The sequence below is a fragment of the Paenibacillus alvei DSM 29 genome (assembly GCF_000293805.1).
Classification (GTDB): domain Bacteria; phylum Bacillota; class Bacilli; order Paenibacillales; family Paenibacillaceae; genus Paenibacillus_B; species Paenibacillus_B alvei.
In genome coordinates, this window is sequence record NZ_AMBZ01000001.1 from 1,380,418 (window position 1) to 1,431,183 (window position 50,766).

Consider the following 50,766-nt stretch of genomic DNA (forward strand, 5'->3'; position numbering starts at 1 on the left):
ACATTTCGCCTGCTACGCCGATCGGCACTGGGCGGCGGTTTTCATCCAGGACGTACACCCTCAGCGTCGGGATCGGCTTGCCGATATTGCTCTTCGCCGCCTCCATTTCGACCCACGTAATTTCCTTATACGTCACGTGAACCGTCGTCTCGGTAATGCCGTACATATTGATCAGCTTCGTCTCCGGGTACTTCGTCTTGAAGCCCTTGAGCAGCAGCGGACTCAGCGCTTCGCCCCCGAAGATGACGTTGCGAATCCGCAGATCGTACGGATGGTCCGCCAAGACCTTACGCAGCAGCTGGTAGAAGTACGTTGGCGTCTGGTTCAAAATCGTGACCTGTTCGCGGCCCAGCAGCGCCAGGAAATCAGCCGGATTTTTCGCCGTGAGCGGCGGTACGATAACCAGCGTGCCTCCGTACAGCAGCGCTCCGTACATTTCCCAGACGGAGAAATCGAAGCAGAACGAGTGGAACAGCGTCCACGTGTCGGACGGCCCGAAGTTGAACAGGTTCTTGTCGTTGAACAAAAGGCGCACGACGTTCTTATGCTCGATCAGCGTTCCTTTCGGTCTGCCGGTCGTTCCCGACGTGTAGATGACATAAGCCAGGTTGCTCGGCCCGGAAATCGGCTCCAGGTTCGAAGCGTCCAGCGCACCTTCGGAGTCCGTACCTCTGTCGCCCCAAACGAAATCATCCAATTCGAGGCGCGTTCCTGCGAAGTCGGTCTTCTCGTGCAGATGCTTTTGAATCAGCAATAACGGCGCGCCCGAATCCTCAATCATGAAGCGGATGCGCTCCTCCGGGTAGTCGGGATCAACAGGCACGTAGGCTCCGCCCGCTTTAAGAATCGCCAGAATGCCGATGACCATATCGAGCGAGCGTTCAGCCAGAATCGCTACCAGTTGATCCGCTTCTACTCCCGTCTCCCGCAGCTTCCGCGCAAGGCGGTTGGATCGCTCGTTCAGCTCACGGTAGGTCAACTGCCGCTCGTTCATGACGGCGGCCACGTTGTCCGGGTAAAGCTCCGCCTGCTCTTCGAACAAGCCATGAATCGTTTTCCCCCGCTCGAACCCGGTTTCGGTGTCATTAAATCGCTTCAGCAGCTTCTCCCTCTCGTCTGGGGACAGCACATCGGCTTGTCCAAGCTCCAGATCCGGCTGAAATAAAAGCAAGGACAGTAGCCGAACAAGATGGTCGGCCGCCTGTTCCACAAATGCCCGCTCGTACCGCTGCCCGTCAAAGCTTATTTCCAGCTCGATGGAGTGGTTTTGGCGATCGAAGCGAAAAACCGTATCGGCCGCCACCCGGTTACCCAGCGGTACCGGATGAATCGGGGCGAAAGATGCGACGGTGTTGACGACCGAGAGGCCGTCCACCGTATAGTCCAGATGGAGCGGCTCCACCATTTTTGGAAAAGGCAGATGCTGATGCTCCAGCGCCTCGCCGATGGAAGCTTTGATGCCCCCGAGCAGCGTTTTCAGCGTAGTCTGATGGCTTACGGACGTCTTGATCACCAAGATGTCATGCGGCGGCGGAGTCCCGTCGGGGTCTGCGCTATAAGAAGGCATGCCGACCAGCACTTGGTTCTGCCCGGTATATTTGAAAAGCAGGCTTTTTACTCCTGCCAAAACAATCATGTACAAAGCCAAATCCGAACCGTTGGCGAGGCGAATGATTCTCTCCGAGAGTTCGCTCGGCAGAGTACGGTGAAGCAAGCCCGGTTCGGCCGCAGCTTCCCCGTCGGCGGATAATTTGGAGGATTGACTGTAGGGAAGGAAGCTCAGGCTGTCATCAGCGTCAAACTTGCCGCTCCAGTACCGTTCTTCCTTTTCAAATAAAGATTTCATCCGTACCTCCCCTAAAAATGAAGTAACCCCTTGCCCCGGCGCAGGTCCGAAAAAGCTTGCTTTCGGCCTGCGCGTTTACGGGCTTGGATGTTGTTCGCCGTCTTCCTTGGGATGCGCGCCGCTTTCTCTTGACGGCGGAGGCGCGCTTATAGAGGTTGTTCAAAAAGGTCCGCTTTTGATCACGAAGTAAATCATGAAGTGGACTCGGCATCGAATCTTGAATTCAGCCGGGCCTAAGCAGATGCTTACGAAGTATGTTTCCTGCGGAAACATCTCAGGTGCTCATGTATCCAAAACGTACGCTCCGCTCCTCAGGCCCTAGCTTCATCCAACTGAAGCGTTTTGAAAAAACGCACATCGGTAGCATAAGCTTCGGTGCTGAAAACCGACCTTTTTGAACACGCACTTATAGGATTAGAAGGCAAATTCGATCGTATCGACGGCACTTTTTGCGCCTGCCGACGGTTTTTGATATTCAATCCGGCTTAGCTCGAGTTGCGGATTTTCCACAATTTGTGACAGTACCCGCAGGTAATCCTCGGTCAAGGTACGGATCGTCGCTTCTTTGAACAGCTTAGTGGCGTAGAAGAAGCCCCCGCTCAGCGCCCCGTTGTTTTCATACATAAACAGCGTCAGATCGAACTTCGCTTCTTCCAAATTGTCAAGCTCGTAAGTCTTTAGGCTGATCCCTTCCAGCTCGACGTCTCGTTCTTCGATATTTTGCAAGTCGAAAACGGCATCGAACAGCGGGAAGCGGCCCGGCTCCCGCTTCACATTCAAACGTTCCACGAGCTCCTCGAATGGATAATCCTGGTTCTCGAAAGCACCCAAAGCCGTTTCCTTCACTTCTTCCAGGTAGGACAAAAACGTTTTGTCGCCCGACGGATGATTGCGGAGCGCCAGTGTATTGACAAACATTCCGATGACCGGTTCCAAATCGGCGTTCGTTCTTCCCGCCACCGGGGTGCCCACGACCAAGTCCTCCTGCCCGCTGTATTTGGACAGCAGCACGGTATAAGCCGCAAGCAGCACCATGAACAGCGTGCTTTCACGCTCGGCCGCCAATTCACGCAGCCGCGTAGAGAGAGAAGCTTCGACGTCAAACTCCAGATGTGCACCTTCGTAGCTGCGAGCCGCAGACCGTTTGTAGTCCATCGGCAGGTTCGCCGTCGGCAGCTCGCCTTTGAAGGTTTGCAGCCAGTACGCTTCCTGCCGCCCGATCCGTTCTCGGTGGGCCTTCGACAGCTGCCAAACGACATAATCCTTGTATTGAATGCGCAGTGACGGCAGCTCTTCCCCGGCGTAGAAACTCGAGAACTCATCGATCACAATCGCCATTGATACGCCGTCGGACACCATATGGTGCATGTCGAAAATGAGAATATACAGGTTCGGCTCCAGCTCGATGACCCCGGCGCGCAGCAGCGGCGGCTTGCCGAGATCAAATGGACGAACGAAGCTGCGGACGATCTGCTCGATTTGAGCCGCATCCTCTTTATCCGCTTGATGATGCTCGACAGCAAAATCGACCTGCGGGTAAATCCGCTGAACCGCTTTGCCCTTCACGATTTCAAAACCGGTGCGCAGCGATTCATGCCGTGTTATCAATTTCCGCAAGGCGACTTCCAACCGGTCTAAATCAAGCTCGCCTTCCACCTGCACCAGTTCCGGCATGTTGTAAAGCTGATCCGCTCCATCCAGCGTGTGCTGAATGAACAGCCGTTTCTGCGCGGAGGACAGAGGGTAGTACTCTCTCTCCTCCGCTTGAGGAATGGCCTCGTGCTCCTGCCGTTCCATCCGGGCGATCGCCTTGGCCATTGCCGCAATCGTCGAGTGACGGAATACGTCGCGCAGCGGCAGATTGACGTTTAATTCCTTAAATACCTTGCCCGCCAGCGTTGTCGCCCGCAGGGAGTGGCCGCCGATGTCGAAGAAGTTGTCATGAACGCCAATCTCCTTCGCAAGCCCCAGCACCTCCTGCCAAATCGCCGCCAGCTTCGTTTCCAGCTCATTGCGCGGTGCGACGTACTCCGTTCCGCTTCCCGCTTCTCCTTCCGGCGCTGGCAGCGCCTTCCGGTCAATCTTTCCGTTCGGCGTCAGAGGCAGGCGCTCCAGCTCCACGAAGTACGACGGGATCATGTAGCCCGGCAGCTCCTGCGCCAGCGCGCTGCGCAAATCGTTCACCGCCAGCTCCGCTCCGGTATCCGGCGTGTAATACGCGCATAGCGCCTTCTGCCCGTTTGCGTCACTTCGAACCAGCACCACCGCTTCGCGCACGCCTTCCACCCGCAGCAGCTGCGACTCGATTTCGCCCGTCTCAATCCGATAGCCCCGGATTTTCGCCTGGTTGTCGATCCGGCCGATGAAGTCCACGTTCCCGTCCTCCATCCACCGCGCCAAGTCTCCCGTGCGGTACAGCCGCTCGCCCGCGGCGAACGGGCTGTCTACAAACTTCTCTTCTGTCAGCTCCGGACGGTTCAAGTACCCGCGCGCCACGCCGACTCCGCCGATGACCAGCTCACCCAGCACCCCGACCGGCACCGGGGTCAGATTCGCGTCCACGATGTAGAATTTCGCATTCAGCCACGCTTTTCCGATCGGCACATGGCCTGTCTGCGGCAGCTTCGCCAGCGGCTCGTCGTAGAAGCTGGAGTCGATCGCCGCTTCCGTCACGCCGTAGGCGTTGATGATCCGGAACAACGAGCCGAAGCGTTCCTGCAAGGTCCGGTAATCCGCCACGCTGCAGCTGTCCGAGCTCGTGATCAACAGCTCCATCCCGCTCATATCCAGCCCCTGCTCGTGCACATACTCCATGAACGGCACGATCAGCGCCGGCGTCGATTCGAAAATGGTGACCCGCTCCCGCTCCATCCAGTGGTGCAGACGAGACGGATCGATCCGGTCGTCCTTCGGCACAATCACCATCGTGCCTCCGTTATACAGCGTCCGCGCGATATCTCCCACGAACACGTCAAACGAAAAGCTTGCGAGCTGCAGCAGGCGCACCGGGAACTGATCCAACCGGTATTCCCGCCGGTAGCCCGCCGCCGTGTTCACCAGGCTGCGGTGCTCGATCATGACGCCCTTCGGCTTGCCCGTCGTTCCCGACGTATAGATCACATACGCCAGATCCTCCGGACGGGCATCATGGAAGCTGCCCATGTCAACATTCGCATGGCTCTCATCGCCGTCATCCACAGCATCCGTCAGCTTGCCGGAGACCATGCCGGAACCAATCGGCGCATTCGCCCGCTCCTCGCTGTACGACGCTTCGTCGTCGAGGTACAGCACCGCCGCCAGCGCCAGCTCCTCTTCGCCGAGCCAGGCTTCGGCGCGTTCTCGCAGCGCCGTTTGCGTCAACAGTACCTTCGCTCCGCTGTCTTCGAGCATGAAGCGCACGCGGTCCGCCGGATAATCCGGGTCGAGCGGCACATACGCCCCGCCCGCTTTCCAGACGGCCAGCACGGCCACCAGCAAGTCCACCGAACGCTCGGCGAGAATGCCGACGATCGTCTCCCGGCCGATGCCGCTTGCGCGCAGCGTGGCCGCCAAGCGGTTCGCCCGTTCGTTCAGCTCCGCATACGTCAGCCGGTCGTTCTCGTACACGACGGCCTCCGCTTCCGGCGTGCGCTCCGCCTGTTCCTCGAACAGCCGGTGGAACGCCGCCGCAGGAGCCGCTTCCGGCTGCGCCGGGTGAAACGCGTCGAGAATTTGGTCTTTTTCCTCTGCCGTCAACAAGTTCAGCTCGGCAATCTTCGCATCCGGACGGCTTACGATCGCTACGAGCAGCTGCTCGTAATGTTTCGCCAGCCGTTCGATCGTCTCCCTTTTGTAAAGAGACGTCGCATATTCGAAGCTGTAATCCAAGCCGCCGTTCTCCTCGCCCACATCCAAGCTGATATCAAACTTTGCGGTATCCAGTGCGCTCGGATAAGGAATCAGGCGAAGCCCTTCCAGCTCAAATTCCTCGTCCTCCGTATTCTGCATCGTAAACAGCGTGTCGAAGAGCGGATTGCGGCTTAAATCACGGGTGACTTGCACCTTGTCCACCAATTCTTCGAACGGATAGTTTTGATGCTCGAAGGCGTGGAGGGTCGTTTCTTTGACTTCGTTCAGGTATGACAGGAATGTCTTCTCCGAAGCCGGATAACTGCGGATTGCCAGCGTGTTTAAGAACATCCCGATTAACGGCTGCACATCTCCATGATTCCTTCCGGCAATCGGCGTACCAACGATCACATCTTCCTGACCTGAATATTTATGCAGAAGGACGTTATATGCCGCAAGCAGCACCATAAACAGCGTCGTGCCCGTTTCCGAGGCCAGTTGCCTTAGGCCGTCAGTTTTCGAAGCGTCGAAGAAAAACTCCAGCGTTTGGCCTTCGTAGCTCTGTACGGCCGGACGCGGATAGTCGGTTGGCATTTCCAGCACCGGAAGCTCGCCTTGGAACATGTTCAGCCAGTACGCCTCCTGAAGCTGAAGCCGTTCTTTCTGCTCCTGCGAATGCTGCCAAACGGTGTAGTCTTTGTACTGAATGCGCAGAGGCTCCAATTGCTCGCCGCCGTATAAGCGGACGAATTCTTCAACAAAGATTTCCATGGAGACACCGTCGGAAATAATATGATGCATGTCGTACATTAGAATATGGCGTTCCGGAGCCAGCTCGACAAGGCCTACCCTCAGCAGCGGAGGCTTCGCCAAGTCAAACGGACGGACAAAACGGCGAACCGTCTCTTCGGCCTCTTGCTCATCTACTCGATAGAACTCCACGGCAAAATTCAAGTCCTGGTAAACCCGCTGCGATGCTTCGCCATCCACCATTTCGAATCCGGTTCGCAGCATTTCATGCCGCGCCATGAGCTTACGGAACGCTTCTTCGAACCTTGCCCGGTCCAAAGCCCCCTCCAGCAGCATCGCCTCCGGCATGTTGTAGCTAAGCTCCGCGTCTTCCAGTTGATTCAGGATAAAGAGACGTTTTTGAGCAAAAGATTGCGGGTACACCTCCCGGTCATCCGCCACCGGAATGGCAACGAATGTCTGCTCATCCAGCCGGGAAATGGCGGCCGCCATGCTCTCGATCGTGGAATGGCGGAACACGTCGCGCAGCGGCAGATCCACGCTCAGTTCCTTGTGCAACTTGCTGACCAGCGTCGTCGCCCGCAGGGAGTGGCCGCCGATGTCGAAGAAGTTGTCGTGAACGCCAATCTCCTTCGCAAGCCCCAGCACCTCCTGCCAAATCGCCGCCAGCTTCGTTTCCAGCTCATTGCGCGGTGCGACGTACTCCGTTCCGCTTCCCGCTTCTCCTTCCGGCGCTGGCAGCGCTTTCCGGTCAATCTTTCCGTTCGGCGTCAGAGGCAGGCGCTCCAGCTCCACGAAGTACGACGGGATCATGTACCCTGGCAGCTCCTGCGCCAGCACGCTGCGCAGAACATTCACTGCCAACTCCGCTCCGGTATCCGGCGTGTAATACGCGCATAACGCCTTCTGCCCGTTTGCGTCACTTCGAACCAGCACCACCGCTTCGCGCACGCCTTCCACCCGCAGCAGCTGCGACTCGATCTCGCCCGTCTCAATCCGGTAGCCCCGGATTTTCGCCTGATTGTCGATCCGGCCGATGAAGTCCACGTTCCCGTCCTCCATCCACCGCGCCAAGTCTCCCGTGCGGTACAGCCGCTCGCCCGCGGCGAACGGGCTGTCTATGAACTTCTCTTCCGTCAGTTCCGGACGGTTCAAGTATCCTCGCGCCACGCCGACTCCGCCGATGACCAGTTCACCCAGCACCCCGACCGGCACCGGGTTCAGATGCGCGTCCACGATGTAGAATTTCGCATTCAGCCACGCTTTGCCGATCGGCACATGGCCTGTCTGCGGCAGCTTCGTCTGCTCCTCGTCGTAGAAGCTGGAGTCGATCGCCGCTTCCGTCACGCCATAAGCATTGATGATCCGGAACAACGAGCCGAAGCGTTCCTGCAAAGTCCGGTAATCCGCCACGCTGCAGCTGTCCGAGCTCGTGATCAACAGCTCCATCCCGCTCATATCCAGCCGCTGCTCGTGCACGTACTCCATGAACGGCACGATCAGCGCCGGCGTCGATTCGAAGATCGTCACTTGCTGCTGGCTGATCCAGTAGTGCAGACGAGACGGATCGATCCGGTCATCCTTCGGCACAATCACCATCGTGCCTCCGTTATACAGCGTCCGCGCGATATCTCCCACGAACACGTCAAACGAAAAGCTTGCGAGCTGCAGCAGTCGCACCGGGAACTGATCCAACCGGTATTCCCGCCGGTAGCCCGCCGCCGTGTTCACCAGGCTGCGGTGCTCGATCATCACGCCCTTCGGCTTGCCCGTCGTCCCCGACGTGTAGATCACGTACGCCAGATCCTCCGGACGGGCTTCATGGAAGCTGCCCATGTCAATATTCGGATGGCTCTCATCGCTGGCATCCACAGCATCCGTCAGCTTGCCGGAGACCATGCCGGAGCCAATCGGCGCATTCGCCCGCTCCTCGCTGTACGACGCTTCGTCGTCGAGGTACAGCACCGCCGCCAGCGCCAGCTCCTCTTCGCCGAGCCAGGCTTCGGCACGCTCTCGCAGCACCGTTTGCGTCAGCAGTACCTTCGCTCCGCTGTCTTCAAGCATGAACCGCAAGCGGTCTGCCGGATAATCCGGGTCGAGCGGCACATACGCCCCGCCCGCTTTCCAGACGGCCAGCACAGCCACCAGCAAATCCACCGAACGCTCGGCGAGAATGCCGACGATCGTCTCCCGGCCGATGCCGCTTGCGCGCAGCGTGGCCGCCAAGCGGTTCGCCCGCTCGTTCAGCTCCGCATACGCCAGCCGGTCGTTCTCGTACACGACGGCCTCCGCTTCCGGCGTGCGCTCCGCCTGTTCCTCGAACAGCCGGTGGAACGCTGCCGCAGGAGCCGCTCCCGGTTGCGCCGGGTTAAACGCGCCGAGAATTTGCTCTTTTTCCTCTGCCGTCAACAAGTTCAGCTCGGCGATCTTCGCATCCGGACGGCTTACGATCGCTGCAAGCAAATGTCCGAAATGAGTCGACAGCCGCCGGATCGTACTTTCTTTATAAAGAGCCGTTGCGAATTCAAAGCTGCACTCCAGGCCGCCGTTTTCTTCCGTAACATCCACACTCAGGTCGAACTTGGCCGTGCCGTATTCGCTAGGGTACTGGGACAATTTCAGCCCTTCCAGCTCAAACTCTTTATCCTCCAAGTTTTGCAGGGAGAACATCGTGTCAAACAGCGGGTTGCGGCTCAAATCCCGGCTGACCTGCACTTTATCGACGAGCTCTTCGAACGGATAATTCTGATGCTCGTAAGCGCCTAAGGTCGTTTCTTTCACTTCTTCCAGATACGACAGGAAGGTCTTCTCCGAAGCCGGATAATTGCGGAGCGCCAGCGTATTGACGAACATTCCGATCAAAGGCTGCGTGTCTCCGTGCGTTCTGCCCGCAATCGACGTTCCGACGATCAAATCGTCCTGACCTGTGTATTTATGCAAAAGTACGGTATATGCCGCAAGCAGCACCATATACAGCGTCGTTCCTCTTTGAGCGGCCAGTTGCTTTAAGCCTTCGTTCGTTGCCTCGTCCACGAAGGATGTCAGCGTTTGTCCCTCAAAGCTCTGCACGGCAGGACGCGGATAGTCCGTCGGCATTTCCAGAACCGGCAGCTCGCCCCGGTAACGATCCAGCCAGTAAGCTTCCTCGCGTTTCAACTGCACTTTTTGCTCGTCCGACTGCTGCCATACCGCATAGTCCTTGTATTGAATGCGCAAAGGCTCTAATGACTCGCCGCCGTACAGACGAACGAGTTCCTCGACTAACACGTCCATCGAAACCCCGTCGGAGACGATATGATGCATGTCGAACATCAGCAAATAACGTTCGGCTGCCAGCTCTACGAGCTCCGCCCGCAGCAGTGGAGGCTTCGCCAAGTCGAAAGGCCGGATGAAGGCCTGCACGACTTCAGGCGCTTCTTCCTCGCTCGCATGACGGTACTCGACGGCAAAGTCGACGCTCTCGTAAATGCGCTGTACTGCTTCGCCTTGTACGATCTCAAAGCCGGTTCGCAGCGTTTCGTGCCGTGCGATCAGTCCACGGAAAGCCTTCTCCAGCAGGCTCCGGTCAATCGATCCTTCCAGCAGCAGCACGCCCGGCATGTTGTAGCTCTGATCGGCCCCTTCCAGCTGATTCAGGATAAACAGCCGCTTCTGAGCTGAGGAAAGCGGATAGTATACTCTTGCACCTGCCAGCGGAATCGACGAGAACGACTGCTCTCCGATCCGGGAGATGGCGAGAGCCATCTCTTCGATCGTCGAGTAGCGGAATACGTCGCGCAGCGGAAGTTCGACGTTCATTTCCTTCTGAATCTTGCTGACAAGGTTCGTCGCCCGCAAGGAGTGGCCTCCGAGCTCGAAGAAATTGTCCAGGACTCCAATGCCGGAGTAGCCCAGCACTTCCTCCCAGATCTTCACAAGCTGGGACTCCGTCCGGTTACGCGGCGCTACATATTCGACGCCCGTTTGTATGCCGCCTTGCGGCTCCGGCAGCGCTTTGCGGTCCACTTTGCCGTTGGTCGTCAGCGGCATGCGCTCCAGTTGCACGAAGTACGACGGGATCATGTACCCCGGCATTCCCTGGGCCAGCGAGGTTCTCATTTCACTGACCGTCAGCATTCGGTTCGCCACAAAGTAGGCGACAAGCGCCTTCTCGCCCCCGCCGTCCTGACGGGCGAGCACCACCGCTTCTTCCACGCCCTCGACGTTCAGAAGCTGCGTCTCGATTTCGTCCAGCTCGATCCGGTACCCGCGGATTTTGACCTGGTCGTCGATCCGGCCCAGGTATTCGATGTTGCCGTCCGGCAGCCAAGCCGCCAAGTCGCCCGAGCGGTACAGTTTCTCTCCCTCCGCAAACGGGGAATCGACGAACTTCTCCGCCGTCAGATCCGGACGGTTCAGGTATCCTCTCGCAAGGCCTTCCCCAGCCACGTACATTTCACCCGTTACACCAATCGGCACAGGGCGGCGGTTTTCATCCAGGACGTACACGCTTAGCGTCGGGATCGGCTTGCCGATATTGCTCTTCGCCGCCTCCATTTCGACCCACGTTATTTCCTTATACGTCACGTGTACCGTCGTCTCGGTAATGCCGTACATATTAATCAGCTTCGTTTCCGGGTACTTCGTCTTGAAGCCCTTGAGCAGCAGCGGACTCAGCGCTTCGCCCCCGAAGATGACGTTGCGAATCCGCAGATCGTACGGATGGTCCGCCAAGACCTCACGCAGCAGCTGGTAGAAGTACGTTGGCGTCTGGTTCAAAATCGTGACCTGTTCGCGGCCCAGCAGTGCTAGGAACTCGGCCGGATTTTTCGCCGTGAGCGGCGGTACGATGACCAGCTTGCCTCCGTACAACAGCGCTCCGTACATTTCCCAGACGGAGAAATCGAAGCAGAACGAGTGGAACAGCGTCCACGTGTCGGACGGCCCGAAGTCGAACAGGTTCTTGTCGTTGAACAGGAGGCGCACGACGTTCTTATGCTCGATCAGCGTTCCTTTCGGTCTGCCGGTCGTTCCCGACGTGTAGATGACATAAGCCAGGTTGCCCGGCCCGGAAATCGGCTCCAGGTTCGAAGCGTCCAGCGCACCTTCGGAGTCCGCCCCTCTGTCGCCCCAAACGAAATCGTCCAATTCGAGGCGCGTTCCTGCGAAGTCGGTCTTCTCGTGCAGATGCTTTTGAATCAGCAATAACGGCGCGCCCGAATCCTCGATCATGAAGCGGATACGCTCCTCCGGGTAGTCGGGATCGACAGGCACGTAGGCTCCGCCCGCTTTAAGAATCGCCAGAATGCCGACGACCATATCGAGCGAGCGTTCGGCCAGAATCGCTACCAGTTGGTCCGCTTCTACTCCCGTCTCCCGCAGCTTCCGCGCAAGGCGGTTGGATCGCTCGTTCAGCTCGCGGTAGGTCAGCTGCCGCTCGTTCATGACGGCGGCCACGTTGTCCGGGTAAAGCTCCGCCTGCTCTTCGAACAATTGATTGAGCGTCTTCCGGCGCGGAAATTCCGTAGTGGTGTCGTTAAAACGTCCGAGAAGGTCGGCCTTTTCGGCCTCCGTCACAAGTTCCAGCTCACCCACGGTAATTTCCGGGTTATCCGTCACCTGCTCCAGCAGATGGACGAGATGCCCCTTGAGCCGTTCGATGCTGTCTTTATCGAACACTTCGGCGTTAAAGTCGAACCGAATTTCGATCTCGGCTCCCGGCACCACGGTCACGTTGAAGTTATAGTTCGTCTGCTCCTCCATCTGAACGTCAGTGATCGTCAGGTCGCCATGCTGCTGGTCGCCCGCCTGCTCCATCTGCTCATCCACCGGATAGTTCTCAAAAGCGATGATATGGTTGATCAGGTTTTGCTTTTGCATGCTACGGGCTTGAATTTCATACAGCGGATAGTGATCATAACGCCCGGACTCCAGCGCCCGCTCTTGGAGCTTCGCCATCAGGTCGGCGAACACGGTGTCCCCTTCGCTCGTGACGCGGACCGGCACCGTATTGATGAACAGCCCGATCATGGACTCAATGCCCGGGATTTCCGCCGGTCTTCCGGCCACGACGCTGCCGAATACGGCATCGTTTGTTCCGTTATATTTTTGCAGCATCACGCCCCAAGCGGCTTGCAGCAGCGTATTGACCGTAACCAGACGCTCTTTCGCCACCCGGTCCATCCGCTCGCTCAAGTCCTTGCCCAGCTCGGCGGTGACGTGATCAGCCGTAAATCTGCCGTTCGGCTGCGCTTCCTTTTGCCCCGGGAGTACGGTTTGCCCTTCGTAACCTGCCAGGAACGCCGTCCAATAGCCGGATGCCGCCTGATCGTCCTGTTTCTCTAACCATTCGATATAAGCGCCATAATCCGATCCCTTATCTCCCACTGGCTGCTTGCCGGATGCCAAGGCCGAATACGTCTCAAACAGCTCCTGCGTCAGTTGCGGCAGGCACCAGCCGTCCATCAAAATATGCTGGAAACTCCACAGCACATGATAGCTCTGCTCTTCGGTGCGCAGGATCGTAACCCGAACGAGTGCGTCATGTTCCATGTCGAAGCCGCGAAGCTTGTCATCCTCGGCCTTTTTATCCAAATACGCTTGTTTCTCGTCCGGCTGCAAGTGAAGCAGCTCTTCATATTCAAAACCGACCGGCTTGTCGCGGTATATGATTTGCAGCGGCTCGCCCGCTGGTCCTTTCACAAAATTCGCCCGCAGTACCAGATGACGTTTCGCAAGCTCCATCCAGCTCCTCTCGAAAAGCTGGACGTCAAGCGCTCCCCGCATCGTAAACCGCGTCTGCTCGAAGTAAGCGGCCGTTTGCCGGTCAAGCGCGCTGTGGAACCACATGCCCTTCTGCATCGGCGTAAGCGAGTAAATATTTTCGATTTCCCCGACATGGCCCGAGCGCTGGCCGATTTGCTCCAATTCCGCGATGGTCAAGCCTTTAAATTGCACATCGCTCGGCGTCAATTCGGTGTGTTCTTTGCCTGCGCAGTGGGTAATGAGCTCTCGGAGACTTTGCTCAAGCCGCTGAGCGAAGGCTTCCATCGTTTCCTTGCGATACTGCTTCCGGCTGTAGCTAAGATCGAGCGATAGAGCGCCGTCCAGCACCATGCCGTTGATATCCAGCACAAAGCTGCGGGCCTGCCGGTCGCTGGTCGGGCTGCCGCTGGAATAAGAAGATATGCCGATCTCGTCCTGATTGACATCATCGTCGAACTGGCCGAGGTAGTTAAAATTAATTTCCGGCTCTGCGCCCCAAACAAAGCCATCCTCCGATTTGGAGAGATAGCGGCATACACCGTACCCAAGCCCCTTGTTCGGAATGCGGCGCAAGCTTTCCTTGACCTGTTTAATCTGATAGGCCAAATCCCGGTTGGTTTCCGGCTCTAAGACGACCGGAAACTTGGTCGTAAACCAGCCGACTGTGCGCGTGATGTCGATATCCGTTCCGATCGATTCGCGTCCGTGTCCTTCGAGATTGATCCGCACCCGTTCGTGTCCCGTCCACTTGCGAACGGCTATGCCGAGCGCCGTTACCAAAATATCGTTCATTTCGGTGTTGTAGGCCCGGTGAACCCGTTTCAGCAGCAGCTCCGTTTCTTCGGGAGTCAAACGGACGAACAGCGATTCGCTGTCCTGCTGCGTCGTAACGTCCGCCTCCAGATCCTTCGGCAAGGCCGGAACCGCAATTTGTTCCACGGCCTGCCAATAAGCCCGTTCCTTTGCCATCTCCGGGCTTTGCGCGTAAGCGGCCAGCTGCTCGGACCAAGTGCGGTACGCATCCGTTTTCGCCGGGAAACGAATTTCCTCGCTTTTGCCGGCCTGCTCGTAACCCAGAGCGAAATCCTCCATCAAAATGCGCCAAGACACGCCGTCCACCACGGCATGATGAACCGCGAGCAGTAAATGATCGCCGTCCGCGCACCGGAACAGTCCCGCCTTCACGAGGGGCCCTTTCTCCAGATCGATGCCCGCTTGAATATCCGTTGCCTTCGCTTCCACAGCCTGTGCAGTATTCTCCGTACCCTTGAAGTCGAACACGTCCAGCGTGAACAGCCCGCCTTCCTGAATCGCGCGGTTCCGCTGGCTAAACCCTTGTTCCGTTTTGCGGAACACCATCCGCAAGGCGTCATGATGCTCGGCCAGCTTTTGCAGCACCTGACGCACCGTCTCTTCTTCGAAGCGTTCCTTCCGGGACAGCATCACCGACTGGTTGAAATGATGCGGGTTCGCAAAGGAGCTCTCGAAAAACCAATGCTGAATCGGTGTCAGCGCCGTTTCACCCGTTACTTCGCCTTGATCGATGGTATGTCCGATCGGTTTCACATGCAGGCTGAGCTGTGAAATAGTCGGATATTTGAACAAATCCCGGATTTCTAGCTTGTACCCGGCTTGATGAAGCCGCGAAGATACTTGAATGGACTTGATCGAGTCTCCGCCCAGCTCGAAGAAATGATCCGTTACCCCAACGCGATCGGCGTTCAATACCGCCTGCCACACATCGGCAAGCGTCCGCTCGGCTTCATTGCGGGGAGCTACGTACGCGCCGCCGGTCAGCGCATTTCCTTCTGGGGCTGGCAAAGCCTTGCGATCGATTTTGTCGTTCGGCGTGAGCGGCATCCGTGGAAGCTGAACAAAATGCGCCGGGATCATGTAATTCGGCAATTTTTGCGCCAGCGCGCTTCTCAGCTCGCCGAGCGTAAGCGGGCGGCCCGCGACCAGGTAAGCGCACAATTCTTGCCCGCTTTTGCCTTCCCGCGCGATTACCATCGTCTCCTGCACGGAGTCGATCTTCAGAAGCTGCTCTTCAATCTCGCCAATCTCGATCCGAAATCCACGGATTTTCACCTGATGGTCGATCCGGCCCAAGTACTCAATATTTCCGTCCGGCAGCCAGCGGGCGAGATCTCCCGTCCGGTAAAGGCGTTCTCCCGGCGCAAACGGATGTTCCACGAACTTCTCTGCCGTCAGCTCCGGATGGTTCAGGTAACCTCTCGCAAGCCCCACGCCTGCCACGCACAGCTCGCCGTCCACTCCCAGAGGCACAAGCTGCAGGTGGGCATCCAAAATAAAAATCCGGTGATTGGCCAGCGGGCGCCCGATCGGAATGACTCTGCGCTCCTGCTGCTCCTCATCCGCATCCCAAAGCGTCGTAACAATCGAAGCTTCGGTAGGGCCGTAAGCATTGAAATAGTGGACCTTCGGTTTCCACTGCTGCACGAATTCGGCTGATACCGCCGAGCCTCCCGTTACGAGCTTCGTTAAGCTGGGAAGGCGGTCCGGGTTCAAATAAGCGCTGTACGTCGGAGGCAAAATCGCCGCCGTAATCGCATGCTCGTTCATATAACTCTCGAACAGGCGGTTGTCGAGAATCGTCTCGGCCGTCGGGATATACAAAGCCGCGCCAAAATAGAGCGCTTTGAACACTTCCCAGCAGGACGCGTCGAACGACAGGCTGGCGAATTGAACGATCCGGTCATGCTCCGTGATGCCCAGCCTGTCCTCGAACATCAGCTTCAAGCTAACCAAACCTCGATGCTCCAGCATGACCCCTTTGGGTTTGCCCGTCGTACCTGACGTATAGATGACATAAGCCAGATCATTCGGACCGCTGACCGGCTCCAGGTTCGTTCCATCGTCGCTGTAGGCCTGCTCGTCATCCAGCGCCAACACGATCCCTTCGAATGGCACCTGCTGCTGCAGCTCCCTTTGAGTCAGCAGCAGCTGCGCGTCCGAATTCTCCAGAATGTAGCGGATACGTTCTTCCGGGTATTCCGGGTCGATCGGCACGTAGGCACCGCCAGCTTTCAGAACCGCCAGAATGCCAACGACCATCTCCATCGATCTCCTGGCCATCAAGCCTACCAGCTGATTGGGCAGCACGCCGACCGATCGCAGTGTCCGCGCCAGCCGGTTCGCCCGTTCGTTCAGCTCCGCGTACGAAAGCCGACGACCCTCAAAGACAACCGCCGTTGCTTCGGGCACCCGCTTCACCTGCTCCTCCACGAGCTGATGAATCGTCCGATCACGGGGATAGTCCTTCTCGGTATCGTTAAAGCTTTGCAGCAATTGTAATTTCTCGTCCTCCGACAGCATGTCCACCCGCACGATGTCCAGCTCCAACTCGTGAAGCCCCACGGCCAGCAGGCGATTCAGATGGCCGACGACCCGAGTCATGAACTTGGAGTCATATAAGTGCTCGTTATATGACAGCGCTAGCTGTATCGTCCCGCCGGTTAAGCTGAATTCAAAGGAACAATCCGTGACCACGTTTTGCCCAATTTCGTCCAGATGCAGCTCCTTAAGGGATACTAGCGTATGGATGACGGGTATCCCGTCTGCATATTGCATGTCCAGCTTCTCCGTCATTTTCAAGAACGGAATATGTTGATGCTGAATCGTTTCCGGTAAGGAAGTCCTCAGCTCGCTCAGAAGCGTTTTAAAAGTCGCACCCGCCGAAAGCAAGTTTTTCAAAATGACCGTATGATTAACGGATCGACGCGTCTCCGTCGGTTTCCGTACAACCGGCATGCCGACCAGAATGTCAGAAGCACCTGTATATTTATGCAAGAGTGACTGAACACCGGCGAGCAAAATCATAAAAGCGGCCAGCGGAGCGCCCTTGCTCATTTGAAGGACGCGCTGCGCCGCTTTCTCCGAAAGCGAACCGCCGACGGTTGTCATAATGGGCGCCTGAGAGCTTGGAGCTTTGCTGTAAGGCAGCCGCGTCAAGGTATAATCGTCGCTACCGAATTTTTCGTTCCAAAACAACGTTTCTTTTTCAAAAGCCACCGGGATCGTCCCCCTCTCTACATCGGTAAAAGCAATCCGGCGGAGCATATGCCGCAGCAACGCTACAGCCTTGCTCCCCGCCTTTTCAAACATGTGACAACAATATCAATGGCTTTCGCCAGGTCACCGCTTCGCTTATCCAGTTGATCGCATGCGGCAATCCTCTGCCTAGCAGATGTCCTACTCGGCTCCCATGCGTGAAAGACAACAAAGAGCATCGTTCTACGCAAGGGATGCGGCTACTTCCGACTCCTCTGCTTCATATGCTTGCTGCAGACGAGCCGCCCGAAGACGGGCTTTGGTTTAATATTGGGTTCGGAATTGGATTTGTGGATGGACAAGGGATGTTCCTCCCGTCGATGTAAGGCTTGCTGTAGGGTTCCGGCCAGCCAGCAGGAAGTCGGCCGTACCTCCGGATTCGGCACCGGAACTGCCTTTGTCGAAGCCTATGTTTAAGGGGTATTGATACAATCTATGTACGATTTATGTATTCCCCCGCAGCCCTGGTGTGGATAAGTAAAGATCCGGCTGCGGGGTAGTGAGCTTTTCCTAACGATTAGATGTGACGATGCGCTGCATGAGGCTCAAAGAATTGCTCCGTATGGCATGAACGGGACAGCCCTTGGATTAGCGGTGAATTCCATGCTGACTGACGGTACCGCAGGCAGCATGGGGAGAAAATCTTCCAATGGGGTAAAAACGTTATCTTAACATCAGGGCCACACGGCCCCCGGAAGGCACTTCCGTGCCTCTTGCCGGGGCGGTCATCGGCTTGGCCGAGCTTAGGTCGTTACCAGCAAATCCTGAGTCTCCTGAGAGATCACCTGCTGTATACTGGACTTGATAATATCGCAGCCGGCGGCAAGATGCTCCATCGAGACGGTCAGCGGAGGCATGATCTTCAGCACGTGGTCTCCTCTGCCGGCTCTTTCAATGATGAGCCCGTTCTTGAAGCTGATCTCCGTCATCCGCTTCGCCCCGGCTTCATCCGTGAAGCCCGAGACGTCAATGCCCCAGATCAGGCCGAGTCCGCGGATCGCGATCGACGGATGCAGAGGCTTGATTTCTTTGTCAAGGAACGAGCGCACAAACTCTTCCTTCTTCTTCACCTCGGCGTCGAGGGCGGCTCTGTCCCGGAACTCGAGAGCGGCCTTGGCGGCTACAAAAGCGAGCTGGTTGCCGCGGAAGGTGCCGTTGTGCTCGCCCGGCGTCCAGAGATCCAGTTCAGGCTTCAGCAGCAGGAGGGACATTGGCAGGCCGTACCCGCTGATCGACTTCGACAGGGTAATGAGATCCGGCTCAATCCCTGCACGTTCGAAGGAGAAGAATTCGCCTGTCCGGCCGCAGCCGACTTGAATCTCGTCGGTAATGAGCAGGATATCGTGCCTGCGGCAAAGCTGCTGCAGCCCTCGCAGCCACTGCGCGTCGGCGACGTGAATTCCGCCTTCGGCTTGTACCGTTTCAAGCAGGATGGCGGCCGGCTTGTCGATTCCGGAGTGCGAATCAGTCAGGATATTCTCGATATAGCCGAGCGACATGCCGTGGAAGCCGCCCATGAATGCGAATATCCCGGTTCTCTTCTTCGCCTTGCGTGCGAGCTTCAGGGCCGCTTCCACCGCGTTCGTCCCCGTCGGACCGCAGAATTGAAGCTTGTAATTCAGCTTCTTCGGCTCAAGGATCCGCTCCGAGAAGCTCTGGATGAATTCGCGCTTGGCCATTGTATACATATCCAGACCGTGCATAATCCGGTCGGAGGTCAAGTAATCGAGAACCCGGCCCTTGATATAATCGTTGTTATGACCGTAATTCAGTGCCCCAGCACCTGCAAAAAAATCAATATATGCTCTTCCGTCCTCAGAATACAACAGGTCCCCCTTGGCCCGGTCGAATACCACCGGAAAGCTTCTGCAGTAAGATCTTACGTTGGATTCCAGCTTTTCAAAAATGCTCACGCGCTTCATCCTCCATCGGAATTGGGATAAGGTTGGCTACATCCTTACTGAACCTTCTGACGTCATGGAGCAACATATTCTCGGCTGTCATTTTCCACAATTGTAAGTCCCCGCATGCCGGCTTTCTGGGTAGCCAGTGGACTGGTCTCTCGCGCACAGCTTGAATAGGTATAAAAACCCTATAATTCTATGCTCTATCATAATAGGAAAGATGATCCATGTAGAATTATATCAAAGTTTCGTAGAATGTATAGTAAACCTTTAGTTAAATTTGAATATTTTGCCTAAAAAGATCGAATAAAGAAGAAACGCTGGGAATGGTTTTCCATCAATCGAGGGACGCGTGTTGACATTCAGGGGGCGGGGGATTTGGGATATATTACCTACTATCTGTATACATTCTCTGCCGGCGCTCCGAATCCTTGCGTTTTGCAATAACTTAACATGATACCAAACTACATACATACATTTGACCTTAATTTTATCTTCAATTGTACTATCTCTATAATTTCATTCTTATCACAATCATTAAGGGTTCTATAAGCCTCAAGTAACTTTTTTTCATTATAGTCTTCATATGTAGTTCCATTTATCGAATCTACACCTGTTAATAACCAGTTTAGATTAACATTATATTGATTCCTAATTGATATTAATGTTTCCGCTGAAGGCTTGCTATTTCCCATTTCAATTTCACTCAGATTCCCTTGAGAAATTCCTATGTTTTTTGCAAATTGAGATTGGTTGAGATTATTCTCTTTTCTAATACATTTTATTCTATATCCAATTTCGGTCATACATTTCACCACCACTTATCAAATTTCAAGCAAAATTATTTCCCTCTAATAAAAGTGGGGAGCCCGAAATAATTTCTTCAGGCTCCCCTCTAGATGCGCTAGTCATTTCAATTGTGGTTCCACAGTTTTTTACTGGTTCCACACTTTTTTATCACTTGACAAGTGCCCTTATCAAAACAGCTTGCTTATTCCACCGTCACACTCTTCGCCAAGTTTCTTGGCTTATCTACATCATTGCCTCGTGCCAAGCTTGCATAGTAAGCAACAAGCTGCAATGGCACTACAGACAAGGCAGGAGACAAGCGAGACAGCGTAGCCGGCAATACGAACATGCCGTCAACCGCCTTCTCTACAGCGGCAGCATTCGCTTCGTCGGTAATCCCGTAAACGACACCGCCGCGCGCCTTCACTTCCTTGATGTTGCTTACCGTCTTCTCAACAAGAGCAGACTGTGTTGCCAACGCAATGACAGGTATGCCTTCTTCAATCAAGGCAAGTGTGCCGTGCTTCAACTCACCCGCTGCATACGCCTCGGAATGAATGTACGAAATTTCCTTCAGCTTCAGCGATCCTTCCAATGCTACCGCAAAGTCCAGACCGCGGCCGATAAAGAACATATTGTCATGCTTCGCAATGTCTTCTGCCACCCGCTTCAGCTCGTCAGATTGCTCCAAAATACGCTCCACCTGCTCCGGCAGTGCCTGCATCGCAGCAATCTGTTCGTTAATCCATGCTTGATCATGCAAGCCAAGAGTCTCAGCCCAGTACAAGCTGAATATCATGAACGCGATTAACTGCGATGTATATGCCTTTGTGGAAGCAACAGCAATCTCAGGCCCTGCCCATGTCACGATAGTATCGTCTGCCTCACGGGCAACCGAGCTGCCTACGACGTTCGTAATCGCCAGAACAGTTGCACCACAGCGTTTCGCTTCACGCAGAGCCGCAAGTGTATCCGCCGTTTCGCCAGATTGGCTGACCACGATAACAAGCGTCTGTGGTGTAATAATTGGCGAACGGTAACGATACTCTGAGGCGACATCTGTCTCTACAGGAACACCTGCACATTGCTCGATCAGCGTCCGTCCGACAAGACCTGCATGGTAGGCAGTACCGCAAGCGACAATATGCACATTGCGAATCTCTTTTAATTTCTCCGCAGTCAAATGCTTCAGTTCAGGAAGCTTGATTCCACTGCGATCTTCCTTCATTCTACCGCGCATTGTGTCGCGATATGCCTTAGGCTGCTCATGGATTTCTTTGAGCATGAAATGGTCGTAACCGCCTTTTTCCGCAGTAAGCACGTCCCAATCGACAACAATCATTTCCCGAGAAATAAAATTCCCCTCTAGTGTCATCAATTCGACAGCATCCTTAGTCAGTACCGCCATTTCGTTGTCGTTCAAAATATACACTCGACGCGTATATTGCAAAATTGCCGGAATATCCGAACCAATAAAGTTCTCGCCTTCCCCAATACCGATAACGAGTGGGCTTGCGAAGCGAACAGCAACCAGCTTATCCGGCTCATATTCTGTCAGGACAGCCAGTGCATAAGCACCGCGCATACGCGCTGTAGCCTTTTGCACGGCCTTAACGATATCCCCGTCATACTCTCGAGCAATCAGATGAGAGATGACCTCTGTATCCGTCTCAGAAAGGAATGTGACACCGGAAGCGATTAGCTCTTCCTTCAGCTCCATATAGTTCTCGATAATGCCGTTATGCACAACAGAGAACTTCATCGATGCATCTGTATGTGGATGTGAATTCTCATTCGACGGCTTGCCATGCGTCGCCCAGCGAGTATGACCAATACCTACAGTACCTCGCAGCGGCTCCTCCTCCAAATGAGAAGCGAGCACAGCAAGTCTGCCCTCCGACTTGCGCACTTGCAAGCCTTCCGGTGTGAATACAGCAATACCAGCAGAGTCATAACCGCGATACTCCAGCTTGCTGAGTCCTTCCAACAACACCGTTTGAGAATTTCTAGCTCCAATATATCCGACAATACCACACATAATATAGACCTCCGATTATTCGCGGCCTCTCCAGTAGGCGACGTCGCACACAGAAGTCCATGCCCCATAAGCGTGAGTGCATAGCATTATTGGATTATTTTATAAATTCAATATACTCATGGATCACAAAGCAGGTCTATAGAATAGCCCCGCTAATCACTGATCGCCAAGCAGCCAACAAGCTCGCATAGCTGGCTTGGACTCTGTGCGCTCTGTCCATCCATGAGACAGCCCGATTCATAGTTATTATTAATTACTTTAATCCTTGATTGCGATAATAATTCGCTTCATGACAAATTGAATACAGGACTCTCATAGAAACCTTGCCTCTGCAAGTGTATCTATACCCTATATCACATACCTTCGTAAGCACTCGTTGTCAGGAAAGTCGCCTCTCCTGCATTCCGAACATGCTATTACGGTGCCGGTAACACACCGGGAGGTCCCCGCCGAACATTTCGAACACCTCCACCTCGTCCACTCGCTGCAATGGCCGATTCAGCAGCAAGCGCTGGCGCTTATTGAACGGTTGCCCGTTACATTGCCAACCTCACAATCCTCACTTTCTATATATGAATGAACTTCCTAACTCTTAGCTTCAAAACTAAGGAAGATACCGTCATCTCCCAGCATACACTGTTCCTGCATCATACACCGGCTTCTTGGTTGAGCAACAAGGCATCGGCTTAGCCTCGTCCACTCTGCATTAGCAGAACCGTGTTCTTTATTATATTCACTTTAGACAGTTTTCGCAACAATTGTACATAAAATAGGAAAAAAGCCATCTACCTGACATCGTCAAGTAAACGGCTTTCAGCAAGTCCTATTAAGCTAGTTCTATCTGTACAACCTCTACGATACGATTCACATAGCCCTCTATAATATCCGCCTCAGGACCTTCAGCCATAACACGAATCAAGGATTCTGTCCCGGATGGACGAACAAGCACACGACCATTATCGCCAAGCTCCTGCTCAACTTCCGCAATCACCTTTTCAATGGCTGCATTCCCCTGGTACTTCGACTTATCGCCAACACGCACATTCACAAGCACTTGTGGATACTTGCGCATTAAGGATTTAGCTTCACTCAACGATTGGCCATTCGCTTTCAAAGTAGCAACGAGTTGGATGCCAGACAGCATTCCATCTCCTGTCGTATTGTAATCCAAGAAAATAACGTGTCCGGATTGCTCGCCACCCAAGTTATATCCGCTGCGACGCATTTCCTCCATTACGTAGCGGTCACCGACTGCAGTCTTCGCTGTGTTCAAGCCATGCTTCTCAGCACCCTTGAAAAATCCAATGTTGCTCATTACAGTCGTTACGATAGTATCGCCATTCAAGCGTCCAGCCCGCTTCATTGCATCTCCGCAAATGAGCAGGATGAAATCACCGTCTACTTCCTCACCATGTTCATCGATCGCTATCAAGCGATCTGCATCGCCGTCGAAGGCCAAGCCCAAATGCGCCTTATGACGCAGCACTTCTTCCTTCAGCTTTTCTGGGTGCGTCGAACCGCAATGGTCATTAATGTTCAGGCCTGTAGGCTCCGCTCCAATTGCAATTACTTCTGCACCTAGTTCACGGAACAAGCGCGGCGCCAGCTCGTAAGCGGCACCATGCGCACAATCAAGCACAATGCGCATTCCATCGAAGCGTTGGTCAATTGTAGATTCAAGGTACTCGATATAGCGCCATTTCGCTTCTGTATCAACCGCTACCGTACCGAGACCTTCGCCGATCGGACGAGGAAGCTCGTCTTCGGCGGCATCCATCAATTGTTCAATCTCAAGTTCTGTCTCATCCAGCAGCTTATAGCCGTCGCTGCCAAAGAACTTAATCCCGTTATCCTGAACAGGGTTATGGGATGCAGAAATCATGACCCCTGCATCTGCCCCCATTACACGAGTCAAATACGCTACAGCAGGCGTAGACAATACGCCAAGCTGGATGACATCCGCACCAATGGACAGCAAGCCAGCTGTCAAGGAAGCCTCAAGCATACGGCCAGATATTCGCGTATCCATGCCGATAACCACCTTCGGCTTGCCCGATGCTTGCTTAGTCAGTACATATCCTCCGCAGCGTCCAATTTTATAAGCAAGCTCCGCAGTCAATTCCTGATTTGCTACACCGCGTACACCATCTGTACCAAAATATTTCCCCATCGTTCGCTTCTCCTTCATGCTGCTATTCACCAAATTGATCTTGGCGGTTATCGCCTGAAACGATAATTTCATGTTTGCAGCATCTTTATCACGTAAATTTAAACTTTCATTATGCTATTCATTCTTAGATGTTACGCTCGCTAGCCGGCGTGATCTGCGGAGCCAGTAACCGCATCAACTGGTGATCCTTCCGATTCATTTGAGGAAGGTGGATTTGTATCATGTGTTCCAGTCGAAGGATTACCTGAATGCCCTGTCTCATTCTGGGTTCCTGATGACGAGCCGTTGCCTACATCCTCTGGGATCGATGTAGGTGGCTTTGGATCAGGCAATGTCGTTACAGGAGCTTCCGTGTCCTTAATCACAACCTTGATTGTCAATGGAGCTGGATCCACTCGTCGAACGAACCGAGGCAAATTCACCTGCAAGTTCACTGTATGCTCACCAGGCGGTAAATCATTCACGTTGGCAATCAACTGAATATCGCTTACCTTGAGCGCGTCAATCAAATTTGGAGCACCGACAACAACAACGTCCATCTTGCGGGAAGCCGGTTCCGCAATCGTCGTCTCCAGACGATCATTGTCGCCCGTAAGGGTAATCGGCACATTCAAAATCGTCCGCTGCTTTACACCTGAGATTTGCAGCTCGACAGCAATCTCACTCGGTTCTATTTTCTCAATGTTCGGTGGCGGCGTCAATTGTACCTTTAATTTATACGTTCCTGGCGCTTCAAATTGGCGTAAATCGACATGTACATTGTCAATGTATTCGATTTTATCCAGCGCTTCCTGAGGGCCATATAGGGTCACCTGATTTACATCTGGTGACAAGACTGACACAGCTAGTCCTTCTGCCAATTGGCCTGTCAAATTCACCTGCAGCGGCACTGTCTTGAACGGCTTCGTGATTGGCACTTCGACCTCCACGAATGACGGTGTCAGAACAGCTCCTTCAACTTCCTCGCCTCTTGCATTATAAGCAGTCAGTTTCACCCGCTTCGAGATGACAGACTCATTCGCCTTATCCACATTTACCGTACCTACTATCGATTTTACTTCAGCCATACGGGATGCAGGAAGTGTCACATGGACCCGGTTCGAAGGGCGCACGATTGGAGTTCCAGCCTTATATCCATTGGCAGGGGTTCCTTCTGTACGTACTTGTACCTCAAATTCCTTCGTCTGCACATCTTCTAGCTCAATCGTAGCACTGCTCGGCTGCATCGACAGCAAATCGATCCCCTGCGGCAGATCATGACGGAGCTGTATCACATGCTTTCCTTTCCCATAACCGGTTAAGTCCAGTGTTACTTTATAATCCTCCGGCAATGCAGATGCAATCGCTGTTCGCTTCCCACGAACCTGGATCCGCACCTTATCCGGCCGTATGGACTTAATCACCTGCTGCTTCGTATCCAATCCTACAATTCGGACTTGGACATCATCTATCCAGCGTGATTCCATGAGCGGCTGTGGAGCAGTTGGTGTCGTATCATCCTTATGTACTACAGCGAATAACAGTACTCCCAATACTAAAGCAATAATCTTCGCTGTATTATTGTTCATTAACCACTTATCCATGATGCTCACCTTTTCGTTTCCAGAACAATCGCAGTTCTTTCTTCGCCTTCGGCTTTAATTCATCGAACAGCTTGGATATGAGTGACTCTTCCTTAATATCACGCACAACTTGTCCATTTATCGCGAGCGATACTTGGCCTGTTTCCTCTGAAACGACAACGGAGATTGCATCGCATACTTCACTGATCCCAATTGCGGCCCGATGTCTTGTTCCTAATTCCTTACTGATAAATGGATTCTCGGACAACGGCAAATAACAAGCTGCCGCTGCAATTTGGCTGCCTTGTATAATAACTGCCCCATCGTGCAGTGGTGTATTCGGTATGAATAGGTTAATGAGCAGCTCGGAACTGATACGCGAGTCCATGGCAATCCCTGACTCGGTATATTCATTCAGCCCAGTTACACGCTCAAATACGATGAGCGCACCAATCTTCCGGCGCGACATATAATTAACCGCCTTAATTAGCTCACTAATTACACGAGCTGTTTCATCTTCTTGTACTACTGCACGTCCGCCGAACATTTTCCCCCGGCCTAGCTGCTCTAAGGCGCGCCGCAGCTCTGGCTGGAAAATGATCACGATCGCTAACACCCCAAACGTAAACATCTGATTCATTAGCCACTTCAGCGTATACAAATCAAACCACGTACTAATCGCCCAAGTAACAACGAGGATAAATATCCCCTTCAGAAGTTGGACAGCACGCGTCCCACGGATGAGCACGAGCAGCTTATAAATTACATAACTAACGATTAAAATATCAATGATATTCTTGATCGTGTCCTTCCACGACATGTCCGCAAAATAATTCATGCAGGTACCCCCGGCGTTCGTTTCCCCTGATAAGATCCTGATGAGAAGATGAAGCATCTCTCTACGTATAACTATAACCTTTTCGTCATCATGAAGCAAAATTTATATTCCAGCCTTATCCATGCTTACAAAAAAGCCCTCCTGCAATAGCTGCAGGAGAGCCTCGGTACAACAGATACGGATGCTGACTTATGGCAGCGACGGCCCTGTGCCGAACAAGTTCGTAAGCTGGTACCACATCCAGCTTAGAGCTTCGTCGATTTGGTGAACCGATCCCGAAATATTTGCCGTAGATGCTTGATACAACTTACCGTCAATGACAGTAACATCGCCCTTCACCTTGCCGTACACTTCCGCGACTCCGTTATGGATCGTTAAGTTACCTGATATTACTTTATCCGAAGGTACGATGACCTTATTGTTCTCTACGACAACCCCATTCAGGTCAGCGCCCTTGACCATAAGCTGCTTATCCGCATTCCACATACTTAGCGCGCTTGTCATCATGACCAACACAAAGACGGCTGCTACTGTAATGGCCGGGTGACGTTTGACCCACAGCATAAACGCACTTTGCTGCTTCGGCTTCGGAATAACGCTCATGACCCGTGCCGTCAAATCATCCGATACAGGCTGCACACGGTGATTGAAGCTGTACAGCAGACGATCCATCTCTTCTAACTGACGAAATCGTTCGCGGCAATCCGGGCATGCAAGCATATGCTGTTTCAATTCGAGTGCATATTCCGGTGTCAAATCGTCATCTAGTAAATCATGCATTAATGAGACGGCTTGTTTGCAATCCATTTGAGCCAACCCTTTCATGGAGTCTCCAATCAGATACGGCAGCTCATCCTATAAAGAATGAACTTGTCTGTGACATATCGTCATGCGCCGATGAGTCCTTTCCAGCAATGTACACATTTTGGCCAAGGCTCATTCGGCTTGTTATACGATACGACCTGAATGCAAAATAGTTTCACTCTTTAGCCTGCTATTTTTTATCAGATTTTACGTTCCAGCTTCTTGCGGAGAAATTCCCTTCCCCGGTGCACCCTTGTCTTGATTGTGGTTACGGGCATATCCAGCACATCGCTAATTTCCTGCAGCGACATATCCTTTAAATAACGAAGCACCATCACGGTCTTATACTTGGCAGGGAGACTTTCTATTGCCTCATGAACCAATTTCTGCGTCTCACTTACCAGCAAGTACGTCTCCGGCGTGCGATCATCGCTAGGGATCATTGCATACCCATCGATACCCTCCTGATCATTCATCTCTGCATCAAGAGAATAATTTGGCTTCCGTTTGCGCAAGCGATCAATGCACAGATTCGTTCCGATCCGATAAATCCAAGTTGAAAATTTCTGATTTTCATCGTATCGATCCAAGTTGCGATATACGCGCAGAAATGTATCTTGAACAACATCTTCTGCTTCGTGCCGATTGCTCAGCATGCGATAGGCAAGATGGAATATTTTATCCTTATATAAATCGACAATCTCGGCAAACGCTCGCGTATCCCCTTTTCGAGCCAATCTCGCGAGCCGTTGTTCTAGCGTATCCAAGCGGTCTCCCTCCATCCTCACTGCTCGTTATGCCGATGTCTTTCTCCATCATTGGGCTCAATGACAATGCCGGACATCGTAAGCAGGAATGCGAACCTTGGGAGCAACGTAACTCACTGTGCTCACGAACATCACCAATATTTTAGCAATGCTCAATGGCTCATCCGGGAAGTTCTGTTCCCTGCTTGCCGCTGCCCTAGGGTATGGGTGTGTCGTGAAGGAGCAATGCTGCTCTTTCTCGCCAGCGCACCCTTTCCGATGCTTAAACACAGGAAAAGTCGAGCCTTGATCGCTCAAGACTCGACTGCATCGTCGCTACTTCGTGCTGTTTACGTATCGACGTAGCCTGCGGAATCGATCATTCCGACATTATCAACCTGTATTCCGAAGTCCAGCTGCAATACCGTTAATGGTGAGCAATACTTCACGCAGCAATACCGTGTCATCCTCACCGTTCTCGCGAAGCGCACGCAGCTCTTCCAACAGTTCAACCTGCATATAGCTTAGCGGATCCACATATGGATTGCGCAAGCGAATCGATTCCTGGATGACAGGAACATTGTCGAGAATATCCTCTTGTCCGGTAATTTGCAGTATTAATGAAGAGGTTAATTTGAATTCTTCCTCTATTTGAGTAAAAATACGCTCGCGAATCGTCTCGTCCTTAATCATGCCCGCATATTCCTTGGCAATGACAAGATCCGCTTTCGCAAGTGCCATCTGCAAGCTGTCGATCATAGATTGGAAGAAAGAATAATGTTGATACATATGGCGCATCGTTTCCATATTCTCTTCCTTGCCTTGATAGAAGCTTTGCAGTCCTGTTCCAGCTGCGTACCATGCAGGGAGCAGGTATCGGCTCTGTGTCCATGCGAATACCCACGGAATCGCACGCAAATCCTCAAAGCGGTCGCTATTTTTCCGCTTGGAAGGACGTGAACCGATGTTCAGCTCTCCAATTTCCGGAAGTGGTGTGGACTCCTTAAAGAATGTCATGAAATCCGGATCACGGAAGATCAAGTCCTGATACTTCTTCAAAGAAGCTTGGGAGATGCTCTCCATCAGATCCTTCCACTTGGATTCATACAGATCCGTATGCGGAGTACGAGCCAGCATTGCCGCTTGAATGAGCGCAGAAGTAGCCTGCTCCAAACTTCGATATGCAATGCCTTGTACAGAGTAACGGGAAGACAGCACTTCACCCTGCTCCGTAATCTTGATTCCGCCACCAATCGTATGAGGAGGCTGAGCCAAAATACTGCGGTTCAATGGCATACCGCCACGACCGAGTGCACCGCCGCGTCCATGGAAGAACTTCAATTTTACATCGTAATTCTTCGCAGTCGCAGTCAGTTCCTTCAGAGCCATGCGAAGTTCCCAGTTCGCCGTAAATGCCCCGCCATCCTTGTTGCTGTCTGAGTAACCAAGCATGATCTCCTGCAAATCATTCATCGCCTCAACAGCACTGCGGTAAATCGGCAAATCGAACAGCGTCTTCATGATCGCTGGTGCAGCATGAAGGTCATCAACCGTTTCAAAGAGCGGAACAGCCTGCAAGGTGCATTGAACCTTGCCCTTCTCTTTGCGGAACAAACCGACTTCCTTCGCAAGCAGCATTACCTCAAGAACGTCGCTTGCTGCCTCAGCCATACTGATCAGATAGCTGGTAATACATTTTTCACCGAATTCCTTCTGTGCATCATAGACGATACGATACACATTCAGTACTTCAGTTGTGGACTCACTGTATTGAATATATTCCGATATCAATGGACGCGGGTCATTCAACAATTGATTAAGAAGCTCAATCTTCTCTTCTTCACTCAAACTGCTGTAGTTGTCCACGATATTCATATTAGCCAAAATTTCCGTCATCGCATTTTCATGCTCTTTGCTATGCTGACGAATATCGAGTGTCGCCATGTGGAAGCCGAACAGTTCTACTTGACGAATCAGTTTCTTCACATACGTGTCTGATACATAATCCGCGAAATGGTGTCGCAAGCTCCGGTCGATTATTTTCAGATCTTCCAAGAACTCAAGCGGCGTATTATAACGCTGCATTGTCCCCTTCGTCGACTCATCCAGTATATTATTCAACTTCTCGAACATGTAGATCAGCTTAATACGGTACGGTTCCTTCTCGTTGTTCCAGAACCCCGCATGCGTCAATGTTACATTGCGGCTGTCCTCAGCAATAGAGGAGAGCAATTCTTCGGACACCGATACAATTGATGTGCTGAAGCTTAGCGTACGGAACAGCGATTTCAAGCGTTCTTCGTATTTGCGAATTGCAAGTGTACGCTGCATTTTCAGCGTTTCCCATGTTACATCATGGGTAACAGAAGGGTTGCCGTCACGGTCGCCACCAATCCAGGAGCCAAAGCGAAGGTAAGTTGGCACATGCCATCCCCCTGATGGATAATACTTATCCAGGCAGCGCTCCAATTCATGATATACATCAGGCAATACATCGAACAGCGTTTCATTGAAATAGAACAAACCATTTCGCACTTCATCGAGTACAGTAGGCTTGCGATCACGCAGCTCGTCCGTTTGCCAGAGTGTAATGACTTCGTTCAACAGCTTATCTCGCAATTGTTCGCGCTCACGATGAGTCAACGTTGGATTGTCCAACATCGTAACATCATCTGCAATACGCTTGTGAATATCGAGAATGGCCCGACGCATCGCCTCAGTCGGGTGCGCCGTTATGACAAGTTCCAAAGAAATGCTTTCAATTATTTCTTGCAATTGTTCTTCGGACACTTTGCGCTCCTTCAACTCCATGATCACACTTTCAATGGATCCTGGTTGAATGCTTTCGCCGGCAGAGCGTTCATAATCGCGTTTACGACGGATCCGATGATTCTGTTCTGCAATATTCACTAACTGGAAGTAGATAGCGAATGCACGAATCACTTGATGTCGGATTTCGGGGTTCAACGTATTGATGAGTTGCTTAAACTCCTCATACAACTCGGGTAAAAATACGGCACGCAATGATTTACTGAGTTCGCGGATCTTCTCCACGATATTAAGCAATTCATTACCACCTTGATGGACGAGCACTTCGCCGAGTATATTACCCAGAAAACGAACGTCCCGCCGCAACATATTGTTAGAATTCACCTTGTTTGCGGTTAACGTTAGATCAGTCATTCGTCTCCCCCTATCTCTGCAATTCAGTTCATTCTGATAAAGACTTTCTTAACATCATACTACAAATTGAGACGAAAATCTTTACTTTTCATTGAAAAAATCGCACGTTTGAATTGTATCCCCTTACATTGGTTCGGGTTTACAATTTGTTGTTTTCGGATATCGTCCCCCTCTCTCCTCGTCTTACAATTTGGTTTATGTATAGCAATAATCCTACTCATTATATTTCGTGTACCGCCCACAATTGATACATGATCGTCAGCTGAGCAAAGCATTACCGAATTTCATCAAAATAAAAAACGCCTCTCGGCGTTGATTTCATGATGAGTAATGATGGAAATACTCCGGTCGCTATCGCGCCTCCCCATTGTCGGCACCTCACGCTATCTCCCGGACGCGCGACCTGAACCGGTATTTCAAGAAGTAGCAGCGCGGCATTCAACATGTCTGATCTGAAAAAATGGAGCCTCTCAGATCCATTCGGTTATTGTTCATGTTGACGCTCGTACAACTTGAGTATTTCCTCGAAGTCTTACGGACGGTCGAACCCTGGGCTTCTCATCCCATCTATACATACAAAAAAAAACGCCCTTCGGCGTTACTTTTTAAATGGAGCGGGTGATGGGAATCGAACCCACGCTACCAGCTTGGAAGGCTGGAGTTCTACCATTGAACTACACCCGCATATTTAGATGGTCGGGACGACACGATTTGAACATGCGACCCCCTGGTCCCAAACCAGGTGCTCTACCAAGCTGAGCTACGTCCCGATACTGTATTTAAAATGGCGCGCCCTGAGAGATTCGAACTCCCGACCTTTTGATTCGTAGTCAAACGCTCTATCCAGCTGAGCTAAGGGCGCATATATAATGGAGCGGACAACGAGATTCGAACTCGCGACCCTCGCCTTGGCAAGGCGATACTCTACCACTGAGCTATGTCCGCAAATTGTGGTGTAAAACGAAATGTCAGAAGCGACAAGTAATAATATATCATAAGGTATTTAGTTATGCAACCCCTATTTCAAAAAAATTATAAAAACCTTAAAAAACACTGTTTCTAAGCCTTGGGGTGGGGTCTTTGGCGGAATTATTAATGAAAATTGGGAAGTATTCATTAATTCTAAAGACGGCCATTGCTTTTCTCCATCGAGTAGCGGCCTCACGCGTTTGCTCTGTATGTCGTGGGCGTCGTCCATAATCTTGTCGGTACTGTATGATTGTTTCCTTATGTTCAGGTAGCATCATTCGGCTGGCTTACCCAAATCCCCTTCCCCTGTAGTTTCTTACTCATTTGCAATGGCCTTCAATCTTCGCTGCTCTGTCTCTTGTCTGTCCGGGTCAGTAAATGTGCTTGCTCGAATGATTGATGCTTCTCCGAATTTGTCATTGATACTATCCATTACACTTTCGATTTTCCTCTTGTTCTCCCTATCCTCATCGAACAAAGATAATTGATAAACCGAAGCGTCCGTAAAATTCATCCAAACTTCTTCATAGTAAACAGGCTGCACATCCATACTAAGAAAAAGGCAAGGAGCTGTCGACAAAATGAGTATATTTACGGAAGTTGCCCAAGAAAATCAATCACAGGAAGGAACCGAAATTCAAAAGGTTGCGGATGTGATCATCGAGCAACTGCAATTGTGGGGCGTCAAGCGGATTTACGGGGTGATCGGGGACGCCATTTTTGGCTTAATGGAGGGTCTCTCTCGCCAGAATGATTTGGAATGGATTGGCGTAAAACATGAGTCTGTCGCTGCCATGATGGCGTCTGCCGAAGCCAAATTAACCGGTCGAATCGGAGTTTGCGCCGCGCAAATGGGACCAGGCTTGACCAATTTAATGACTGGCCTAGGAGACGCATACTTAGATCGCGTTCCCGTATTGGCCCTATCAGGTCAAGCGCCTACCCGCAAGATCGGAACGACGTATAAGCAGTATATCGATCAGCAGGGACTAGTTCAGGCGATTACCGGGTTCAGCCGGATTGTCATTCATCCCAATGCAGTCATTGATGCCTTAGCACAGGCCATGTTTACCGCAGTGGAACAGGCACTTCCCGTTCATCTTTCCATACCTTCCAATCTATGGGCACTTCCCTGCGGGGCAAAACCGCGCGAACCGATTCGAATCGCAAATCTACTAGCTGGACAGAGCCAAATCCGACAAGCGGCGAATCTTATGCTTAAGGCGAAACGCCCTGTAATCCTTGTTGGCAATCGAGCAAATCTTGCCTGTAATGCGATCCGAAAATTGGCTGATCGCTGGGGATGCGGAATTGTCATGAGTTATGGAGCAAAGGGAATTATAGCGGATTCTCACCCTTACCTGCTCGGCGGTTTGGGCGAAGGAGGAAATCCTTTTGCAAGCGACTTATGCAAACAATCGGATGTCGTCCTTGCCATCGGTACTTCCTGGTGGCCGGAATATCATGTCCCTGAACATGCGCAAGTGATCCATATCGAAGAACGGATATCAGCTATCGGAAAGGTCATTCCATCACAAGTCGGGATCATCGGCAATATCGGAGAGATACTTCAAGCACTTACAGAAGGCATGGCAGACTATCGTCCAAATCCCGATTGGCTGCAACTCGTGAACCAATGTAAACAAGCCTGGAATGAACAAAATAAACTCGAACGTGCCATCTCATCGTCACCCCTTCATCCCGCACTGATCGTCAGCATTGTTGAACAAAACATTGATAAGGACGCCATTATTGCGCTGGATGAAGGTGATGTCACCTTATGGTTTCTAAGAAACTTCAGGGGAACAGCCCATCAATTGGTGTTGTCGGAGCGTTGGAGAACGATGGGGTTTGGATTGCCGGCCGCAATGGCAGCAAAATGTTCATTCCCGAACAGGCAAGTCGTTTGTGTTACGGGGGACGGCGGATTAGGAATGGTACAGGCCGATTTGATTACAGCCGCACGTTACAGACTTCCCATAACGGTCATCATTTTCAATAATGGAACCCTGCAAATGGAACACGACAAAATGATGATGAAACATCTCCGTCCATTTGGGACGGACATCTCAAACCCGAATTTCGTCCAAATTGCGGAAGCATCTGGATGGGTGGCCAAACGAGCAGAAACAAATGATGAGCTTCGCATCGCCTTAGATGAAGCGAAATCAACCTCCAAACCTTACCTGATCGATGTCCAGACAGCAAAAATAACGCATCCAGATTTTCAAATTCAAAAATAAAGGAGCATGTTTTTATGACAACGGCAGCCGAAAAACATCCTGCATCCGTATCCATGCCTAAACCTCCTTATCCACTTCAGCACCAAGATAAGCAGCCTGGTATTGAGTCTGTGATGAACCCGCGTCCTATTTATGACGACCCGAACTACAAACCGGGTGGCAAACTGAAGAATAAAGTGGCCATCATTACCGGAGGAGACAGCGGCCAAGGACGAGCCATAGCCGTGGCCTTCGCCAAAGAAGGCGCAGATGTCGTCATTGTCTATCTGAACGAACATTCAGATGCTGAAGAAACCAAACAGGTTGTCGAGCAAAAAGGACGCAAATGTCTGTGTATTGCCGGGGATCTTGGCCAAGAAGCTTTTTGCAAACAAATCGTGGAACAAACCGTTACACAATTCGGCAGGCTGGATATTCTCGTGAATAACGCGGCTGAGCAGCATATTCAGGACAATTTCGAAAGCATAACATCCGAACAGATGGAAAGAACGTTTCGAACCAACTTTTTCTCGGTATTTTATTTAACGAAGGCCGCTCTTCCCAACATGAAAAAGGGCAGCAGCATTATCAATGCCGCCTCTCTTACTGCCTATGAGGGGAATGAACAGCTCATCGATTATTCAGCCACCAAGGGCGCCATCGTTGCTTTTACCCGGTCGCTCTCGAAATCGTTGCACAGCAGAGGCATTCGAGTGGAAGCATATGGACGCCTCTTATTCCCGCATCTTTTCCTGCCGCTCAAGTCGCGAAGTGGGGAGAGAAAAATCCGATGGGACGTGCAGGGCAACCTTGCGAGATCGCACCCGCGTATGTATTTCTGGCATCGGAAGACTCATCGTATATTTCCGGACAATTCATCCATGCCACAGGTGGCGTTATTGTGAACAGCTGAGAAGTTCCAGCTTCGTGCAACAAGGGACTATCATTTCTACAAGCGACGGTCAAACAACTAAATTTGGGACAGCAAAGTAAATGAAAAGAGCCATGGGATTCTTTAAACTGCACTATGCTCCTTACTCCCTATAGACAGCAAAAACCCTTGTCCGACAAGGGTTTAATGATATGGTGCGCGTAGAGGGAATTGAACCCCCACGCCAAAGGCACTAGATCCTAAGAGTCTAGGGGATGCGTTTTACTCGTTTCGCCTAATTCTTGATACATAAGGGTTTGCCGGTTATCCACAGGGTTTTATTCTCCTCTGATTTACCCTGTTTGTTAATAAGTCCGTTAACAAATCCGTTACCATGGTTAGCAACTCATTACATCAGTTTAAATCATGTTTCTTCCTATTATAATGTATTTTCAAAATTGTACCTAATTAATGCCAACAAGTAAAACCTCGAATAGTTCGATTCTTTGTCACAGATAGGACTCTTCTACAACACAATTCAATGGTTATATATGGTATATTGGGAATGTATACCATTACCTTACATTTCCAAGGAGGTTACTATGAAAAAGTCATTAGTTGTCATTTCAACAGTACTGATGTTATCAACATTTACTGGTTTCGCTTCTGCTGCGCCTGATTCAACTAGAATCGTACCAACTCAATCAGAAACTCTTTCAATTGAAACCGACTACTTAGAAGGAGATGTTCATCACGTTGGGTACGAATCCTTCCAGAGATCATTTACTGCAAACATCCATGCTGGAAGATTTATGGATATTTATGTAAAAAATGATGGCCCAGGAACAGTGTACATGACGTTAATGAAAGATGGAAGAACTTATGCGACAGACATTCCGATACCTTCAGGCCAACAAAAATAAAGACAGTTGGGGTTCATGGCGGCATTATTAATGAAAAGTGGGAAGTATCCATTAATTCTAAAGACGGCCATAACATGGACTTCCAGTTTAAGATAAGACAATATAAAAACAAATGATCAAAAAAAAGCCTCGGAGTATTCCGGGGCTTTTTTTAATGGATGGTTCATCTTTTTCAAACCAGAATTCAGGTATACTTTCTTATTCCAAAACATATAGAGAAAACCAGTTTTAAGTGAATTTTCCTTTACTAGCACTCATTCTGATTCCCCAATGTCCTATTAAAAATGTTCAAAGAAAATAAAGTATTTTCTTAGTGTTTAGATAAGACAAGGCTCTTTTTTAAACATTACATGCTACCCGTGTATGTTTCTTTAATTAGTAATTGGAAATGGAATATAATGAGAAGGACGCAGCCCAAGCGAAGGAGTCGGAGCGTCTTTTTGTTGGACTAACAGGTAGCATAGTTTAGCCAAAGCGGAAGCTCTCAGACAAATAGCTTTTTGCAGAAAGGCATCTCTAAGCCTTAGTCTTATACTGCACCGTGTCTCTAATATACTAGCGAGCGGGCGGAATGCTCTGCGGGAAATGAAAGAAATTTTTTGGATCATATTTCCTTTTCACACGCGTTAGTCGTTCAAAGTTAGCGCCGTAGTACGCCCGGGGCCATTTCTTGATGGAGAGGTCTGGTGTATTGACATAAACTCCATGAGTAAATGGAAGCAACGCTCGGCGAAAGTCCTCCACCCAGCGGATTCCCTGCTTGTTCTCTACCGATGTACCTAAAGTAGCCTGGATTGTTACGTCTGACCAAGCCCTACGCCAAAAGTAAGCTGTAGCCCGACTCGGCACGTTGGCCACCGCCCCGTACAAGCCATGAAAAAAGGCACCTGCCGAGGAGGTAGGTGGATTTTCAATAAAGCGCCTAATGGTGCATATGCCATTTTCCGGTAGGTGTTCGACATAAGGAGCTACACCCTTAAAGGGATAAGGTTGTGATACCTGGCATCCGCTATCCGATTTACGGAATCGATCCATGTTATCTCTTCAATGGATACGTTCCGTGGTGATCCAGTCTGCAGTAATGGCTGGAGTAATTGTTGCAGCTCGGTGATTGAACCGAGAAATACACATTGAAAGAATATAGGCTTCTCTGGGGGCCCTTGTAGTCCGTTATTAATGGCGAGAAGTGGACCCAATCTCGGGTCTGAGCCGGGAGCAGTAAGCTGTTGCCATGTGCGTATTACTTGTTCCATATCACGTAAGTCCCAGGTGATTTCGGCATAGGCGACATTTTCGATGTGGTGAGTACGGAAACGGTACTTGGTACAGATGCCGAAGTTGCCTCCCCCACCTCCACGCAACGCCCAAAAAAGGTCAGCATGGTTGTTGACGTTAGCATGGAGCACACGGCCGTCGGCAGTGACTATTTCAGCATCGAGTAAGTGATCCTGCGTGAGACCATATTGTCGAGATAGAATACTGTGACCGCCTCCTAAGGTAACCCCTCCGATGCCTGTTGTTCGGCAGAGTCCGACCGGAACAACAAGTCTCTCCTCCCAAAGCGCCTGATTCAACATACCGCCACGGATCCCGGTTCCTACAGTGGCAGTGTTGTTCTCTCGGTTCACATCCACCTCATGCAAGTTGGTCACATCAATCACAATTCCCCCAGTGACGACTGATAATCCCTCGTAACTGTGACGTCCGGAACGTATACGGAGCGGTACGTTATAATAGCGAGCCCAGCGAACAGCGTTCACGACATCTTTAGTTTCCTGAGCGAAAACAATGACTCGAGGGAATTTGTTGAAGTAGCGGTTAAACTCCTGCCGCGCGTTTTGATATTCCGGATTACTTGTCGAACAATGTTTCCGGTTAGTACAGGCGGTCTACCACGCCTCAGTACATGAAGGGTTTTTCCTCTACTGAAGGGACCAGTCCCTTTTTTTTCGTTTTTCTCCTAATATTAAGGCGCTTCACAACAAGCCCTTTTCTTAGGAAGGATTTAATTGGTACTTTTACTTTACGGTACTTCTTTTCGCCCATTCATTTCACATCCCATCGCTTTATTATTCCACATCTATGAAACGGACGATTTGATAAGACATAATTAATAAATGATCGGTATGATAAAAGTGTATAGATGATTGCCTCGGGCATGTTGTTTATTTTCCTGGAGCATTGAAGTCTTCTATAAAGTATTTGCGGTGTGGTGGCTGGTACAAAAATAGGGAATTGGGCTGTGAAGTCGTATACATATTTTTTGTGCAGCGACCTCTCAGGGAATAACCGCTAAAAAAAGGTTTGAAGCCAGCAAGTATTCCTGGATTTTTTTAACAGAAATGAAGCGTTCCATGTTCTTGGCACTGCATAAATCCATGAATAGTAACCTGCCACTATGGTTACTAGACGAGATTTATATTCATTTAAGTTTCATTCCTCCCATAGTAGAAGATGTACTCATTACACAATGAAAATTGAATACACTGTAGAAATGGTTTAATGATCTGTCCATTACCATCCCCTTTTTAACGCCATTAACCTAACATCATCCCAATAGATACTCTATTAACTTGTATACACTTATAATAGTAGAAGTCGTTTTATATATGACTTGGCTATATCCTAAACAAATAGAACTAGATTTTGATGAAATGTAGTAAATCCTTTTCCCTTCTAAATCAGATCTTCTGCAATATTAATGATTGGTTGTCTATCATTAACTCGCAAATAAATAAGAGCCATGGGATTCTTTGATATGTTCCCCTTATAGTAGAGATTTACCTCGATCTATGCATAAGAAAAAGCCTCGGAGTATTCCGGGGCTTTACTTTGGTTGGAAAAACAGATTAATAAGCCCCGCAAATAGCAGGGCTTTTTTTGATTTACTCTCCAAGAAACTCCTTTCACCATGCCTTGCCTTATGCATCTTTAAATCCCCCTTTTCCATTTGTATCTTACATGCCAGTTATTATGCATCTACTCCGCTCCCTTTTGAACTATACAGTTATGATTGAGTACACTGTCCTTCCATCACCGCGCAATTTCCTGTCTGCTTATTGTGTTGATCCCGAGCCATCAAGGAATGCCATCTCTGAGTGTGCCGCTACCGATCTTCTATTTTATGGCCGTCCTAAATTCAGAAGCAGTGCATGATGTATTCGTCACGACTAGCCACAGATTCAGTCTCGCCCATATACAAGGCCTACGATATACATTTAGCAAGTGAGCAGAGATGACGAGTCAAACCTTTCATATTATATTGACGAATGGTCGATTAATTAGCTCGAAGCGCAATGATATGCTTAATGTTTGTCTTGCTTCTCCTGCCTTTCTAGTGCCTTCAGCTTTTTTAGAAACTCATTTCCTATGTCCACAAGTTTGATCTTGGTTTCAACTCGTCTTACTGAAAGCTCCTTACTGTAGGGCCTTCCAGAGCTTCCTTTGCCTCGCCGTTCCTCAAGATTCGCCATAAGCGGCGTAAAAGATCTCCAACGCTTCAAACTCTCTTTTGGTTTACGTGAACTAAGAATATCTAAATCAAAACCATCCTCAAGGAATAACTCATTTGGCGTTTTTCCAGCTTATAGGCTTTAACTGCAGCAAGTTTAAAGGCTGGAGTGAATGATATATTCATCTCTGATACACGAATTACGTTTGGAGTTTCTTCAAGTTTTTTTAATCTGTAATTCGCTATACCGCATGCTCATACTCCGTTCTCTATAAATAAATTGAATTATAAACATAAAGAACCCGAGAGAGGCACTTTTTTTAAGTGTCCATCTCTCGGTTCATAGTTCAGAAAGTGAAAGTGGAGCAAATTTTTTATTCGGTGAAATCTTTCTTCTAGCAGTAGTGAGCGGACTGTTGTCATCATCGTGGTGGATGTTTGGAGGAGTTTTATTAGAAACAATATTTATGTTATTTAATAAAGCTCTCAGACGTCTCCTATTAATAGGCTTAACTATAGGTTGTGGAGCAACAGGCTTGTTTATTGGGTTAGCAAGCCCGTTAGCAAATACAAGGAGCCTTGTGCTCCTTACTATCTATAAACAGCAAAAAAAACCTTGTCCGACAAGGGTTTAATGATATGGTGCGCATAGAGGGACTTGAACCCCCACGCCAAAGGCGCTAGATCCTAAGTCTAGGGGAAGTGTTTCACTCGTTTCACCTAAGTCTTGATACATAAGGTTTTTTCGGTTATCCACAGGGTTTTGTTCTCCTCTGATTTACCCTGTTCGTTAACAAGTCCGTTAACAAATCTGTTAGCATGGTTAGCAACTCATTACATCAGCTAAATTGTGTTTCTTCCTAATTATATGTATTTAAGAATTGTACCTAATTAGTGTTTACAAGTAAAGCCTCGAATAGTTCGGATCTGAACGAAAATAAAGTGTTTATACGTCCGAATCTATGAGGTTAATCCGCTGAGCTAACTTCGGGTGTATATATCACGGACACCCTATAGCATGTGAGCGATTAGAAGACTACTTAAAATTAACTAAGCCATAATAAGATCGTCATCAAAATGTTCAGAACTGCCCTTAAAAAGACGAAAGACGTGACTGGATTGATCACTCGCAGCGACCAAGTTACCATTACACGTCCTACGCTTATCATACACATACTCCAACAGGTCAGAAACTAAATCATCACGTTTCGGAGAGGAAATTGTCTAAGAATACCTCGATCAAAACTTCTTCTCCTACCTCAATAGTTAATTACTGACATAAACATTTCCACCAGTAGCTACATTTGAAGAAGTATTATTCCGAGCTATAATAACATATGTTCCAGCTCTAACATTTGTATAAGGCCTACTGTAGGCCGGGGCGCCTGCTGCTCCACCTACACTATGGTCGACACGAAACGACTCTAAGTCTCTTTGAGTTGAAACATTGTGAATAGTATAAGTGACATCAGCATTTTTACCCCAATTGCCATTGGACTCCATTACGTATTGGTCCACTCCAAGTGTAATAGTAGAACCAGCATCCACACGGAATGCCAGACCAACTTGTTTACTTTGATTAGGACCTAAACCATCATGCCAACTTGTACCCGAACTTGCAGCAAAGGTAGGAGAAGCTACCATAAAAGTGAGCAAAAAGGTGAAAACGGTCAAACACAAAAATTTCCCTGATTTTACCAAGACCACAACCCCTTTACATATTTAATACCTTCTATTCCATTTATATCACAAATTTTTCCTAATTACAAGAAATATTTGGTATGAAAAGTTATTTAATATAAAAAGTTATTTGGTAAAAATATTTTATCGTGAGGAAATTTTGAATAATAAGTTAGAAAGTTTAATAGATATTTATCGTTCAGGTTGGTTTCCTTTGGTACCGTGAGACGTTAGAAGTTTTGTTAGAAGTTTTTCGTCAAACAAAAAGGTGATCCAAAACAAATACTGGATCTCCTTTATTGTTGTTCTGCTGTGGCACAAGCAAGAGGTCTCGGAACTTTTTAGTTCAAAATTTTCTTCGAAACAGGCGGGAATTCATTTACAACTATTTCGTATGCGGCGTATATATTCTTGATCAAATCTATTGTTTGAGATTCCGTTCCATCCTCATTTACCTCAATCACCCCATGTATTAACCCTAGAGTGTAAGCCATGACATTAAACAAATCGTTTTGGGATATTTCCCTCATTTTATTTGCAATCGATTCTACTGTTAATTCCATAGTATTACCTCATTATTTGGAATTAGTTGGATAATAACATTATTACATATGAAGGTAAATGTGTATATAAAAAGCCTCGGAATAATTTCCGGGGCTTTACTTCTTTGGTGCCGGCCGCATATTGTCATAGACAGGCTTTTCGGTACAAAAATATACGCCGTCTATCCACCGCCCGGGCATCGCAGCCATGCAGCGGCACAGGTGTGGTGGTTTTTGATGATCTTTTTTAGGCATTGACCGCGACGAATACAATTCCTCTCTCCAGTCCTTCATGCTGTCCTCCCCTTCACAAGTCGCCAGGATAAGATACGTTCGATCCGGAACGGCCGCCAAGCCTTCGCCTTTATGCAGGTGGCATTGATTACGCCATCACGAATGCTCCGCACAACTATATGTCGTTGTGTAATTTCCTCATGCCTATCTAAGTAAATGATTTCAATTTCCCGCCCAATGTAATGTTCCAGATGCATGCTCATCATCTCCATAAGAACGTTTGTTCTTATTATATGCGTTGTACGTTCTGTATGCAATAGAAGAACTTATTACAACATCACGGGCTCATACATAAAAATTTACCCCTGTAAAAAAACTACGGGGGTAAATTTTCTGAATAGTATTCTATCTGAAGTCTAATCCATTTAATTAATGAAATTTTGAGGAACACATTCACGAACACCGGCATTTTTTAATGAATTAAATAAAGCTGCATCGATGATTAGTATAACATTTTCATCAGTTCCATTTTCTAAATCATAGATTACCCAGTATGAATTATCTACTGTAAAAATACATTTTCGTTCTAATTTAAAACCAGGTGGTACAGTTGGAAGTGTAACAACTGGTACACAAACGTTAGTATCTCCTTCGCCTTTGATAAAATTGAAAGTTTGCTGGTCAATTTCATAGATATTAACCGGATCAATCTCCACACCTTTATCAGGCACTGTAATTTCATCTTCAACTAATAGAAAAAAGCGTTCATTTCGAAAATTGAAAAGACATCTTGCCCCAACTTCAAATGACGCCATTTATATTCATCTCCTTCGCAATATTTGTATAGATTTCATATTGCTCTACATAATATGTTATATTAAAAGATTTGATAACGGCATGTACCAATTAGAAGAAAAATCAAGGTTTTAAACTAACTTCCTGATGGATACAGGCCCCTAGCCCTTCGGGGCGATGGTATGGTCGCGAATGTCCGCTAATGAAGGATATTAAAACAGAGTGTAGAACAAAGAAGGAGCAAACGTACCGTAGTTATAAAGGAGGTTTCTATGGATCGGGAATATAATAAGCAAGTAAATGATTCAATTTACAATTGTCTAAATGAAGAATTGCCAAAGTAATTGTGCTCAAACTGCAAAAGATATGCACATGAAAGATACAAGCAAGTCGAGGATGTTCATATTACTGATCAGCCTTTCGAAGTTGATTACATAATTCGTTGTAAATAGTGTGGGTATAAAAAACATTTGACGTTTGCGTTTGATCCAACTACTATCAGTTTTTCGTTGAATAAAGTAGAAGACATAGGTTTTTAAAAATTATAAACAACAAAGTGCCGTGAGAATCTTTCCTCAACGGCACTTGTTTATTAATTAGTATGCTCTCGCTGCTGATTCAAATGGATATTCAAATCCGCCTTTCGGGCTATGCGGCCATTTTTTAGTTATGGCTGGATCATAGCTCCGGTTAGAGTAATTGCTCCAACTGCAGAGAAAATTCATCGTATGCATGATGAGGTAACCGTTGAGGAAGCAGCGAAGTTTTACCGTGAATGCGAATATTAATCTCCGCCTGACGATGGCCAGAGGGAGAATGGCCGAAACCTAGCCCTTCGGGGCGATGGTCGCGGATATTGTTATGGTAGACTTTGTATAAATCAAAGGAGTTTATTTCGAAGTAAAAAAGAGGAACGTTAAGTTTCCCTGTTTCCAATATATGAAACTATGATATTATGAGTAGGCAATAGGGCTTTATGGGCGGTCGGCTAAGTCTCCCGGAAGGGAGGTGATGCCAATGAGCACATTTGAAGCGTTAAGTCTGATGTTCCTTTTTGGAATGTTCATTCTTGCTTTGCTCACCTACTTAAAGAAAAAGTAGACCGCCCCGACCAAGGAATGCGGTCTACCTCTGTGTAACCATATTGCCTTAAAAGCCTGCCGCCCTTAAAAGCGGCTATTGCATGGAGTCGTGTTCCCGCACGGCTCCTTTTCTATTTATATCTTATCATGCGTGATTTTATACGTCTACTTTAAATGGGGCATTCATAATTACTTACGACTCTATGTTTTTCATACTATTCAATCTATGAAAATGATCTGGATCTATTTCAAATCCGTGTATATTTTGCTAACCCATAAATTAGTTCATAAGGACTATACCCTAAATAGCACCTATAATGGTAGCATATGGTAATAACAGGTAGAAAGGGTGGTATAAATGAAGTTAAAAAACATGCTTTCGACATTCATTGTTTTTGTATTGGCTATGGGAGTGTTTTCGCAAAGTGCATTTGCAATGACAGGAGTAGGAGATACGAAGGAGAATGCAATTTCCCTGTTCCCAGAAATGATTTCTAGCGGATGGGGAGTAGGACAGCAAGATGTTAACATGTATATCGACTCTGCTAGTGACCAGGATTGGTTCAAATGGACGAATATAACCGGGAAGGACTTGGTTTTGCGCGCAGCTATACAGCCAAAAGATGAAAACAGTTATCTTAGAATTGGAATGATTATTCAATATCCTTCAGGCAAACAAACATCTATTTTTTATGCCGACCCATCCAATGGGCCAGAAAAAGCTAAAACTCTAGATGGATTTCAACTTCCTCCGGGAGCAACTGTGTATATTAGTATAGATGCTAGTACATTTGGCACTCCATCTCAGTATTGGTTCCTTTTTCGGTTATTTCAATTTTGAATGCAACCACAAACAAGAGCAGTGGGATTCTTTCCTCAACTGCTCTTGTTTGTGTATCTTAAAATGTTGATTCTCCTTGTGTGTACCCGAAATACTTTAACACATTCCCCTTTCTGTACCGCTCATGAGCCTTTTGCAACAAGAAATCATCTTCAAGATCAATATATCCTGTTAAATATAGAGCTTTTAAATAGTCTTCAAATTCCTCATTCCCCAAGACCATGCTTTCCTTTTTTATTCCACCAAATATGTTTGTTTCAAGAGCCAGTAAAAACGATGTTCCTTGCGTAGTTCCCCCTGACATATAAATGTTGTCGTCAGAATTAATAAGCAGGTTGATTTCTTCTGAACTCAAATATTCTGAAGGATTAAGCTTTTCAAGCTGATTAAATCCTCTTTCATCACGAAATGTATAAGCTTTAACAATAGACTCATAATGAGCATATGGATCTTTCTTTAATCCTTCAAACTGATCTAAATCGACTTCTTCAGCAAAATATTTTGTCTTCAACCGTGTATCAATGTCACTCAGTGTAAATGGGTTAGGAATGCTTAATAACAAGAATTTTTCATATAAAGTTAAGATGTCTGGCCGCAATTGTCTGTCCCCTTTTTAAATGAATTCACTTGAGTAGGTACTAGAGGTTTTTTTAGTATTAGCTATACCTTATCACAGATTACGGTTTAATACCCGGTCGACCGTATGGACCAAAGAAAATATGACCTGTTACTCGGTTAGAATCAGCTCCGCCATGATAATGATCATAGTACAACTGATCGCTTCTACCATTTGGTGACAAGATTTTCCCTGATTTGAAGGAATAATAACCGCCTGACGAGTCCCGAGCAGAACGTGACGAAACCTAGCCCTTCGGGGCGATGGTCGCGGATATCTTACTAGATACAGTGCACAGAGAAATGAACAAGAAGCCGTGGGAATAATCCCACGGCTTCTTGTTTTGCAGGTCTAACCTAGGAGAATAACGGGAGAGATCTTCACTTCTTTTTGTTATAAAAGATAGTTGAATACAGCAATAGCTAACAGCATAAAGATGATGACAAAACCAATTTTATACCCAACCTGAAGATGTGTGTTGTTTTTTTCTTCTTCCAATAAACAAATGGATATGCGATAGCTATTAGAATAATACATATCGACAATATCGTAGCTAATGTGCTATTCATGTTGTTCAATCTCCTTGAGTTTATTCAATCACAAAGGTTTAATATCGAATATTGCCAACCAAGTCACTGCAGCGTAGACGCCATTTCCATTATTGTTGGCACTAAATCGTGTAGCCAATAAGTAAAAATATCCAGATGTTGCCCCTGTAAAACCCGAAATAGCTGGAAGCCAAGCTGTAGCACCTGTAATAAGAGCCCCTCCAGCAGCAACAGTATTATAATAATCAATTGCGTCCAGAGTTTGCTGATTAGTAAAGTAACGATCGTAACCCCACCAGTAATACGTCCACTGACCATATACCGTGAAAGGAGTAATTTCATTATTAACGATGCTTAAATCATCGTTAATAACTATGTAATCCTTCTGAGCCAGTGCATTAAGTTTATCAAAGTGTTTCTGTAAGCCTGTCAAATTGTACTTGTCGTAAAACCCTTGAGGTACATCCTTGAATTGAATTTTCCCATCCTCTGTTACATCGACATAAGGCTTAACAATTTCGATTACACTCTCAGGTGAAACTGGTTTTTCTTCGCTTAGAGCAAAAGCGCCTGGTGCGAAAACTGCAAGGAACATGAGCAAAGAGCAAAAAACCAACATCGATTTTTTCAATTACATCACCTCGTTAGTATTTTTTGACTTGCAATGCAATATTAACATAAATGTATAATTTTTGGTATTTAAATTTCGATTAGGAAGCAACAAAATTTTTTTTAGCATTTGTACTTGATTTATATACGGAACTGATATTCAAAATGTCGAGGATTAACGATAGAACATATTAAACTTTCTGAATAGTCACCCTTAGCTTCTTACTATCCCATCCCGTTACGCGGTAACCCGCTGCCTCTACTACCTCTCTGACTGGGGCGTATGCAATATTGCCTACAAGCCATTTACTTACCGTTTACAATGGCGTAATTCCCACTCCATCGTACTTCTACGCCTAGAGCTGTAGCGAGCTGCCGATCCGGGACAGTAACAAGCCCGTTCTCGAAAGTCCCGGGGGCAATGACTTTCCCGTTTAGTTCGACTGTTGCTGTATCACCACTCGGATTGATTGTTGCAGGCTTCTCTACCGCTGCCACACTGCGCAGTTTCAAGACTTAGTTTGTTTATGCAGAGAGGTTCATCCAATGATTCCCTAAAAATAAGCCCCCCGACATATTTACTTTTTTTAACACATATATAATACTCACAGTTAACCCCAATATCATAAATCGAGGTGAGACATTTGCTATCATATTTAAAGGGAGCCGGAAGCTCCCTTATTGTCGCAATCATTATTTATGTGTATTTCATTATTAATTTACCTGAACACTCCGGAATGAATTTGTACCATAAAGGAATCGCAGTAATTTTCGTGTTGAATTATTTAGGATGTCTTATCGGCTGGGGCTTACGCAATATTCTGCTCAGATATGACATTAATAATTTCCTGGTGGGAATCTTATTGTACACTATTTTAGGAGCAGTTTTTGTTTTTATTTTAAGCGCAGTAATTCCTACACATTCAATATTATATTTGATGGCCATTACAGGTTCTGTAGTTTATTATCTTGTTCAAAATGAAAAGGTATCTCAATGGTTCATTATAACTTTAGGCCCTATCATTGCTCTCGTTTTCTATATCCACTTTAGTTCTATTAACGTTTAAGACAAACAAATGTGGCTAGAACTCGTATGTTTCTAGCCACATTTGTTTCGTATAATTTTTAGAAGCAACGTTGGGAGAAGCTTTCATCCATTGGCGGGAATAGACTAAATGCATCTTTGCTACCATGATCGTAAGTTAAAAGAGGAACTGGATAATTACCGTCTACTTGTTTATAAATCTCATAATTCGGGAACCCATCATGTCGACCGGACGTGCATACCAGTCCATTTTTATCAACTTCGAATTTCATATCATAATCAATTGCTGGTGCACCATCAACCAGAGGGTTTCCTGCACTACCAATGGCTCTAAAAGAGAGTTTATCCGACTTTGTACTAATATCAATTAATTTAAATATTATCAGTACCTGCTTTACCATAATCTTTAGTTCCGTCCGAATTCAATCTTACAGTCGTTCCTGTTAGTGGCATATTTTCGATAATACTAAGGTTATTCAAATCGATTTTAATATAGTGTGCTGTTCGATATGATCCGTCGAAAGAAAATCCTCTGTTATCACCTTCAAAGACATTGCCAAATGGATCACTAATGCTTGCTGATGGAATAAAAGTTTTAATTTTAATAACCAATCGATTAGGCATAAAAAATACGGACAGAGTACGACCATTACAATTAATTGTTCGTCCGGATCCAGATGAACTGGATTGGACTAAGACACTCTACATACATACCTGTAGATGGGCCGTTTGAACGGCTGGAGCCTGAGGATTTTGGGGATATGTTGTGCGTATCTGTGCTGCTTTCAGACTTAGTCTTAGGAGCGTGTAGTGGACAAATAGGGATTAACCTGCCAGCCATCGCTGAACGGCATGGTACAGCCGCTGAGCTCATTATCCTCTTAATGGATGATGTAGAAGAATTATTGCAAATGAGTTTATAGAAAGGAGACGGAAACACCTGGTCATTTATGATTGAACTTCCGCCTGATCCTCTAACGGGAAAGAGACGGCAAAAGGGTAAGGGAGGATTTAAAACAGAGGAAGAAGCAGAGTTGGCCAAGCTCGAAAAGATCATTGAAATCAAAAAAGGTTTATACAAGCCAGATTCTAAAATGACTGTAGCAGAATACCTAGATTTCTGGTTAGATAATTACTCCAAAATCAAACACCGACATACAACTTACATCACTAATAGAGAACTCATAACCAAGTGAATTATATCAGTACTAGGTGATATCAAACTCATCAACCTAACCGCAGATCACATTGAAAAATTCCTTGTAGAGTTGAGTAAAAAAGGTTATTCGAGTTCTTATGTACATGGCATTTTTCGTGTACTCCGGAGAGCGATCAGAATGGCCCATTATAAATGGGAACTCATCCCTACAGATATTATGAAGAAGGTTGAAGCGCCACAGATAACAAAGAAGGAACGTCTTACGTGGACGCTAGAGCAGTGCCAGACGTTTCTGAAGGCGGCATCTGAGAGCCGCTTCTATACGGCCTATTTAACGGCCATAAACACAGGAATGCGGCGCGGTGAGGTTCTAGGTGTCCAAGAGAGTGACTTCTCATATGAAGGGAAATACATAGACGTTACGCAGTCACTCACATACCATAAGGAATTTGGTTTCATTATTCAAGCTCCAAAAACAAAGAAATCCGAAAGACGCACTCCAATCATTGATAGGCTTATTCTAGAAAAGCTAAAAGAGAAGATCGAGCAGAATCAAATCAACGCCCAAAACAATAAAGCGTATCAGCTACAATGGGGTTTAATAAATTGCCATTCAGACGGAGAGCCAATACGACCATCTCAATTGCGACATGATTATGAAAAGATAATCAAAAAGAGTGGACTGCCATACATTCGATTCCTGCGGCATTCATTTGCCACGAATTTATGGGAGCTTGGCTTTGACCTTAAAGACATACAAGAGGTATTAGGTCATTCTAGTGTAGCCATCACTGGAGACATCTATACACACATGAGAGATGAAAAGAAAAAGAGCCTCATGACCAAATATTCAGAAGCAATAAATTCATCAAAAGAAGCCCCCGAATCTGTGGATAACTAGTTTTCCGTTAACAAGTCCGTTAACAAATACAAGGAGCCTTATGCTCCTTACTTCCTATAGACAGCAAAAAACCCTTGTCCGACAAGGGTTTAATGATATGGTGCGCGTAGAGGGACTTGAACCCCCACGCCAAAGGCGCTAGATCCTAAGTCTAGTGCGTCTGCCAATTCCGCCATACGCGCACGATATTTAACTGGTGAGCCATGAAGGACTCGAACCTTCGACACCCTGATTAAAAGTCAGGTGCTCTACCAACTGAGCTAATGGCTCTTACAAATGGCTGGGGATATAGGATTCGAACCTATGCATGACGGAGTCAAAGTCCGTTGCCTTACCGCTTGGCTAATCCCCAACGTGGTAAAAATGGTGCCGGCGAAAGGAGTCGAACCCTCGACCTACTGATTACAAGTCAGCCGCTCTACCAACTGAGCTACACCGGCGTATTATGGTGGACGCTGACGGGATCGAACCGCCGACCCTCTGCTTGTAAGGCAGATGCTCTCCCAGCTGAGCTAAGCGTCCATAATGGTGACCCGTAGGGGATTCGAACCCCTGTTACCTCCGTGAAAGGGAGGTGTCTTAACCCCTTGACCAACGGGCCTTACAATAGAATTATCTATATTAATTACATCGATCTCTTCTGTGGAGCTCTCAACCGGGATCGAACCGGTGACCTCATCCTTACCATGGATGCACTCTACCGACTGAGCTATGAGAGCAAATGGCTCCCCGAACAGGACTCGAACCTGTGACAACTCGATTAACAGTCGAGTGCTCTACCAACTGAGCTATCAGGGAATATTACCGGACTCTCACAGGACATGCCTGCATGTAGTCCTTACAAAGGACAGCTTGGCGGCGTCCTACTCTCCCGGGACCCTGCGGTCCAAGTACCATCGGCGCTGGAGGGCTTAACGGTCGTGTTCGGGATGGGTACGCGTGGAACCCCTCCGCCATCGCCACCAAACAGCATTGGCTTAATGCCAATATGAAGTTCAAGGTCAT

30 protein-coding genes, 12 tRNA genes, 1 rRNA gene and 1 pseudogene (1 of these 44 only partly in view) are annotated in these 50,766 nt (G+C 48.7%); 9 read left to right on the forward strand and 35 right to left on the reverse strand.

Translation table 11 applies throughout. The features are described 5' to 3' along the window. Both PAV_RS06245 and PAV_RS06250 read right to left on the reverse strand, forming a co-directional pair. Positions 1-1,846: the 5' portion of a non-ribosomal peptide synthetase gene (locus tag PAV_RS06245; RefSeq protein ID WP_005544417.1), read on the reverse strand. 1,463 nt of this gene lie to the left of the window's left edge; 1,846 of the gene's 3,309 nt are visible here — the first part of the coding sequence; it begins with the start codon at positions 1,844-1,846; the stop codon falls past the left edge of the window. A gap of 414 nt (positions 1,847-2,260) precedes the next feature. Then, positions 2,261-17,293, reverse strand: coding sequence for a non-ribosomal peptide synthetase (locus tag PAV_RS06250; protein ID WP_005544418.1), 15,033 nt, complete (start codon positions 17,291-17,293; stop codon positions 2,261-2,263). Between the two features lie 104 nt (positions 17,294-17,397). Here PAV_RS06250 and PAV_RS34505 point away from each other — a divergent pair, with 104 nt between their 5' ends. Next, positions 17,398-17,565 carry a hypothetical protein gene (locus PAV_RS34505; RefSeq protein WP_157266587.1) on the forward strand — a complete coding sequence of 56 codons (168 nt, stop codon included), beginning with the start codon at positions 17,398-17,400 and terminating at the stop codon, positions 17,563-17,565. Between the two features lie 417 nt (positions 17,566-17,982). Here the strand turns inward: PAV_RS34505 and PAV_RS06255 are convergent, their stop codons facing one another. The 14 genes from PAV_RS06255 to PAV_RS34510 form a co-directional block, all read right to left on the reverse strand. Beyond that, complete coding sequence (locus PAV_RS06255; protein ID WP_005544419.1) at positions 17,983-19,152, reverse strand: aminotransferase class III-fold pyridoxal phosphate-dependent enzyme; 1,170 nt, start codon at positions 19,150-19,152, stop codon at positions 17,983-17,985. A 455-nt stretch (positions 19,153-19,607) separates the two neighbouring features. Continuing rightward, positions 19,608-19,949, reverse strand: coding sequence for a helix-turn-helix domain-containing protein (locus tag PAV_RS06260; protein ID WP_005544421.1), 342 nt, complete (start codon positions 19,947-19,949; stop codon positions 19,608-19,610). A gap of 185 nt (positions 19,950-20,134) precedes the next feature. Then, positions 20,135-21,970, reverse strand: coding sequence for a glutamine--fructose-6-phosphate transaminase (isomerizing) (glmS, locus tag PAV_RS06265; RefSeq protein WP_005544423.1), 1,836 nt, complete (start codon positions 21,968-21,970; stop codon positions 20,135-20,137). An 826-nt stretch (positions 21,971-22,796) separates the two neighbouring features. Continuing rightward, positions 22,797-24,140 (reverse strand): phosphoglucosamine mutase, encoded by a 1,344-nt coding sequence (gene glmM, locus PAV_RS06270; RefSeq protein WP_005544425.1) that lies wholly within the window; start codon positions 24,138-24,140, stop codon positions 22,797-22,799. A gap of 140 nt (positions 24,141-24,280) precedes the next feature. Then, on the reverse strand, positions 24,281-25,723 hold the full coding sequence (locus PAV_RS06275; protein WP_005544427.1) for a CdaR family protein: 1,443 nt from the start codon (positions 25,721-25,723) through the stop codon (positions 24,281-24,283). After that, positions 25,716-26,540 carry a diadenylate cyclase CdaA gene (cdaA, locus tag PAV_RS06280; RefSeq protein WP_005544429.1) on the reverse strand — a complete coding sequence of 275 codons (825 nt, stop codon included), beginning with the start codon at positions 26,538-26,540 and terminating at the stop codon, positions 25,716-25,718. Before cdaA ends, PAV_RS06275 begins: the two co-directional genes overlap by 8 nt. 189 nt (positions 26,541-26,729) lie before the next feature. Beyond that, the gene (locus PAV_RS06285) at positions 26,730-27,347 is read right to left on the reverse strand and encodes a zf-HC2 domain-containing protein (protein ID WP_040735545.1); all 618 of its coding nucleotides are present in this window, start codon (positions 27,345-27,347) and stop codon (positions 26,730-26,732) included. A 197-nt stretch (positions 27,348-27,544) separates the two neighbouring features. Continuing rightward, complete coding sequence (gene sigW, locus PAV_RS06290) at positions 27,545-28,111, reverse strand: RNA polymerase sigma factor SigW (protein ID WP_005544433.1); 567 nt, start codon at positions 28,109-28,111, stop codon at positions 27,545-27,547. Positions 28,112-28,483: 372 nt separating this feature from the next. Further along, entirely contained in the window at positions 28,484-31,273 is a 2,790-nt protein-coding gene (gene ppc, locus PAV_RS06295; RefSeq protein ID WP_005544434.1) for a phosphoenolpyruvate carboxylase, read from the reverse strand. A gap of 610 nt (positions 31,274-31,883) precedes the next feature. Beyond that, positions 31,884-31,957 (reverse strand) — tRNA-Gly (locus PAV_RS06300). 9 nt (positions 31,958-31,966) lie between these two features. Then, positions 31,967-32,043, reverse strand: a tRNA-Pro gene (locus PAV_RS06305). 15 nt (positions 32,044-32,058) lie between these two features. Then, positions 32,059-32,135, reverse strand: a tRNA-Arg gene (locus PAV_RS06310). An 8-nt stretch (positions 32,136-32,143) separates the two neighbouring features. Beyond that, positions 32,144-32,218, reverse strand: a tRNA-Gly gene (locus PAV_RS06315). Positions 32,219-32,558: 340 nt separating this feature from the next. Next, positions 32,559-32,756 (reverse strand): hypothetical protein, encoded by a 198-nt coding sequence (locus PAV_RS34510; RefSeq protein ID WP_040735020.1) that lies wholly within the window; start codon positions 32,754-32,756, stop codon positions 32,559-32,561. Positions 32,757-32,823: 67 nt separating this feature from the next. Here PAV_RS34510 and PAV_RS06325 point away from each other — a divergent pair, with 67 nt between their 5' ends. The 3 genes and pseudogenes from PAV_RS06325 to PAV_RS06335 all read left to right on the forward strand — a co-directional run bounded on the left by PAV_RS06325 (position 32,824) and on the right by PAV_RS06335 (position 36,258). Further along, on the forward strand, positions 32,824-34,485 hold the full coding sequence (locus tag PAV_RS06325; protein WP_005544435.1) for a thiamine pyrophosphate-binding protein: 1,662 nt from the start codon (positions 32,824-32,826) through the stop codon (positions 34,483-34,485). Positions 34,486-34,538: 53 nt separating this feature from the next. Continuing rightward, positions 34,539-35,377 (forward strand): annotated as a pseudogene (locus PAV_RS06330) (SDR family oxidoreductase). 560 nt (positions 35,378-35,937) lie between these two features. Beyond that, positions 35,938-36,258 carry a hypothetical protein gene (locus tag PAV_RS06335; protein ID WP_005544437.1) on the forward strand — a complete coding sequence of 107 codons (321 nt, stop codon included), beginning with the start codon at positions 35,938-35,940 and terminating at the stop codon, positions 36,256-36,258. Between the two features lie 555 nt (positions 36,259-36,813). Here the strand turns inward: PAV_RS06335 and PAV_RS35620 are convergent. From PAV_RS35620 to PAV_RS06365, 6 genes are all read right to left on the reverse strand, one after another. After that, positions 36,814-37,107 (reverse strand): BBE domain-containing protein, encoded by a 294-nt coding sequence (locus PAV_RS35620; RefSeq protein ID WP_202950499.1) that lies wholly within the window; start codon positions 37,105-37,107, stop codon positions 36,814-36,816. Between the two features lie 119 nt (positions 37,108-37,226). Continuing rightward, positions 37,227-38,018, reverse strand: a complete 792-nt coding sequence (locus PAV_RS35625; protein ID WP_005544438.1) for an FAD-binding oxidoreductase — start codon at positions 38,016-38,018, stop codon at positions 37,227-37,229. Between the two features lie 2,957 nt (positions 38,019-40,975). Next, positions 40,976-41,410 carry a hypothetical protein gene (locus PAV_RS06350; protein WP_005544440.1) on the reverse strand — a complete coding sequence of 145 codons (435 nt, stop codon included), beginning with the start codon at positions 41,408-41,410 and terminating at the stop codon, positions 40,976-40,978. A 320-nt stretch (positions 41,411-41,730) separates the two neighbouring features. Then, positions 41,731-41,952 (reverse strand): hypothetical protein, encoded by a 222-nt coding sequence (locus PAV_RS06355; protein WP_005544441.1) that lies wholly within the window; start codon positions 41,950-41,952, stop codon positions 41,731-41,733. A gap of 269 nt (positions 41,953-42,221) precedes the next feature. Continuing rightward, positions 42,222-42,422, reverse strand: coding sequence for a hypothetical protein (locus tag PAV_RS06360; protein ID WP_005544444.1), 201 nt, complete (start codon positions 42,420-42,422; stop codon positions 42,222-42,224). A 168-nt stretch (positions 42,423-42,590) separates the two neighbouring features. Beyond that, entirely contained in the window at positions 42,591-42,980 is a 390-nt protein-coding gene (locus tag PAV_RS06365; protein WP_005544446.1) for a hypothetical protein, read from the reverse strand. Between the two features lie 997 nt (positions 42,981-43,977). Between PAV_RS06365 and PAV_RS35975 the strand changes: the two genes are divergently transcribed. Together PAV_RS35975 and PAV_RS06370 are read left to right on the forward strand one after the other, a co-directional pair. Continuing rightward, the gene (locus PAV_RS35975; protein ID WP_262866466.1) at positions 43,978-44,061 is read left to right on the forward strand and encodes a putative holin-like toxin; all 84 of its coding nucleotides are present in this window, start codon (positions 43,978-43,980) and stop codon (positions 44,059-44,061) included. A gap of 339 nt (positions 44,062-44,400) precedes the next feature. Then, on the forward strand, positions 44,401-44,883 hold the full coding sequence (locus PAV_RS06370) for a hypothetical protein (protein WP_005544447.1): 483 nt from the start codon (positions 44,401-44,403) through the stop codon (positions 44,881-44,883). 58 nt (positions 44,884-44,941) lie between these two features. Here the strand turns inward: PAV_RS06370 and PAV_RS06375 are convergent, their stop codons facing one another. The 4 genes from PAV_RS06375 to PAV_RS35980 all read right to left on the reverse strand — a co-directional run bounded on the left by PAV_RS06375 (position 44,942) and on the right by PAV_RS35980 (position 48,102). Continuing rightward, the gene (locus PAV_RS06375; RefSeq protein ID WP_005544449.1) at positions 44,942-45,481 is read right to left on the reverse strand and encodes a hypothetical protein; all 540 of its coding nucleotides are present in this window, start codon (positions 45,479-45,481) and stop codon (positions 44,942-44,944) included. 615 nt (positions 45,482-46,096) lie between these two features. After that, entirely contained in the window at positions 46,097-46,678 is a 582-nt protein-coding gene (locus PAV_RS06380) for a hypothetical protein (protein ID WP_005544452.1), read from the reverse strand. Positions 46,679-46,962: 284 nt separating this feature from the next. Next, positions 46,963-47,169, reverse strand: a complete 207-nt coding sequence (locus tag PAV_RS06385; RefSeq protein ID WP_040735022.1) for a hypothetical protein — start codon at positions 47,167-47,169, stop codon at positions 46,963-46,965. A gap of 612 nt (positions 47,170-47,781) precedes the next feature. Then, complete coding sequence (locus tag PAV_RS35980; protein WP_005544456.1) at positions 47,782-48,102, reverse strand: DUF3238 domain-containing protein; 321 nt, start codon at positions 48,100-48,102, stop codon at positions 47,782-47,784. A gap of 276 nt (positions 48,103-48,378) precedes the next feature. On the opposite strand from PAV_RS35980, the gene PAV_RS33235 reads away from it, so the two are divergent. The 3 genes from PAV_RS33235 (at position 48,379) to PAV_RS06405 (ending at position 49,761) form a co-directional block, all read left to right on the forward strand. Beyond that, positions 48,379-48,624 (forward strand): hypothetical protein, encoded by a 246-nt coding sequence (locus PAV_RS33235; protein ID WP_005544458.1) that lies wholly within the window; start codon positions 48,379-48,381, stop codon positions 48,622-48,624. Between the two features lie 27 nt (positions 48,625-48,651). Continuing rightward, entirely contained in the window at positions 48,652-48,897 is a 246-nt protein-coding gene (locus tag PAV_RS06400) for an Arm DNA-binding domain-containing protein (RefSeq protein ID WP_005544460.1), read from the forward strand. Positions 48,898-49,038: 141 nt separating this feature from the next. Then, positions 49,039-49,761, forward strand: coding sequence for a site-specific integrase (locus PAV_RS06405; protein ID WP_005544461.1), 723 nt, complete (start codon positions 49,039-49,041; stop codon positions 49,759-49,761). Positions 49,762-49,859: 98 nt separating this feature from the next. On the opposite strand, the gene PAV_RS06410 is transcribed toward PAV_RS06405, so the two are convergent. From PAV_RS06410 to rrf, 9 genes are all read right to left on the reverse strand, one after another. Further along, positions 49,860-49,943 (reverse strand) — tRNA-Leu (locus tag PAV_RS06410). Positions 49,944-49,955: 12 nt separating this feature from the next. Continuing rightward, positions 49,956-50,031: transfer RNA gene (locus tag PAV_RS06415), tRNA-Lys, on the reverse strand. A 7-nt stretch (positions 50,032-50,038) separates the two neighbouring features. Further along, positions 50,039-50,113: transfer RNA gene (locus PAV_RS06420), tRNA-Gln, on the reverse strand. Positions 50,114-50,125: 12 nt separating this feature from the next. After that, positions 50,126-50,201 (reverse strand) — tRNA-Thr (locus PAV_RS06425). A 6-nt stretch (positions 50,202-50,207) separates the two neighbouring features. Then, a tRNA-Val gene (locus PAV_RS06430) sits at positions 50,208-50,283 on the reverse strand. Between the two features lie 4 nt (positions 50,284-50,287). Then, positions 50,288-50,362 (reverse strand) — tRNA-Glu (locus PAV_RS06435). A 42-nt stretch (positions 50,363-50,404) separates the two neighbouring features. Beyond that, positions 50,405-50,480 (reverse strand) — tRNA-Thr (locus PAV_RS06440). 3 nt (positions 50,481-50,483) lie between these two features. Then, positions 50,484-50,559 (reverse strand) — tRNA-Asn (locus tag PAV_RS06445). Between the two features lie 52 nt (positions 50,560-50,611). Continuing rightward, positions 50,612-50,728 (reverse strand): 5S ribosomal RNA (rrf, locus tag PAV_RS06450). Between the last annotated feature and the right edge of the window lie 38 nt (positions 50,729-50,766).

Excerpts from the sequence above, each read along its gene's own strand:
- PAV_RS06250 (WP_005544418.1), bottom strand. The coding sequence starts at position 17,293 with ATGTTTGAAAAGGCGGGGAGCAAGGCTGTAGCGTTGCTGCGGCATATG.
- PAV_RS06405 (WP_005544461.1), top strand. The coding sequence starts at position 49,039 with ATGGCCCATTATAAATGGGAACTCATCCCTACAGATATTATGAAGAAG.
- PAV_RS06325 (WP_005544435.1), top strand. The coding sequence starts at position 32,824 with ATGAGTATATTTACGGAAGTTGCCCAAGAAAATCAATCACAGGAAGGA.
- PAV_RS34510 (WP_040735020.1), bottom strand. The coding sequence starts at position 32,756 with ATGAATTTTACGGACGCTTCGGTTTATCAATTATCTTTGTTCGATGAG.
- PAV_RS06285 (WP_040735545.1), bottom strand. The coding sequence starts at position 27,347 with ATGGATTGCAAACAAGCCGTCTCATTAATGCATGATTTACTAGATGAC.
- PAV_RS06260 (WP_005544421.1), bottom strand. The coding sequence starts at position 19,949 with ATGACCGAAATTGGATATAGAATAAAATGTATTAGAAAAGAGAATAAT.
- PAV_RS06355 (WP_005544441.1), bottom strand. The coding sequence starts at position 41,952 with ATGGAATTAACAGTAGAATCGATTGCAAATAAAATGAGGGAAATATCC.
- ppc (WP_005544434.1), bottom strand. The coding sequence starts at position 31,273 with ATGACTGATCTAACGTTAACCGCAAACAAGGTGAATTCTAACAATATG.
- PAV_RS06370 (WP_005544447.1), top strand. The coding sequence starts at position 44,401 with ATGAAGTTAAAAAACATGCTTTCGACATTCATTGTTTTTGTATTGGCT.
- glmM (WP_005544425.1), bottom strand. The coding sequence starts at position 24,140 with ATGGGGAAATATTTTGGTACAGATGGTGTACGCGGTGTAGCAAATCAG.
- PAV_RS33235 (WP_005544458.1), top strand. The coding sequence starts at position 48,379 with ATGAACTGGATTGGACTAAGACACTCTACATACATACCTGTAGATGGG.
- cdaA (WP_005544429.1), bottom strand. The coding sequence starts at position 26,540 with ATGAATTATTTTGCGGACATGTCGTGGAAGGACACGATCAAGAATATC.
- PAV_RS35980 (WP_005544456.1), bottom strand. The coding sequence starts at position 48,102 with ATGGTAAAGCAGGTACTGATAATATTTAAATTAATTGATATTAGTACA.
- PAV_RS06400 (WP_005544460.1), top strand. The coding sequence starts at position 48,652 with ATGATTGAACTTCCGCCTGATCCTCTAACGGGAAAGAGACGGCAAAAG.
- PAV_RS06335 (WP_005544437.1), top strand. The coding sequence starts at position 35,938 with ATGAAAAAGTCATTAGTTGTCATTTCAACAGTACTGATGTTATCAACA.
- PAV_RS06365 (WP_005544446.1), bottom strand. The coding sequence starts at position 42,980 with ATGGCGTCATTTGAAGTTGGGGCAAGATGTCTTTTCAATTTTCGAAAT.
- PAV_RS06275 (WP_005544427.1), bottom strand. The coding sequence starts at position 25,723 with ATGGATAAGTGGTTAATGAACAATAATACAGCGAAGATTATTGCTTTA.
- glmS (WP_005544423.1), bottom strand. The coding sequence starts at position 21,970 with ATGTGTGGTATTGTCGGATATATTGGAGCTAGAAATTCTCAAACGGTG.
- PAV_RS35975 (WP_262866466.1), top strand. The coding sequence starts at position 43,978 with ATGAGCACATTTGAAGCGTTAAGTCTGATGTTCCTTTTTGGAATGTTC.
- PAV_RS06360 (WP_005544444.1), bottom strand. The coding sequence starts at position 42,422 with ATGCATCTGGAACATTACATTGGGCGGGAAATTGAAATCATTTACTTA.